This window comes from Gordonia sp. OPL2 (assembly GCF_003797825.1).
GTDB lineage: Bacteria > Actinomycetota > Actinomycetes > Mycobacteriales > Mycobacteriaceae > Gordonia.
On the sequence record NZ_RKME01000011.1, the window covers coordinates 1 to 57671 of the forward strand.

Sequence of the window (57671 nt, forward strand, 5' to 3'; positions counted from 1 at the left end):
CCTTGAACCCGATCGGAAACGACCGCTTCCCGGTCCGAGTCCGACCCACCGGCACACTGATCTCCACCACTCACTCCGTTCCCCACACCCCCACCAGCTGTCTCACGAACAGGCTGGCAGGGAGCGTCACAACCAAGGTGGATTGACCTTTTCAGGGTGCCTGTGCGGCGTCGCGGCGACGACCGATGAGTTTTCCGACGGGGTGGTGTCTAACCCAGCACAACACCACACCACCACCCCGGAACAGAGGAGCTCGTCATGGTCACCGCAACCGCCACCCCGTCCACCGACCGCAGCGCCGCCGCCACCCGCAGCGTGCGGCACATCGTCGGAGTCGTCATCAGCATCGTCGTCGGCGCTTTCCTCGCCTTCGACGTCGTCGGCAAGCTGACCCAGCCCGAGGCCGTCATCGAGGGCACCGCGAAGCTGGGATTCCCCATCGAGCAGGCCTACGTCATGGGCACCGTGCTGCTGATCTGCCTTGTCGTGTACGCGATCCCGCGCACCGCGGTCCTCGGCGCGCTCGGCATCACTGCCTACCTCGGCGGTGCCGTCACCGCCAACATGCGGGTCGAGTCGCCATTGATCAGCACCACACTGTTCGCCGTGTACTTCGGCGTGCTGATGTGGATCGGCCTGGTGCTGCGTCGCCCGGAACTGCTCAAGGTCGTCGGCCTGCGCCGATGATCTCATCGGCCCCGACGTGCCGCTGACGGACATCCCGTCGGCGGCATCTCGGCGTCTGGTGGTCGTCGACCGCGGTGGTGGCTAGGGTGGCGGAGTAGGCGCTGGACACGAGTGGAGGAGTTCGACGATGCTGATCGATCTCACCGGGAAGACTGCTCTGGTCACCGGGTCGACGCAGGGGATCGGCGCGGCGATCGCCTCCGGGCTCGCCCGCGCCGGTGCGCGGGTGGCAATCAACGGACGGTCGGAAGAGTCGGTCGCCCAGGCGATCTCACGGATCTCGGCCGACGTCGACACCGCCGATCTGGTGGCCGCGCCGGCCGACGTCAGCACCGGCGAGGGCGTCGACGCATTGGTGGAGACTTTGCCGGCGGTGGACATCCTGGTGAACAACCTGGGGATCTTCGAGGCCGTGCCCGCCCTGGAGATCGACGACGACGAGTGGCGCCGGTTCTTCGAGGTGAACGTGCTCAGCGCGGTGCGGCTCATCCGCACCTATCTGCCCGGTATGACCGACCGGGGTGCCGGACGCGTGCTGAACATCGCGAGCGACTCGGCCGTGGTCATCCCGGAGGAGATGATCCACTACGGGACCTCCAAGACCGCACTGCTCGCGGTGTCGCGCGGCTTCGCCAAAGAGGCGGCGGGCACGGGCGTCACGGTGAACTCGGTCATTGCGGGACCGACCCACACCGGCGGTGTGGAAGAGTTCGTCTATCAGCTCGTCGACCGCGCACTCCCGTGGGATGAGGCGCAGCGTGAGTTCATGCGCAGACACCGTCCCCAATCGCTGATCCAGCGGCTGATCGAACCCGACGAGATCGCGAATCTCGTCGTCTATCTCAGCTCCGACTTCGCCTCGGCGACAACAGGTGGGGCGGTACGCGTCGACGGGGGATACGTCGACTCGATCCTGCCCTGACAGCCGTTCCGGCGGTCCCGTGGCGACATTCGGGTGGTTGATGTAGCCGGACAGGTCGTTACCGATCTGTCACGACACAGGTGCCCGGGCGTTGCGCACACGCCCTACTGTTACGCAAGTGACAAATGTGACCAGAGTGAATCGTCGACGGGCCGCTGCGATGGCGGTGATCGCATGCGCAGGCATCGGCGGTGTCGCGGTCGGCGCGATGCCGGTCGTCTCCGACCCGCAGGTGGCCACGGTGGCCACCACGGTCGATCCGGCCACCTTGTACAACTCGGCGCAGCAGAAGTTCGCGGCGGGAGACGTCACCGGCGGTCTCGAGGCGATCAAGCAGGCGCTCGCGATCATCCCGGTGGACCCCGACGCACTTGCGCTACAGGCGATCTGGTCGGATCAGGCCGACGATGCGGCGACCAGCCGCGCTGCCCTGAATCGACTCGGCGGGGTGAATCCGGCGTTGGCCACGGCCGCACGGAACATCATCGACGGAGTCGCCGCGGCCGCGCAGATCGTGCCCGACACATCCCCGAAAACCGTTGCCGGCCGCGCTGCGATCGTCGTCCTCGGTTACGGGCTCAACCGCGACGGCAAGATGGCGCCGGAACTCGTCAAACGTGTCACCGCCGGCAAGTCGCAGGCCGAGGCGACGACCACGCTGCCGATCGTCGTCACCGGTGGAGTGCCCAAGGCGGGCATCACCGAGGCCGCCGCGATGAAGAAGTGGTTGGTGTCGAACGGGGTCGACGCCGCGCGCATCACCGAGGAGGGCAAGTCGGGGTCGACGGTGGCCAACGCGCAGAACACCGCCGAGATCCTGCGGGCGCAGGGGATCAGCAACATCGTGCTGGTCACCTCACCGAACCACATCCGGCGTGGTGCAGCGGATTTCGCGGCGGTGGGACTGAAGACCGTGGCGACGGTGACCACCGACACCGAGCTCGCGAAGTATTCCAAACCGTTGATTCGAGATCAGCAGAAGGGAATTCGGCTCGAGGCCACCCGCACGGCGAAGATCCCGGCGACGCGACAGCTGGGTCTGCCGCTGCCGCAGGACCTCCCCGACACCGGGCCGGGGCTGATCGTCGAGTTCGGCAGCAAACTTCTCGAAACCCTGCTCGGCACTGGGTCGTCCGCGGCAAACTAGCGCAGGCTACGGTACCGGTGTGCGCACAACCAGTGCGCGAGAATCTCTTTACGGGGAGTTCATCTACTGCGGTGATCTGACCCACTCGCTGTCGAGGAGGTTGCGGTTTCTCACAGATTTCGAAGGTGCTGCGCAGCATCCGCTTAACACCGGATCGGTACTTTCGTACCCATGAATGTGTCGGAAATGCCCTCTTTACACGAAGTGCGTTCCAACCTCAGATACGACCTGCCGGCATCGCTGGTCGTGTTCCTGGTCGCATTGCCACTGTCGTTGGGGATCGCGATCGCGTCGGACGCCCCGGTCATGGCGGGTCTCATCGCGGCCGTCGTCGGCGGTATCGTCGCGGGACTCATCGGCGGGAGCCCGCTGCAGGTATCCGGCCCCGCGGCGGGACTGACGGTGGTGGTCGCCGAGTTGGTGGCGAACTTCGGCTGGAAGGTGACCTGCGCGATCACCGTCGCGGCCGGGGTGCTGCAGATCCTGTTCGGTATCAGCCGAATCGCCGGAGCCGCACTCGCGATTGCGCCGGTGGTCGTGCACGCGATGCTCGCCGGCATCGGTATCACCATCGCGCTGCAGCAGATCCACGTCCTGCTCGGCGGTGAATCGGGGAGTACCGCCTGGGAGAACGTATCCGGCCTGCCCGACCAATTGATGTCGCTCGATTGGGCCAGCGCGTTGATCGGCGGGCTCGTCATCGCGATCATGCTGTCGTGGACGAGGCTGCCTGCGTCGGCCCGAAAGGTACCGGGGCCGCTGGTGGCCATCGTCGCGGCCACCCTGATCTCGATCGTCTTCGGCATGAACGTCGAGCGGATCAGTCTGGACGGCAACTTCTTCGACGCCATCGCACTGCCCGAGTTGCCGACCGGCAACTGGGGAGCAGTCATCCTGGGTGTGCTGACGGTCGCGTTGATCGCCAGTGTCGAGTCGCTGCTGTCGGCGGTCGCCGTCGACAAGATGCACGACGGGCCGCGCAGCGACTTCAATCGCGAGCTGCTCGGTCAGGGCAGCGCCAACATCACCTCGGGGCTCCTCGGCGGACTGCCGGTCACCGGCGTGATCGTGCGCAGCACCACCAACGTCAACACCGGTGCGCGCACCCGTATGTCGGCGATCCTGCACGGGGTCTGGGTGCTGGTCTTCGCCGTCGTGCTGACCGGTCTCGTCGAGCAGATCCCGACCGCTGCTCTCGCCGGCCTTCTGGTGGTCATCGGCATCCAGCTGGTCAAGATGGCGCACATGAAGACGGCGCTGCGCACCGGAGATCTCTGGGTGTACGCGGTGACCGTGTTGTCCGTCGTTTTCCTCAACTTGCTCGAAGGCGTCGGTATCGGTCTGGCTCTGGCTGTCGCGCTGGTGGTCTGGCGGGTCGTCCGGGCGGAGTTCGTCTCCGAGCCGTTCGGCACCGAGGGCTCGCGCCAGTGGCTCGTCCGGGTGCGCGGCTCGCTGAGCTTCCTGTCGTTGCCCAAGCTGAACAAGGCGCTCGGTGCCGTACCGGCCGCAGCCCACGTGACACTCGAACTCGACACCGACTTCCTGGATCACGCTGCGTCGGAGATGATCGAGGACTGGGTGCGTGCCCACGAGGCGAACGGCGGCTCCGTCGTCATCCTCGAACGTGGCAAGGCGCGGATCGAGGACGCACCCAAGGCGCCGCCGCGTCGCCATTCGATGACCGCGATCGGCCTGACCCCTTGGCGCAGCCGACGTTCGGAGACCGAGGCCGTCCCCGACGACACGCCGGCGACCCTGCGGTCGATCATGGGCGGCGTGACCGAGTACCACCGTGACCACGCGGAGACATTGCGCGCCACGACGAGTGACGTCACCCATTCGCAGGATCCGGATTCGCTGTTCCTGACCTGTGCGGACTCGCGCCTGATGCCCAACATCATCACCTCGAGCGGGCCGGGGGACCTGTTCACCGTGCGCAACGTCGGCAACCTGGTGCCCTCGGACTCCGCCGACGACATGTCGGTCGAGGCGTCCCTCGAGTTCGCGATCGAGGAACTGGGCGTGAGTTCGGTTGTGGTGTGCGGACATTCGTCGTGTGGTGCGATGAAGGCGATACTCGCCGACGATGCGATCGAGAAGGGGGCGACCTCTGCGAGCCCCGTCCGACGCTGGCTGGCTCACGCCGTGCCGAGCCTCGCGGCCTATCAGCTCGGTCACCCGGCCGGCCGGGCGGCCGCAGAACTCGGCTTCGGCGACGTCGACCAGTTGGGCATCGTCAACGTCGCCAAACAGGTCGAGACATTGAGCCGGCATCCGTTGGTCGGTAAGGCGTCCGCCGAAGGGCGACTACGGATCGTCGGCCTGTTCTTCGACATCCCCACCGCACGGGTCTTCGAGGTGACGGGAACGGACGTGCGTCCGGCCGGCGTCGGCCGCGGCGTGCAGGCGGAGGTTTTGGTCGAGTAGGTCGCGGTTGGGTGATCTCGATACGCTGCCTCGCCTGGCGGCTCGGGAGCTACTCGATCAGCGGTGGGATGCTGCCTCGCCTGGCGGTGGGGTTCCGCTGGTCGAGTAGCGACGTGCGAGCGGAGCCGCCGGGTCGAGTAGCGACGTGCGAGCGGAGCCGCCGGGTCGAGTAGCGACGTGCGAGCGGAGCGAGTCCGACGTGTGTCGAGACCGAGTCCGACGCTGGTCGAGGCAACCCGCCTCAGAACATCACCGACCGGAAGTGGGAGATCAGTCGCCAGCCGTCGGGACCGTCGTCGAGCCCGTGCAGGACGTGGAAGGCGACGCCCGGCGGCTGACCGCGATTGATCACCTCGGTGCCCTCGAACGGGAGGTTGAGCGTCGACGCGACGCCGGGTGCGATGGCCAGCGGCCGGCCGGCGAACGACGTGACGGCGGGTGTGTGTGCGTGGCCGCAGACGAATCCGACGATGTTCGGATGCTCGGTGACGAGTGCGGCGAGCCGGTCCTCGCCGGTCTGACGAATGGTGTCCATGAACGGCATCTCGAGGACCACCGGCGGATGGTGGAACGCCATGATGACCGGTGTCTGCGGTCCCGCGGCACCGATCTGCGCCGACGCCCAGGCGAGTGTCTCGTCGGACAGCAGGCCGTCGTTGCGGTCGGGGATCGAGCTGTCGCACACGACGAGCAGCACCCCGTTGACGATCTCGGCGCTGTTGACGGGGGCGCTGCTCTGTTCGCCGAGCAGTCCCGCGGTGAACCGCTCACGGTGGTCGTGGTTGCCCGCGGTGATCAGCATGGGCAGCGGGCTGTAGAGGACGCCGTGCGCCTCCCGGTACTCCGACTCGCTGCCCTCGTCGGTGATGTCGCCCGTCACCAGCAGTGCATCGATGCCGTCCGCGCGGGCATGGATGTAGTCCAGCGTTGCCTCGATCCGGCGGCGGTTGTACCGCGTGCCGTTGAAATGCAGGTCGCTGATGTGGGCGACGACGAACACACACGCTCCTTGATCACTGACTCACCTGAGGCTAGCCAAGCAACGGGCGCTCGGCGCGATGAGCCCCGCGACATGCCGCCGTCTGTACCGCCGCGGAGACGTGTCGAGGAGTGTTGACACCTTCCCCTCGCGATGCGACCGTCAGCGGATGACACGACTGGTCCGTCGTCGAGACCCCGATCGATTCGTCGGACGCACTGCCATCGTCACCGGCGCCGGGTCCGGGATCGGTGCGGCGCTCACCACCGCGCTCGTCGGTGCCGGTGCCGACGTCGTCTGCACGGACCGCGACGGCGCGGCGGCCGAGCGGGTCGCATCCACTCTCGCCGACGGTCGCGGGACGGTTCGCGCGGCGACACTGGACGTGACCGACGGCGATGCGGTCCGTGCGCTTGTCGAGGACGTCGTCGACGACTCCGGTCGCATCGACCTGATGTTCAACAATGCGGGTATGGCGCTGGGCGGGAACACCGAGCTGCTGACGCCCGAGCAGTGGGATGCGATCGTCGACGTCAACATCCGCGGCGTCGTGCACGGCGTCACCGCCGCCTACCCGCACATGATCCGGCAGGGCTCGGGGCACATCGTGAACACGGCGTCGATGGCCGGACTCACCGCGGCAGGTCTGATGACCAGTTATGTGATGACCAAGCACGCCGTGGTCGGTCTGTCGCTGGCGTTGCGCTCGGAGGCCGCTGCGCACGGAGTGGGCGTCACTGCACTGTGCCCGGCGGCTGTCGAGACCCCACTGCTCGACGGGGAGGGGGTCGGCGGCTTCGACGGCCGGACCTTCTACCTGTCCGGGCAGGGTGTCCGCACCGCATACGGTGCCGATCGGCTCGCCACGGAAGCATTGGTCGCCGTCGAACGGGACAAGGCGCTGCTCGTGGTGCCCGCTCAGGCCCGTGCGGCGTGGCGGTTCTCCCGCGCGGCACCGACCGTGATGCAGCGGATGACGGCCAGATTCGTCGCCCAGCAACGTCGGCGTCAGAGTCTCTGACGTACGCCCGGGCCTCGATGCCACCCTCCCGACGACAGGAGTGACCGATGATCGAGAGCCTGCCGGAACCGTCGGTCCTCCTGCGCGGGCGGTCGATGGTGGAGTCGGCGCGCTGGCACGACGGGCGATGGTGGTTCGCCGACTGGGGCACCGGCGAGGTGATCGCGGTCGACACGAGTGGTGTCGAGGAGGTCGTGACCACGGGCCCGCCGCCGCCACGGATGGGATGGTCGATCGAGTGGTCACCGACCGGACAGTTGCTCACGACCGGTCCGGATGTTCGCGTCCATGCGCCGGGCTCGGCGCCGACGGTCTGGAGTGATCGGGGCGGCAACGAGATCGTCGTCGCGCCGCAGGGGCACGTCTACGTCAACGGCGCCGACTTCGATTTCGTCGGCGGCGGTCAGCCCGTACCCGGGTGGATCAGCCTCATCGAGCCCGATGGTCGTCATCGGCAGGTCGCCGGGGACATCGACTTCCCCAACGGCATGGTGATCACGCCGGACGGGGCGACCCTGGTGATCGCGGAATCCATGGGCGGACGCCTCACCGCCTTCGACATCGCCGACGACGGTTCGCTCACCGGGCGCCGGATCTGGGCCGAGGGGCTCGGTCCGGACGGGATCTGCATCGACGCCGACGGCGGAATCTGGGCCCAGACCGCGGACACCGCGGCGCACACCGGTGATCCCGCGGCGCCCGGGGGTGCGTGCGTCCGAGTCCTCGACGGAGGCGAGATCACTCATCGCGTCGAGACCGATCTGCCCTGCTTCTCGTGTGCCCTCGGCGGCGACGGAGGTCCGCAGATGCTGCTGTTGTGCAACGAGTTCGGAGGTGTCGACCAGATGGTCGAGGTGCAGGCGCGGCGATCCGCGCGCGTCCTCGTCGTCGATGCGCCCGTCGCCCGGGCATCGTGAGTCTGGTGGGGGCCTTTCGTGATCAGCCCGACACAGCCCGTCGTCAGTATCCGGCGCCGCGACACGTCGACGGGTCGATGGTTCCTTCTGAGCACAGCCGCGCAAACTCGCTGTCGGCCGGTCCGGAGCCGATCGATGCGACCGGCATGCTGAATCCGGCTGCGCCACAAAGGGCGTCGGCAGCCTGGCCACGCGAACACAGGTCGCGCAGCTGGGCCGGGTCGTCGGTCGAGGTCTTCGGATCGGGCGGGACGGCGAGGCCGGATTCGGTGCAGAACGTCGCGTCGGCGTCCCCGACGGAACACAGGTAGGCCAGCTGGGCGCGGACCGCACCCGGCCCGCCCGCCGGCTCAGGTGTCGTCGGACTGCCCTTCTGCGGCACCGCGCGCGGTCCCGGCGCCGGCCGTGCCGCCTCTGCCGGGTGGTGGGCATGCGATGTGGTCCCCACCGCGTCGCCCGCAGACGGGCTGCCGGCTTCGTTCTCGGTCCCGCACCCGGCCAGCATCAGTGTGGCGACGAGGAGGGATGCCGTCAGCAGCCCCGCGCCGAGGTGTCGGTTCACCGGTACCCGCTTCCGTTCGTCCACCGCTTCCGTCGCTAGCCAATGAATCAGATCACGCCGATCCGCGTCGGCAAACGCGGTGCTTTCGTCAGTGCAACGTCCGCCCGAACAACCCCCGCAGCTCCTCGAAATGCCGTTCGGTCGCCTCCGGATGGAACACCGCGGTGTCGGCCATCGTGTAGCCGTGGTGTGCGCCGGGGTACACGGTCGCCGAATGTGTGACCCCGCTGGAGGTGAGTGCGTGCTCGAAGGTGGCCACCGCCTCGGGTGGCAGCGAGTGGTCTTCGTCGGCGTGGATCGCAAGGACATCGGCGCGTATGTCGGGAAGCCGTAGGTGTGGGCTGTCGGGGCCGTCGGTCACGAGGCGGCCGGTGTGGAACATGCCGATGGCCCCGACGACATCGGGTCGCGTGGCCGCCGCCAGCAGGGCGAGCCGACCTCCCATGCAGTAGCCGGTGATCCCGACGTCGCCGTCGCGCACGTCGTCGAGGCCACGGAGTGCGTCCAGATAGGCGGAGAGGTCCGGGATCGCCAGGTCGTCGTTGAGTGCGTGGACGCGGGGCATGACCTCGGCGAAGAACGCGTCGCGCTGACCGGGTTCGGTCAGGTCGACGGTCGGTTCGAGGTCGGCGGCGGTGCCGTCCCGGTGGAAGACGTTGGGCGCCAGGACGGCATATCCCCACGAGGCGATCCGGTCGGCCATCTCCTTCGTCCGGGGACGCAGGCCGATGGCGTCGATGATGAACAGCACTCCGGGAAGCGGCCCGTCGGCGCCGTCAGGTCGGGTGAGGTAGGCGTCTGCGGTGCCATCCGGAGTGGTGACGTCGATCATCTGGTGGGTCAACGGGATTCCCTTCGGTGTCAGAGGTCGCCGGGCAGTTTGTCGCGGCGGATTCCGCGCCAACTCGGATGGCGCAGATGGCCGGTCGTGGTCCAGTCCATGAACCGGACCTCGCCGACGATCGTCGGCAGTACCCAGACCGCGCTGGACGCGACGGGACGGTCGAGCTTGTCGACGAACGGACATCGCTTGATACGCAATGGCTCCAGTTCCTCGGCGAGCGCACGGAGTTGGGCGTCGGAGAATCCCGTGCCGACCCGTCCGACGTAGCGTAGACCGGTGTCCTCGGGAAGTCCGAGGAGCAGGGAGCCGATCGTGTGGGACCTGTTGCCACGCCCGGGGCGGTAGCCGCCGATGACGACCTCGATGTCGCTCCAGTTCTTGTGTTTGAGCCACTGGGTGGTCCGTCGCCCCTGCTGATAGGTCGACGACCGACGCTTGGCCACGACTCCCTCGTATCCCTGTTCGCGACTGTGCTCGACCGCGGCGCGGCCGGGTCCGTCGAGCAGGGCAGGGACCTCCGCGTAGGGGGAGCGCGCGAACGCCGGTGCCAACTCCTCCAACAGTTCTCGGCGCTGGGACCACGGTCGGCGCAGCAGCGACGTCCCGTTCAGGTACAGGATGTCGAAGAGGTAGAGCTTCACGGTGAGGTCGTCGTCGGTGTTGTTGCGTGCCGCCAGCAGGGTGAAGTTGGTGCGTCCGCTGGCGTCGAGCGCCACCACCTCACCGTCGAGGACCACGTCGATCAGGCCGAGATCATCGGCGAGAGAGCGGAGTTCGGGGAAGTCGGCGGTCATGTCGATTCCCGACCGCGAGGTGAGCCGGAAGTTGCCGTCGATGTAGCGCAGCAGGATTCGGTAGCCGTCCCATTTCCCCTCGAACGCCCAGTCGCGGCCGTCGAGCTTCTCGATCGACTCGTCGGTCGCCAGCATGGGCCGTGGATCGCGCAGACTGTCCGGCATGATGGGCCGGGGCTCGTCACTCATCAAGTGCGCCAGCCAGTTCTTGTCGCCGGTCTTGATCAGTGCGTAGCGGCCCTGGACGCGTTCGCCGTGCAGGCGGACGATCACCTCATCCGGTCGCCACTTCTCGGTCTCGTACGTGCCCCGGTCCCAGATCTCGACGTGCCCACCGCCGTACTCGCCCGCGGGGATGTCGCCCTCGAAATCGGCGTAATCCATCGGGTGATCCTCGGTGTGGACGGCGAGCCGGTTCTGGCCCGGATCGTCGGGCAGATTCTTCGGTACCGCCCACGAGACGAGCACGCCGTCGCGTTCGAGCCGGAAGTCGTAGTGGAGCCGCCGTGCGTGGTGTTCCTGGATGACGAATATCGGGCCGGCCGGTTCCTCCGTCTCGCGCTGTTGCGCAAAGGCGTCGTCGCCGAACGGTTCCGGCGTCTTGTCGGCGTCCCGCTTGCGGCGGTACTCGCGCAGGCTGACGACGGCGCTGGCCTGAACCGGGTCGGGCGCGTCGTCGTCGGAGGCGGCGGTCCGGTCGTTTCGGTCGGTGTCGTCGTCGGAGTTCTCGGTGTCCTCGGAGTCGTCGTGGGGCGCGTCCAGTCCTCCGAGGAGGTCGCCGTCGGCGGCCACCCGCTCGAGTACCTCGTGGAACAGCAGTTGCCTGATGTCCGGGTCGGCCAACTCATCCCAGCTGCGCGGAGCAGCGACCCACGGCTCCTCGCGCCCACGCATCGAGTACGGCGCCAACGTCGTCTTGGATCCGCTGTTCTGACTCCAGTCGATGAACACCTTGCCCTCACGCAGCGACTTCGACATGGTCGCGGTGATCGAGTCCGGGTGCGACGCCGCGAGGCTCGTCGCGATCTGTTTGGCGACGGTCCGTGCCGAGTCCGGCGCGACCGGTCGTTCGAACCGGGCGTACAGATGCATGCCCTTGCCGCCGCTGCTGACCGGATACGCGGTCAGTCCGGCCGCCTCCAGCATGTCGCGGATCATCAGGGCCACCTCGGCGCACTGGGACAGCGGGACCCCGGGGCCCGGATCGAGATCGAGAACGAGACGATCGGCCTTCGGTGCGCTCTCGTCGGACGGCACCCGCCACTGGGGGGTGTGCAGCTCCAGCGCTGCCATCTGGCCGAACCACACGAGGTCGGCGCGCGACGTCGCGAGCGGGTAGGTGATGACCCGTTTGCTGTGTTGCTCACCGAAGCGGTCCAGCCAGTCGGGTGCCGACGGCGGAAGGTCCTTCTCGAAGAACGGCATCGAGTCGACACCGTTCGGCCAGCGCTTGCGCGTGACCGGACGGCCGGCGAGATGAGGGAGCATGACGTCGGCGATGCGGTTGTAGTAGTCGATGACCTCGTATTTTCGGGTGCCCGTCGCGGGATACAGCACCTTCTCGAGGTTGGTGATCGGGATGCGACGACCGTCGACGTCGAGACTGTCACCACCGGCCATGTCGACCATTGTCCACGTTGTGCCCCGAGGTTTGCCGGTTCCGGTGGCACAATGAACACCATGCGCTCGATCTGGAAGGGCGATCTGAGCTTTGGCCTGGTCAACGTGCCGGTCAAGGTCTATTCGGCCACGGAAAGCCACGACCGGAAGTCGTATCAGGTCGATTCCAAGGACGGTACGCGCATTCGCTATCGGCGCGTCCGCGAGGGAACCGACACCGAGGTCGACTACTCCGACATCGCCAACGCATACGAGACCGATGCCGGCGAGACGGTGATCCTCACCAAAGAGGACCTCGCGACGCTGCCGGTGCAGAAGAGTCCGGAGATCTCGATCCTCGAGTTCGTGCCGACCGAGCAGGTCGATCCGATCTACTTCGACAAGCCGTACTACCTGGAGCCGGCGTCGAAATCGCCGAAGGCATATGCCTTGCTGGCGCAGGCGCTGCAGAAGACCGATCGACTGGCCATCGCGAACTTCACGCTGCGCAACCGCACCAGGTTGGCGGCGTTGCGGGTCGTCGACGGCGTCATGACGCTGCAGACCCTGCTGTGGCCGGATGAGGTGCGCGCCGCCGACTTCGACTTCCTCGGCGACGAGCCGGAGATCCGTCCCCAGGAACTCGAGATGGCGGCATCGCTGATCGAGACGATGGCCAAGGACTTCGACCCGGCCGAGTTCGAGGACCGCTACCAGAACGAGCTCACGAAGCTGGTGGCCGCCAAGGCGGAGGGCACCGAGGCGTTCCCGGAGAGCGAGGACGAGCCCGAGGACGACGACTCCGAGGTCGCCGATCTGCTCGCCGCGCTCCGAGCCTCGGTGAAGGACAAGGACTCCGGCGGTTCCTCGTCGACGTCGTCGGACGACGACGGGAAGTCCACCGCGAAGAAGGCGCCGGCGAAGAAGACCGCGGCCAAGAAGGCTCCTGCCAAGAAGGCCGCGGCGAAGAAGACGGCGGCGAAGAAGACGGCCGCCAAGAAGGCCCCCGCGAAGAAGGCTGCGGCGAAGAAGTCGGCCTGAGGGTGGGCGGCGTGAACACGGATCTCATCCACCCCTGAACGGTCAATCCACCGTGGTTGTGACGGTACTTGTGAACCACGGTGGATTGACCAAGTAGGGGTATCTGTCGTGATACCCGGGGTCGAAAATCGCTGGCCGTGCGCACCGGGATTCCGGCAAGCTGGTCAGGTGAGCACATCGGTCGACGACGGGCAACAGACCCGCCTACCCACAGCGCTGAAGCCCTTCGCGCTGCGGCAGTACCGGCTGCTCGCACTCGGCCTCGTGCTCGCCATGTTCGCCGACGGCGTCTGGACCGTCGGCGTGGTGTGGCAGGTCATCGAGATGGGTGGCGGTCCCGGGCAGCTGTCGGCGGTGACCGGGGTGGCCGCGGTGGGGATGGTGATCTCGACCCTGGCCGGCGGCGTGCTCGCGGACCGGGTGTCGCAGCGGCTCATCATGATCGGTCTCGAACTGGTGAAGCTCGCCGCGTTCGCGATCGTGGGTGTCGCCGGGATGACGGGTGTATTGTCGTTGCCCGTGCTGATCGGGGCGTCGCTGCTCGGCGGCGTCACGATGGGCATGTACTACCCCGCATATTCGGCATTGCTGCCCAGTGTCGTCGAGGCCGCACAATTGCAGGCCGCCAACGGGATCGAGGGTTTTCTGCGCCCCGTGATCTTCCAGGCGATCGGCCCGATGGTGGCCGGTGGCGTCATCTCCATCGCGTCGCCGGGGCTCGCGATCGTCCTCGCGGGCGTCGCCAGCGCGTCGTCGGCGCTGTTCTATGTGGCGATGACCCCGGTCTCGGTACGCCGCGACCTGACTACGGTCTCGGGACATCCGGTGCGTGCTGTCGTCACCGACATCGCCGAGGGATTCGCCTACATGTGGCGAACGCCGTGGCTCTGGGCGACGCTGTTCTTCGCCTGCATTCTCGTGCTCGCGACGATGGGACCGATCGAGGTGCTGGTCCCGTTCGCGTTGCGCGAGCGAGTCGACGGCGGCGCCGGCGACCACGCCTTCGTGTTGGCGGCCTTCGGGATCGGCGCGGCATCGGCGTCGCTGGTGTTCGCGTCGGTTCCCATGCCCCGCCGGTACCTGTCGGTGATGTTCGGGATCTGGGGCTTCTCGAGTCTGCCGTTGGTCATCATGGGATTCGCCGACGCCACATGGATGTTCGTGGTCGCCGGATTCCTCATGGGCGTCCTGTTCGACGGACCGATGGTGCTGTGGGGCACGCTGTTACAGCGTCGGGTGCCACCGGAACTCCTGGGTCGGGTGGCCAGTCTCGACTTCTTCGTGTCGGTGGCGCTCATGCCGGTGTCGATGGCATTGGCCGCGCCGGTGAGTCACGCGATCGGGCTCACCGCGACATTTGTCCTCGCCGGGCTGCTGCCGGTCCCGGTGGCCGTGATCTTCTATGTCGCAGCCAAGCTGTGGCGTGACGAGATCGACCATCCGCTGGCGGTCCGGTTGTCCGAGAACGTCACCGCGACGGGCTGATCCGGCCCGGTGGCACGAGGTGGACGGCGGCGGCCGCGACGGTCAGATCGGTGAGGGCGTCGAGGATGGGTGAGCTGAGCTTCCAGTACTGCCAGAACAACGGGACGTCGACATGATGGTCGACGATCCGGATGACCCGGCCGGCGTCGAGCGCCGGGGCGATCTGGACCTCGGGGACGGCTCCCCAGCCGATGCCCAGTTCGACCGCACGGTAGAACTCGGTGGAGGACGGGACGTAGGTGATCGGAGGTGTCACCGGCTGTTCGGCGAGGGCCGTCAGCACGTTGCGCTGGATGTAGTCATTGCGATCGAACAGCACCATCGGAGCTCGTGAGAGTGCAGCTGCCGACGGACCGTCCGGAAGCCAGCGTGCGACGAAATCCGTTGTCGCGACGGGAAGATAGCGCATCGAGCCGAGCGGCGCGATGGTGCAGCCGCGGATGCCGAGCGGGTCGGAGGTGATGGCGCCCAGCACCTCTCCCGAGCGCAGGAAGCGGCTGTTCTGGCTCTCGTCGTCGCGGAGCACCTCGATCGCGACCGCATGCGCATGGTGCATCTCGGCGATCACCGGCAGGAACCAGGTGGCCAGCGAATCGGCATTGGCCGCGATCGGGAGGTGGATGCGGGACTCGTCGGCGTCGTGGGCGGAGGAACTTCCGAGCAGTTCTGTGCGTGCCTCCTCGATGAGCAGTTCCCACTGCTTGGCGAGCCGCACGAGGATCTCGCCGTCGGGCGTGGCGGTCGCGGGTTTGGTCCGCCGGACGACCACCCGGCCGACCGACGTCTCGAGCGCCTTGATGCGCTGACTCACCGCCGATGGCGTGATGTGCAGGACGGCGGCAGCGCCGTCGAACGTGCCCTCACGGAGGACCGCGGCGAGCGTCTGCAGGCCCTCCTGGCTGATGTCCATCCCGTCATCTTAAGTTCTGCTGATGATTCATGAAAAACATTCGCTGGTTTGTCGCATTGGCGTCTCCTACCGTCGATGCCGTGACCACCTATGTCCTCGCCGCGGTCGCCGGACTCCTCACCGGCGCCGGACTGATCATCGCGATCGGCCCCCAGAACGTGTTCGTGCTCCGCCAAGGAGTCGCGCGAGCGCATGTGGTGCCGGTCGTCGTGGTGTGTGCGGTGTCGGATGTGGTGCTGATCGTCGCGGGTGTTGCCGGCCTCGGCGCACTGGTCAGTGCGCATCCGGCGGTGGTGACGATCGCCAAGATCGCCGGCGGTGGCTACGTCATCGTGCTCGGTCTGATGGCGGCCCGACGGTGTCTGCGGAGCAGCGACGCGATCGTCACCGACGCGGGTGAGGTGGCCTCGGTCAGCCGGTGGGCCGCCATCGGCATGACGCTGGCGTTGACCTGGCTGAACCCGCACGTCTACCTCGACACCGTGCTGACCATGGGTGCGATCGCGAACAGCCATGGAAACGCCAAGTGGGCGTTCGCGATCGGCGCCTGTGTCGCGAGCCTGCTCTGGTTCGCCTCGCTGGGCGGCGGGGCGTCGAAACTCGCCCGCTACTTCGCCTCGCCGCGGGCCTGGCGGCTCCTCGATGCCGTCGTCGCGGTGGTCATGCTCGCCATGGGCGGCATGCTGATCGCGTCGGTGTGAGGCGGCCGCGCGTTCTTCCGGGACCTTTGCGTTCGTCCGCTGGTTGCAACGGTGGGATGAACACACAACCGGCGGACGAACGGTGGGCTCCTCGACGCCTCCAGCCGCAGCGCCGCCGGACGCCGGTCAGACCTTCGCCGGCTCCGGCTCCCACAACTTCGGATCGATGTGGTTCTCGATCGGGATCTCGCGGATCGCGGTGCCCTCGACGTCGACGTTCGGCACGATCTTGTCGAGCCACCGCGGGAGCTTCCACGCGGTGTCACCCAGCAGTGTGATCACCGCAGGGACCACCACCATGCGGATGATGAAGGCGTCGAAGAACACCGCTGCCGCGAGCGCGAAGCCCATCATCTTCGCGATGGTGTCGGGGGCCAGCATGAAGGCCGCGAACACCGAGATCATGATGACCGCCGCCGACGCCACCACGCGGGCGCCGTGCTGGTAGCCGATGATCACCGAGTCCTTCGCCGATACCCCGTGCACGTACTCCTCGCGCATTCGCGTCACCAGGAACACCTGATAGTCCATCGCGAGGCCGAACACGACACCCACCAGGAAGATCGGCAGGAACGAGATGATCGGTTTGGTGTGATCGATGATCCCGAAGTCGCCCTCCTGGAAGATCGCGACCGTCGCACCGAACGTCGCACACACCGAGAACAGGAACCCCAGGGTGGCGATCAGCGGGACGAGCAGTGACCGGAACACGATGGTCAAGATGATGAATGCCAGCCCGACCACGACGATCAGGAAGGGGATCAGCGCCGAACTGAGCTTCGACGAGATGTCGGACATGATCGCGGTCTGCCCGCCGACGTTGACCGTCGCGCCGTTGGGCGCCTGGGCTCCGTAGTCGCGGATCTGTTCCATCAACGTGTGGGTCTGCGGACCGCTGGGTGACTGCTCGGGCGTGACCGAGATCAACGCGGCGGTCGCACCGGCCTGGGGATTGGCCGGGTCGGTGCCGTTGCCGATCCAGGTGATCTGGGTCGGGTTGGCGACATTGTCGAGGGACTTCACCTTCTCGACCACGGCGTCGGCTGCCGGGGCGACGTTGCCGCCCTCGGCGTCGCTGACCACCACGAGCAGCGGGCCGTTGACACCCTCACCGAAGCCGCGCTTGAGGAGTTGGGTCGCGGCGTACTCGCTGTCGGTGGTGGACTCCATGCCGAGTTCCATCTTCGTCATCGGGATGGCGGCGATCGCGAGCAACACGAGACCGACGAGTGCGACCGGCAGCGGGAACCGGGTGATGAACCGGGCGAAACGCAGGCCGTTCGACGGCTGTGTGTCGGGCTCGTCGCCATGGCGGACGCCCGGGATCGCGGGTTTGAAGGCGAACCGGCCGAAGGCTCCGAGCAGCGCCGGGATCAGCGTGATGGCGCCGAGCACGGCGACGAACACCGCCACCGCGGCGGCGACACCCATCTGGGTGATGAACGGGATGCCGACGACGGCGAGCGCTGCGACGGCGATCATCACCGTCAGGCCGGCGAACACCACCGCCGATCCCGCCGTTCCGACGGCTCGGCCGACCGCCGCCTCCCGACTGCCGCCCAGATTCAGTTCCGAGCGGTAGCGCGACACGATGAACAGCGCGTAGTCGATCGAGACTGCGATGCCGAGCATCGTGATGATCGTCGTCGCGCTCTGCTGGACGTCGATGATCTTGGCGCTCAACGTGACCAGCATGATCGTGATGCCCACACCGAGCAGGCCCGTGACCAACGGGATGAAGGCGGCGATCAGCGCTCCGAACGCGACGATCATGATCACGAACGCCACGGCGAAGCCCAGCAGTTCGGACACACCGCCCTGCTCGAAGACCTGCATCAGCGATCCGGTGCCCTCGACCTGCAGACCGCCCTGGCCGTTGAATTCGGCCAGCAGTTCCTTGAACTGGTCCATCTCGGCGCCGGTCAGGTCCTGCATCGGGATGTCCTGGCGGATCTGGATCAGGCCGACCTTGCCGTCGTCGCCGAGCACCGCCGACGCCACGGCCGGATTCTCCTGTGCGGCGGTGACCGGGTTGACGACGGTCTGCGGCTCGATGACCTTCGGCAGTGTGCGTGCCTTCTCGACCAGCTGATCGATCTCGGCGGTGTGATTCGCGAGGCCGTCGTCGGCGGCCACCAGGATGCTCGTCGACGCCTTGAGCTGTTGCTCGTTGACCGCCGCGAAGTCCTTCTTCATCACCGACATCGCACGGTCGGAATCGGTTCCGGGAAGCTCGAAGTCCGTGGAGAACTTCGGTGCCACCGCGCTGACGATGACGCCCAGTGCGATCAGCACCGCCAACCATGCACTGACGAACCACCACTTGTGGCGGAACGCGAAACGACCGAGCCGATACAACCCCAACGCCACGGCAGAACCTTCCGTCGAATGTTGCAGCCAGCGTATCGGCCCGCGGCACCAGGCGATGTGACACGGCGCACAGGCCGCCGCCGACGACTTCCTATGATGTGCCCATGATGGCCGCTACGAGCGTGGAGTGCTGACCGTGACCGATGCAGACGCCGTGAGTCCGGTCCCCGGTGCGGGACGGGTGCGACAGAACGAGATCTACACGCAGGGCATCCACGGGCGCCGCCCGCGCGTCCCGACCGATCACGCCGAACTCGAGCGGCGGGCACGGCGGGCGATGTCGGCGCGTGCATGGGCCTACATCGCCGGCGGCGCGGGCGAGGGATCGACGATGACCGCCAACCGCGTCGCCCTGGATCGCTGGGCGATCGTGCCGCGGGTGTTGCGCGACGTGTCGTCGAGGTCCCTCGGCATCGAGTTGTTCGGCAGGCAGCTCCCGGCGCCCGTGCTCTTCTCTCCGGTGGGTGCGGGAGCGCTGGCCGCTCCGGACGCCGACGTCCACATCGGCCACGCGGCAGCCGAACTGGGTGTGCCCTACATCTTCTCCAATCAGGGCAGTGCGCCGATGGAACGGGTCGCCGCGGAGATGGATGGCGTGCGGGCGGGGGCGCCCCGCTGGTTCCAGCTGTACTGGTCGACCGACGACGATCTCGTCGACAGTCTGCTCGGACGTGCCGAGGCGATGGGCGCCGAGGCCGTCGCCGTCACCCTCGACACCACGATGCTCGGTTGGCGCCCACAGGATCTGAACATCGGCTCGCTGCCCTTCGCCCGTGGCGAGGGGATCGATCAGTACACATCGGACCCGCGATTCCGGGATATCGTCGCGGACCGCGTGAAGGCGGCCGCAACCGGGGAGCGGCCGGAGATCTCGCTGGGCGCGATCAAGACGCTGTTCTCGATCGCCCGCAACGCGCCCGGCTCGGTCCTGAAGAATCTGAGGGCGCCCGAACCGCGGGTCGCGGTCCAGACGTTCCTCGACATCTACTCCCGTCCGTCGCTCAATTGGGACGACATCTCCGGTCTGCGTGAGCGCACCTCGCTGCCGATCGTGTTGAAGGGGATCCTGCACCCCGACGACGCCCGGCGCGCGGTCGACGTCGGGGTGGACGGCATCATCGTGTCCAACCACGGCGGGCGACAGATCGACGGCTCGATCGGCTCGATCGACGCCCTCGCAGCAATCGCGCCGGTCGTCGACGGACGGATCAAGGTTCTCGTCGACTCCGGAATCCACACGGGCGCCGACGTATTCAAGGCGATCGCACTCGGCGCGGACGCCGCCTGCATCGGACGGCCCCACATGTACGGTCTGGCGCTGGCCGGGGCCGACGGTGCCCGCGATGTCGTCGCCAACATCATCGCCGAACTCGATCTCACGCTCGGGCTGGCGGGATACACGTCGGTCGCCGACGTGGATCGTGATGCCCTGCAACGGGTGTGACCCTTCGTGACGCTCGCAAGCTCGCTCCTCAGGGACCGCCTTGATCCCTGAGGAGCCTCGCGAGGAACGAGTGAGGCGTCACGAAGGGTTGTCGGCGGTCACACCAGCGGACGACCGGTGCGGATACGCCACCGCACGTCCCACAGCAACACGTTGAACGGGAACTCGCGCAATGGCTTCGGGAGCCGATCGGTGATCGCCTTGGCGATCTTGTTGTGCGCGTCGAAGACCCGGCGCTGCCACGGCTTGAACTCGAGGCCCATCTTCTCGCGGAAGTTCTGCGGCAGGAATCCGATCGTGAGCAGTTCGAACCACCACCCGAACGTGATGCTGAACCAGCGCGGCAGGAACTCGGCGCGGACGATCGACATCAGGTGATCGCGGATCACCGGATCGATCTCGAAGGTCTCGACGGTCTCGTTCCAGTAGACCTCGAAGTCGGCGCGCGTCGCAGGCCACATCTCGCGCGGGACCTGCAGCGTGGTGCCGAGGACCGCACCGTTCTGATACGCCTCCTCGGTGATGTCGGCCGGGTCGCCGTAGATGAGCTGCATGTCTTCCCAGCCCTTGTACAGGCAGGCCGCCACCCACAGCTGCAGCTTCGGGTCGAAGGCGTTGTACTTGACCGGGCTGTCGGCGGTCGAGCGCACCTTGGCGTGCGCAGAGCCCACGGCCTTGCGGTAGAGCCGGCGATCACGTGGGCTGCCCATCGTGGCCACGGCGAGATAGCTGAGAGTGGTCCGCGTGCGCTTGATCGGGTGCTTGAAGAGGTTGCCGCTGTCGACGCGGCTCTCGTACACGCCGTACCCGACGGCCGGCATCGCCAGTTGCATGATCACGTTGGCGGGACCGGCCAGGCTGGAGATGCCCTTCATCTCGTTCTGTCCGGTCGGCAGTGCATCGAGTTCGCCGCGGGTCAGCCGGGTGGCGGCCGGGAGGTACTCGGTGTCGGGCTCGGTCGCCGCGAATGCGGCGGGGAGATCGACGTCGGTTTCGAACGGCTCACTCACGATCGGTTCGGTACTCACCATGGCCCCCTGACTTCGGCGTCGTCATATTCTGACAACAGATGTTTTCTCTTTCATTCAACGTTGACAAGGTTGCTGGTGTCAAGATGGACACGTGGTGAACGCATCCCGGACAACTCCGACCGCGGGTCCCGCCGGCGGCAGCTCCACCGAGAGCCTGCGGGCCTACGGCGGTGAGGACGGCGACAGTCGTGTGGCGCGACGCCGGGCAACCCTCGTCGACGCGGCTCTCGAACTGCTCGGCGCGTCCGACGGCGGGTCGGTGACGGTTCGCGGCGTGTGCCGGGAGGCCGGGCTGACCACCCGCTACTTCTACGAGAGCTTCGACTCCATCGAGGCGCTCGTCGGCGCGACGTTCGACGAGGTCACCGCAGAGATCTCGAAGGATGCGCTCGAGGCCTTCGCCGCGGCCGACGAGGTGGAGGACCGGGTCACCGGCGCCATCGCCGCGATTGTGCGGATCATCGACGAGGATCGGCGCAAAGGTCGGCTGCTGTTCTCCCAGGCGCTGCTGAGCCCGACGATCGCCAACAAGCGGATGGAGTCGACGGAATTGTTCGCCGCGCTGACGCTGCAGTCGGCGTCGGGTGTCCTCGAGGTGCGCTCGGCGCAGCATGCGCTCGCTGCTGCGCATTTCCAGGTCGGCGGCCTCGCCCGGGTGCTCGCGGCCTGGCTCGACGGCCATCTCGACATGGACCGCGACGGCGTCGTCGGCGTCGCGGTCGGCCTCATGATGGCGATCGCCGACGGGGTCGACCGCTTCGGTGGCTGAGGCCGCGTGGCGGGTGCAGAACCCCGCGATCGGGGATGACGCTATGTTGGAACCCATGAGCAGCGGGACCGACGAGACGGATGTCCGTCCAGATTCTCTCGGTCAATGGCGGGACTACGGCGCCGAAGAGCTGCCGGTTCCTCTGGCGGCGGCGCTGGCGGCCTTCGCCGAACACGGCTATCACGGCACGTCGGTGCGGGAGATCGCGGCGCGCGCGAATCTGTCGGTGCCGGGGCTGTATCACCACTACCCGTCCAAGCAGTCGTTGCTGCAGGGTTTGCTGGAACGCACGATGACGGATCTGCTGAGCAGGTCCGAGCAGGCGATCGCCGAGGCCGGCGATCAGCCCGTCGACCAGTTCGATGCCGTGGTCGAGTCACTGCTGCGCTTCCACATGTACCGCCGCGAGCAGGCGTTCGTCGGCTCCACCGAGATCCGCAGCCTCGAGGACTCCTACAAGCAGACCTACATCGGTCACCGCGACCGCCAACAGCACATGGTCGACGAGATCGTCTTCGCCGGTGTCGAGGCGGGGGACTTCGCCACCCGCTATCCCAAGGACGCCAGTCGCGCGGTGGCGACCATGTGCGTCGGGGTCTCGACGTGGTTCAAGCTCGACGGCGAACTCGGCGCCGACGAACTGATCGCACGCAATCTGCAGATCGCGCGGGAGACCGTCGGCTACCGCGGCGCGTCTGCGCGCTGACGACTCCCGCCCCCTCATGTCGACTTGACCGTCGAGTCCGCAACTGGCAAGGTTGCGGACGCCGAACGATCGCTCGGTCGGCGCACCGATGAGGAGAAGCGATGCCCGTTGACCTGAGTTACGCCCCCGACGTCGTCGAGATCGTGGAGAAGACGAACCGGTTCGTCCGCGATCACGTCCTGCCGATCGAGAATGAGTACTTCGGCGACATCACCGTCGCAGGTGGCGACGACCTCCGCAGGGAGATGAACGCCAAGGCCAAGGCGGAGGGCATCTTCGCGCCGCACGCGCCCGTCGAGTTCGGTGGGCTGGGTCTGAACATGTCCGACCGCGTTCCGGTGTTCGCCGCGGCGGGATACTCGACGTTCGGGCCGGTCGCCCTGCACATCGGTGCCCCCGACGAGGGCAATGTGCACATGCTCGCCCACATCGCGAGCGACGAGCAGAAGCACAAGTTCCTCGCCCCGCTCGCGGCCGGCGACGTCCGGTCGGCCTTCGCCATGACCGAACCGTCACCAGGGGCCGGCTCGGACCCCAACGCCCTGCGCACGGAGGCCGTCAAGGTCGACGGTGGGTGGAAGATCAACGGCGAGAAGCGCTTCATCACGGGCGCCGACGGCGCGGGATTCTTCATCATCATGGCCCGCACGGCCGGCTCGCCCGGCGACCGCGGCGGCGCGACGATGTTCCTGGCGCCCGCCGACACCCAGGGCATCTCGGTCGACCGGCACATCGTGACGACGGACCGCTCGATGATTGGCGGACACTGCGAGGTCAGCTTCACCGATGTGTTCGTCCCCGACGAGGACATCCTCGGTGAGGTCGACGAGGGCTACCGTTATGCGCAGGTGCGCCTCGGGCCGGCACGTATGACACACGTGATGCGGTGGTTCGGGTCGGCGCAGCGGTGCCATGACGTCGCTGTCGACTACGTCTCCCGACGAGAGGGCTTCGGCGGCAAGCTCGGTGACCTCGGCATGATCCAGCAGATGGTCGCCGACAACGAGATCGATCTGGCCGCCAGCATGTCGCTGCTGGTCAAGGCCTGCCACGACCTCGATCAGGGCAGTCACGCCTCCAACGAGACATCGATCGCGAAAACCTTTGCAGCTGAGGCTTACACGCGCATCGCCGACCGCAGCATCCAGATGTGCGGCGGTCTCGGTGTGTCCGACGACCTCCCCCTGGCGCGCCTGCAACGGGAGCTGCGGCCGTTCCGGATCTACGACGGCCCCTCCGAGGTCCACCGCTGGGCGATCGCGCGTCGCGCCATCGGGCGGGCGAAGAAGGCTGCGCAGCAGGCGACGTCGGCCGGATCGAACCGATGAGCGGCGGCCATCCGGCGCTTGACGCAACACTGTTGCGTCAGTTCCTGGTCGAGCGTGATGTCCCGGTGGTGGGTGATCTTCGGATCGACCTCATCAGCGGCGGCAAGTCCAACCTGACCTTCAGTGTCCGCGACGACGAGTCCCACTGGGTCGTACGGCGTCCGCCGACCAGCGGTCTGACCCCGTCCGCGCACGACATGAACCGCGAATGGGCGGTCACCAGTGCTCTGCAGTCCACCGACGTGCCCGTCGCGCCGACCGTCGCGATCGACTCGGACGGCGACGTGCTCGGGGCGCCGTTCACCGTGGTCGGTTTCGTCGGTGGGCAGGTGATCCGAACTGCTGACGACCTGAAGTCGTTGTCGGACAATGATGTCGAGCGCAATATCGATGGCCTCGTCGAGACACTCGCACGGCTGCACGACGTCGATCACGTCGCCGTCGGACTCGGTGAGTTCGGCCGGCCCGACGGTTTCGCGGCCCGGCAGGTCAAACTCTGGGCACGTCAGTGGGGGCACGTGAAGACTCGCGAGCTCGACGACGTCGACCGGCTCGTCGCCGCACTCTCCGAACGTATCCCCACCGACACCCGCAACACGATCGTGCACGGCGACTACCGTGTCGACAACACGATCATCTCCGCCGACGACGCGGGAGTTGTTCGCGCCGTGGTGGACTGGGAGATGTCGACCCTGGGTGATCCACTCACCGACATCGCGCTGATGTGTGTCTACCGCCGGCCCGGTTTCGACCGCGTCGTCGGCTTCGAGGCGGCGTGGACCAGCGATCGCTATCCCTCCGTCGACGAGATCGCGCAGCGCTATGCCACCCGCACCGGACGCGACCTCGGCGACTGGGATTTCTATCTGGCGCTGGCCAATCTGAAGCTCGGCGTGATCGCCGAGGGCATCACACACCGGGCGCGTGCGGGCGCGGCATCCGAGGGCGCCGAGACGGCGGCCGAGGCCACAGCAGAGTTCATCGCGGCAGGGCTGGGGCAGCTCTCCGGGGCCACGAGGGGGTAAGGCGATGTCGGACAACAGGGTTGCGCTGGTCACCGGCGCATCGCGCGGAATCGGTGCGGCGATCGCGGAACGATTCGCCGCGGACGGATGGGACCTGACGATCAGCTCGCGTGGGCGGGAGGCACTCGAACAGCGGGCCGGTGAACTCACCGAACGTGGCGCAGGCCGGGTCGAGGTGATCCCCGCCGACATGACCGACCCAGAGGCAGTCGAGGCGCTGGCAGCCGGACATGCGGAGGCCTTCGGGCGCACGGACGCACTCGTCATCAACGCGGGTATGGGACAGAAGGGTGCCGTCGCCGACCTCCCGGTGCGACGGTTCGATCGCCTCTACCAGGTGAACGTGCGGGCGCCGTACATCCTTCTGCAGAGCCTGATTCCGACGTTGCGGACGACCGCGGAAGCACACGGGACGGCCAAGGTCATCGCGGTCGCGTCGATCACCGGTGTGTATCCGGAACCCGAACTGTCTGCCTACGGTGCGACGAAGGCGGCACTGATCTCGCTGTGCGAGACGTTCAACCTGGAGGAGTCGGCGAACGGTGTGAGCGCGACGACGATCGCGCCCGGCTACGTCGACACCGACATGTCCGACTGGCTCAAGGACGAGATCCCCGGTGACGAGATGATCACCGTCGGCGACGTCGCCACCATCGCGCACTCGGTGACCCAGCTGTCGCGATATGCGGTGCTGCCCAACGTGATCCTCACGCGACCGGGGAGCAATCTGCATCGGGCGTGAGGGGAGACCCTTCGTGACGCGCCGCTGGTTCCTCGCGTCGCTCCTCAGGGATCGGGGGGGATCTGCCGCGGGCGTCGCGGTCCCTGAGGAGTGAGCGTGCGAGCGTCGTGGTCCCTGCGGAGCGAGCGTGCGAGCGTCACGAAGGGCGCCTCACCGGTAGGTCGCGACGCCTCCGTCACGATCGGCGAGGTGCGCGTGTTCGTTGAACGACACCACCGACACACCGCTGCGTCCGACGATCAGCTTGGACACCGAGGCGTTGACCATCGTGCGGGAGAGAGCGGGCCACCGCTCCGGCGGGATGCCCCACACGTGGCCGAGCCACTGGGTGATGCTCCCCGCCGACGCGACGACGACCACGGTCTGCCCCGAACCGGCGAGGGCGGTCGCCCGATCTGCCGCGGCGAGCACCCGAGTGCTGAAGACCTTGTAGGTCTCGCCACCTGCCTCGTGGTGCTCCCTCGTGTCGGCGATCCACTCGGCCAGTCCGGCATCGAGTCGTTGCTGGTATCCGCGCCCGTCTCCGTATTCTTCGGCGGTCGCCGTCCCGACGAGGGCGGGCAACGCGTACTCGTTCCAGTCCGGGTCGACCTCTGGCGCGGGCGCCGAGTCGAAAGCGGACAGAACACCCTGCAGCGTCTGCGTCTGCCGTGGGAGGTCACCACTCACCGCTGCGGTCACCGTGTCGGTGAGCCCGGACAGCAGGACACCGGTCAGCCGCGCCTGCATGACTCCGGTGTCGGTGAGTCCCCCTGGTCCGTTCGGCGCGGGGTCGTCGGTGCCGGAGATGCCGTACGCATTCGGGTCGGCCTGTCCGTGCCGGACCAGATAGATCACACCCATGACCCACACCCTATGGCGTGGCGGCGTGGACCGATGAGTTCGGGCGGCTCATGCGGTCGTTATCTACAGGGGAGCCGATCCAGAGCAGGAGTGTCCGACTTTGTCGACGATGATGTTCGTCAATCTGCCCGTGACAGACGTCGCGAGGTCCCGTGCGTTCTACACGAGTCTGGGCTTCCGGTTCGACGCCATGTTCTGTGATCAGGGCACTCTGTGCATGGAGGTCAACGAATCGACCAAGGTGATGCTGCTCTGCCGCCGACGGTTCGCCGGGTACGCGGCAGGGCCGGTGGCCGAGCCCGACAGGGCGCGCGAGGTCCTGCTGGCGATCTCCGCCGACTCCCGCGCCGAGGTCGACCGACAGGTCGACGCTGCGATAGTCGCCGGCGGCACAGAACTCCGGCCCACGGAGGACCTCGGATTCATGTACACCCGCACGTTCTGCGATCCCGACGGTCACGGGTGGGAGGTCCTCTTCATGGACCCCGCGTCGATTCCGCAGACCGCCGTCGACTGACGCCGTCCAATCGCCCCTGGGCTACCGCGAGCTCAGTGCCACGGGCTTTGCGCCGTGCGCGCGGGGGCGTCGTACGGCGTGGCCGGCAATCCGAAGCGCTCGAAGTCCGCCTCGAGGTCGTCGCTGAAGAACGCCACGACATAGGAGACCTTGCCGTCGGCGCCGAAGTCGACGACCTGCAGCTGGAACGGGCGGTGGACGCCGTCGGGTTCGCGCATGTACAGACCGAAGGCCGGCTGCCCGTTCGCGACAGCAGGGAGCAGGATCTGGTCGCCGGGTCCCTCGGCCGGGCAGTTCTTGCGGATGAGCGCACCGATGTCGGCCGGGCCCTGATACCAACCGGTGAACGGCGGCATCTCCCAGATCGCCTTGTCGGTGAACAGCTCGACGATGGCCTCGACGTCGTAGCGTTCGAATGCCGACACGTACTTCGCCAGCAGTTCGCGCTTCGCGTCGTCGTCGAGCTCGGTCGGTGAATCCTCCTGCGGTGACGCGTTCTTCAGCTGCTCGCGCGCTCGCTGCAGCAGGCTGTTGACGGTCGCGGTGGTGACGCCGATGGTGTCGGCGACCTCGGCGGCCCGCCACTGCAGGACGTCGCGCAGGATCAACACCGCACGCTGTCGCTCGGGCAGATGCTGGAGGGCGGCGATGAAGGCGAGCCGGATGGACTCGCGGGCCCCGATCACATAGGCCGGGTCGGCGTCGTCGCCGGGAGCGACCTCGTCGACCGTCCCGGCGAACGGCTCGAGCCACGGCACCTCGTGGTTCTGCAGCAGATCGTCGGTCGGATCGAAGGCGTCACCGCCCAGGCCCGACGGCAGCGGACGACGCTGTCTGCTCTGCAGGGCGGTGAGGCAGGTGTTGGTCGCGATCTTGTGCAGCCAGGTCCGCACCGACGCCCGACGGTCGAATTTCTCGTATCCCCGCCACGCGCGCAGGTACGTCTCCTGCATCAGGTCCTCGGCATCGTGGTGCGACCCCATCATGCGATAGCAGTGCGCCAGGATCTCGCGACGGAACGGCTCGGAGACCTCGAGGAACTCGGCGTCGGAGGCGGGACGCGTGGTCGTGGTGGACATGTGACCAAGATTACGGGATGGCACCGACAGGGGCAGCCCCTCTGACCTCCGGAGATAGCGGATGGAACCGGTCGGCGGGTCCGTGCGTCCAAAGAACAACCGACGTGGTGGCCGCACGGTCCCTCCCGACCCGGCGATCAGAGGGGGACCGCCGGAGCGGGTGGCCGATCGTGCAGGCCATCACGTCGGCCCGGGGATTCGGGCCGGGAGGTTCCCTCTCAGACTTCGGGGACGTCGGACACTGCCTGTCGCACGGCCTTGGAATCAGCGTGGGCGTAATGGGCGCGGACGACCCGCCGTGACCCTATTCTCGCCGGTGAACGCCCATGTTCGCGCCGGTCACAGTGCTGCCGGTGTGACCGGATCGGGGTTGCCACCCCCGTCTGCGCGTTGCTAGCTTGATGCACATGACGAGCCGCCAGTCCTACGTCCCAGAGGTCACCTATGTGACAACTGCTCTGGGCTGTCGGCTGCCGTTCGCTCGTGTTCTGTGTTGTCGCCGAATGCGCTGAATCCCAGCATTCATCCCCGGGCCGACGATGGCCCGATCACCTTTCGCTCATCCGAGCGGTCCTGCGCCGGAGCAGTCTGTGACGCGGACCGGGACCGGATGTGGCACATTCGATGAGGACACACAGATGACCGCCACGCTCGACCACGCCACGACCACCCCCGCACCCGTCCGACCGCAGGCTCGCCGATCCCCCGGAAGCCGCGCGCCTCGGCCCCTCGCCTATGGGTCGCCGCGGAAGGGAGCCTCGAAGATTCACATCGTCACCCCGCAGCTGCAGCTGTCGTCGAAGCCGGCGGCACTCGTCCTGCGCACCGCGCGACTGTCGGGGCCCGTCTTCCGCGACGACGCCGCCGAACAGACCGGCCTGAGCATCTCCACCGTCAACCGGCAGGTGGGGGCGCTGCTGAAGGCCGGTCTGATCCGCGAGCGCGCCGACCTGGCACCCGCTGGAGCCATCGGGCGGCCGCGCCTGCCGTTCGAACTCAACGTTGCGGACTTCCTCACCCTGGGCATCCACATCGGCTACAAGGTCACCTCGATCACGACCCACGACCTTCTGCACCGCGTCGTCGGGGCCATCCAGATCCCCACCCCGGTGGCCGACACCCCGGAACAGACCCTCGCCGCGATCGGCGTCAGCGCGCGTCGTTTCGTCGGGCGCTGGGCCGGACGCCGCGTCCTCTGGGCCGGCGTCGCGCTCGGTGGCCGGGTCGCGTCCGGCGGACTCGTCGACCACCCGCGTCTGGGCTGGTCGGGGGCACCGGTCGGACGGATCATCGCCGAGACGGTCGGTCTGCCGGTGTCGGTGGCCAGTCACGTCGAGGCGATGGCGGCCGCAGAACTCGTCGTCAACCCCGAGCAGAAGAAGTCGAGCTTCCTGTACTTCTACGCCCGTGAGATGGTCGGTACCGCCTTCTGCGTCGACGGGATGGTGCACACACCCAGCGCCGGCCCGCCGGTCATCGGTCACTTCCCGACCGGACCTACGACGCTGCTCGACCCGGAGAAGACGGGTCGGCTCGAGCCGACTGCGAGTGACACCGGTGTCGTGGATGCGGCTGTCGCACTGGGGTTGTCGGTCGACGACATCGAAGGCGTCCACGACCTCGCTCGCGGCGGCGATGCGACCGCGCGTGCGCTCCTCGAGGAGCGCGCCGAGGTCCTCGGTCGGACGGTCGCGCTGATCGCCGACATCTTCAACCCGGATCACATCGTGCTCGGTGGGCAGGCCTTCACGGACTTCCCGGCGACCCTCCCGACCGTTGCCAAGGCCGTCAAGACCACCTCGGTCGTGCCCAACCGTGATGTCCGCGTGTCCCATTCCGGGACCACGGTTCAGCAGCAGGCGGCCGGGGCGGTGTCTCTCGACGCGATCTACACCGACCCGCTGGACGCTCTCGCGATCACCGCGTGATCGCAGCTGTAGCATCCCGTATCGCTCAGCGCGACAGGATGCTACAGCTGCGAGTGGGGCCTCAGTCCGAGGTGCGCTTGTTGTAGGCGCGCAGCGCGAACGGCGCGAAGACGACGGTCAGCACGATCGACCAGATGAGCGTGGCCAGTTCGGGATGCTGCAGGGGCCACGGCGATCCGGGACCGGCCGCCGGGCCATTGCCCCACAGCACGCGCATCGCCTGCACGAGCGACGAGATGGGATTCCACTCGGCGATGGTGCGCAGCCAGGACGGCATCGGTCCGGTCGGGACGAAGGCGTTCGACAGGAACGTCAGCGGGAAGAGCGTGGTGAACATGAACCCGTTCACGGCCTCCACCGACGTCAGCCAGGAGCCGACCAGGATGCCGAACCAGATCATGGCGAACCCGAACAGCAACAGCAGAGCGAATGCCAGCACGGCCTCGCCGAATCCGTTGTGGATCCGCCAGCCGATCGCGAGTCCGGTCACCGCCATCACGACGATGCCGATCGACGAGTGGAGCAGGCTGGCGATACTGCGCCCGACCAGCACCGAGGACCGACGGATCGGCAGCGACCGGAAGCGGTCGATGATGCCCTTCTCGAGGTCGGCGGTGATGCCGGTGGACACGATGAACGCCGTGAACACGATCGTCTGGCCCATGATGCCGGGCAGCAGGAACTCCTTGTAGGAGACCCCGCCGGTGTTCGTGATCGATGCGCCGAAGACGTAGGCGAACAGCAGCACGAACATGATCGGCTGGATGGTGACGTCGGAGAGCATCTCCGGCATCCGTTTCGTGTGGATCATGTTGCGCTTCACCATGATCCACGACTGCTGCCAGATGCTTGTCTGATGGATCTCGGGGCGCTGGGTCACCGATGCGCCGGTGGTGGCGGTGGTGGTCATGCGGATTGCTCCTCTTCGGGGGCCGAGGCGTCCTCGGCGCGGTGACCGGTGAGTGACAGGAACACGTCGTCCAGGCTGGGCCGGGCGAGGCCGAGATCGTCGACGGCGATTCCGCTCTCGTCGAACCAGGCGACGACCCGGGTGAGGTCGGAGAGCCCCTCGGCGGGGGCGGTGAGGCGGCGGGCGTTGTGGTCGACGAAGACCTCGGCGCCGGTCTTGCGGAGCAACGCCTCGGCTTCGGGGATGTCGTCCGGGTCGGACACCGTGAGCACCAGACTCGCCGAGCCCGCCTGCTGCTTCAGTTGCAACGGCGTGCCGTGGGCGATGATCTTGCCCTTGTCGATCACCACGATGTCGTCGGCGAGCTGATCGGCCTCCTCGAGATACTGCGTGGTGAGCAGCAACGTGGTGCCGTCGGCGACGAGCGTGCGCAACACGTCCCACAACTCGGAGCGGCTGCGCGGGTCGAGTCCGGTCGTCGGCTCGTCGAGGAAGAGCACCGGTGGTGCCGCGAGAAGGCTGACCGCGAGGTCGAGGCGCCGTCGCATGCCTCCCGAGTACGACTTGACCTGCTTGTTGCCGGCGTCGCTGAGGGAGAACTGCTCGAGCAGCTGATCGGCTCGGCGGGCCAGCACCTTGCGGTTGATCCCGTAAAGGCCGCCGATCATCCGGATGTTCTCCCGGCCGGTGAGGATCTCGTCGACGGTGGCGGCCTGCCCCGTGAGACCCATGCTGCGCCGGACCATCTCGGGTTCGGTGGCCACGTCGTAGCCTGCGATCCGGGCCGAACCGCTGGTCGGTGGGGACAGGGTGGTCATCATCCGGACGGTGGTGGTCTTCCCGGCGCCGTTGGGGCCGAGGAGGCCGAGCACCGAACCCTGCGGGACGGTGAAACTGACGCCGTCCACCGCGGTGAAATCGCCGAACCTCTTCACGAGGTCGACGGCCTCGATGGCGACGTCACGCGTTGACTGCTCGCCCCGCATCACGGCGGGGACGGTAGGTGAGCTCATGTTTCTCCACGCTATCGATGGACTCTGACATTTGGCGAGCGATTTTCCGGTGGTGCGACGGAGCCACGGTCACGCGACGCCGTCACAGCGACAGACCTGCGTACAGGGAGAAAATCATCGCTGGACACCGACCGTTTGTCCGATTTGCCAGAACCAGGCTAGGACCTCAAGTGCGGTTGACGTCAAGAGCGGTCGAACTTTCCGCATCTACGGATGACTGAGTGGGAAATATCCGAGGATGCGGATAAACTCGCCCGGTGGCAGAGATCCGGATCCGCGACGCCGCCGAACTGCTCGGCGTCAGTGACGACACCGTCCGGCGCTGGGTCGCCACTGGTCGGCTCGCGGCCAACTCCACCGACCGTACGGTCACCACCGTCGACGGCGCGGAACTCGCCGCGCTGGCGCGCGAGCGTGCCGGCGCGCAACCCGACGACGGATCAGGCGTGCTGCGGTCGGCCCGCAACCGGTTCACCGGACTGGTCACCGACGTCATCGCGGACGGGGTGATGGCCCAGGTGACGATGCAGTGCGGCCCGTTCGAGGTCACATCACTGATGAGTTCGGACGCCGCGCGCGAACTGGCACTCGAACCCGGCGTGGTGGCCACTGCCGTGGTCAAGGCGACCACGGTGATCGTCGAGACGAAACGAGAAGGACAGTGAAAAAGGTTCTGGCAGCCGTTGCGGCCACCGGGCTGCTCGTCATCGCCGGGTGTTCGTCGTCGGACGACACGACGTCGTCGAACTCGGAGGCGCCCGACTCGACCACGCTGAACGTCTCGGCGGCGGCGTCGTTGAAGAAGACGTTCACCGCGATCGCGGATCAGTTCGAGAAGGACAACGCCGGCGTCACGGTCACACTCTCGTTCGACGGCTCGTCGACCCTGGTCAACCAGATCAAGCAGGGCGCACCCGCCGACGTCTTCGCGAGCGCGGACCAGAAGAACATGGACAAGCTCGGCGATCAGGCGGTCGACCCGAAGGTCTTCGCCACGAACACCCTCGTCATAGTCACGGCGCCGGGAAACCCGAAGGGCGTCAACTCTTTCGCCGACCTGAACAAGCCCGGTGTCACCACGGTGGTGTGTCAGGCCGCACAGCCGTGCGGCAACGCCACCGAGGCGGTCGAACGAGACACCGGGATCACCCTCTCCCCGGCGTCGGAGGAACAATCCGTCACCGCCGTGCTCACCAAGGTGACTGCAGGGCAGGCCGATGCGGGTCTCGTCTACGTCACCGACGCGAAGGGCGCGGGTGACAAGGTTGCTACCGTCGTCGATCCGGCGTTCGCCGCCGTCGTCAACGAATACCCCATCGCCACGGTGCGCGGCGCCGCACACGAGGCGACCGCGAAAGAGTTCGTCGATGCTGTGCTCGGTCCGTCGGGCCAGCAGATCCTCGCCGACGCCGGTTTCGGGAAGCCTTGACGGGCAGCAGAACCGCATCGTCGGGCGTACCCACGTGGCTGTACGTTCCGGCTGCGCTCGGGGTGGGGCTGATCGTGCTCCCGCCGATCGCGCTGCTCGCCAAGACCCCATGGCACACCTTTGTCGAGCAGGTCACGTCGGAGTCGTCGAGGCAGGCTCTGGTGCTCTCGGTGCAGACCGCGACGATCAGCACGATCCTGTGCATCCTGCTCGGAGTGCCGATGGCGGTCGTGTTCGCGCGACATGACGGCGTCTTCGCTCGAGTGCTGAGATCCCTTGTGCTGCTGCCGCTCGTGCTGCCGCCGGTGGTCGGGGGCATCGCACTGCTGTACACGTTCGGCCGGCTCGGGCTCGTCGGATCGCCGCTCCGCGAGATCGGCGTCGACATCGCGTTCAGCACGACGGCCGTCGTCCTGGCACAGACCTTCGTCGCGCTGCCGTTCCTCGTGATCAGTACCGAGGGTGCACTGCGGGTGGTCGGGACCCGCTACGAGGAGGTGGCCGCGACCCTCGGAGCCGGACCGACCAGAACGCTGTGGCGGGTCACGATCCCGTTGGTGGTGCCGTCGTTGCTGGCTGGGATCGTCCTCGCATTCGCACGGGCGATGGGGGAGTTCGGCGCGACGATCACGTTCGCCGGCAACGCACCCGGGATCACCCAGACCGCGCCGCTGGCGATCTACGTGGCCGAGATCGACGACCCGACCGCGGCGATCCCTCTGTCGCTCGTGCTCGTGGTGGTGTCGCTGGTGGTGGTCGTCGCTGTCCACGCGCGGCGGCGCGCACCGGAACGGACGGCGCTGTGAGTGCCGGAACGTGCGCTGCAGGCGTCGGCGGACTGCACGTCCGAGCAGACAGTCGGGTTCCGTATCTCGATGTCGATCAACGCTTTCCACTGGGCAGCACGACGGCGTTGTTGGGCCCGAACGGCGCGGGCAAGTCGACGTTGCTGCGGATCATCGCGGGCCTGCACGACGGCGGTGGTGACACCCACGTGACCGTCGCGGATGAGGTCCTGCGGGACAGCAAGCATCGGGTTCCGGCGCATCGTCGCGGAGTGGCGATGCTGTCGCAGGAGGCTCGACTGTTCCCCCACCTGAGTGTCCGCGCGAACGTCGCCTTCGCGCCGTCCGCGCAGCATCTGTCGGCGGCCGTCGTCGCGGAGCGCGTCGAGAAATGGCTCGAGGTCACCGAGGTGACCGACCTCGCCGATCGTAAACCCGCCCAGCTCTCCGGTGGGCAGGCCCAGCGGGTCGCGATCGCGCGGGCGCTCGCCGCCGAGCCGCGAATCCTGTTGTTGGACGAACCGTTCCGGGCCCTCGACGTCGACGTGGCGGGACGGGTGCGCGCGTTGCTGCGAGACGTCCTCTCCGACCACTCGAGGATCACCGTGATGGTCACCCACGACGTCGTCGACGTCGTGACGCTGGCCGATCGTGCCATGGTGATCGCCGCGGGCCGCCTCGCCGGTGAGGGGCCCGTGGGCGAGATGCTGGCGAACCCGGTGAACGACTTCGTCGCTCGACTGGCCGGCCTCAATCTCGTGTCCGGGGAGTGGGATGGCACCACCCTCGTCGGATCGGGTGTCACCGTGTCGGGCTCCCTGGCCGAGCCGGTGCGTCAGGGCCAACGGGCCACCGCGGTGTTCGCCCCCGACGCGGTCGCGGTGTTCACATCGCCTCCCGCCGATACCAGCTTTCGCAACGTGTTCACGACGATCGTGGATCAGGTCGTCCCGCACGGGGATCGGGTGATCATCCGTGGCCGTGTCGGCGACGTGACGATCGGTGCGGAGGTCACCGGGAGCGCGCTTCTGGACCTCGGGCTCACCGTCGGCGATCGCGTCCACTTCGCCGTGAAGGCCACCGCGGTCCGCGTCTACTGATCGTGATGCCTGTTGACCTCGAGGGCTTTGGCCTTCAGTCGCTTGTATCCTCGGACACTCAGTGGTGGAATCGATTTCAGATACCAGCGGTCGTCGTCGGCGAGGGTGTCGCTCATCGGCTCGTCGACGAGAGTGGTGCCGGGGCGCGCCGATCCGGACAGGCGTGCCGCGACATTGACGGTCTCGCCGAACACATCGCCGAGCCGGCTGAGGACGTGGCCACGCGCAAGGCCCACTCGCAGTTGCGGAATCCGTTCGTCCGCCGACAATTCGTGTAGCGCGAGCGCAATCGCCGCGGCGTCCGACGGCTCGTGACAGGTGAACATCACTGCGTCTCCCAGCGTCTTCACGACATGACCGCCGTGGGCGGTGACGATCTCGAAGGTGTCCTCCTCGAACGATTCCAGGAGGGTTTCGAGTTCGTCGAGAGCGATCCGCCGCGACAGGCTCGTGTAACCGACGATGTCGGCGAATCCGACGATGAGGTCCATGCTCTGGTCCGACTCATGCTCGACCTGATGCTCCAGCGCCAGGGCGAGATGTCGTCGCCAGATCAGCTGCTGGATCTGGCCGAGCGCGGCACTCATCTGGTCGATGGTCCACGGGACGTCGGGGTTGCGGTCGAGCTCGCGGAGCTGATCGGCCTGCCAGTCGGCGAGCCGGGCCATCGTCTGGCCGATCGCCCGGGCCGTCGCCACCTGGGCGTCCTGGGGCATGGTGGTCTCGGAGTCGGCGAACAGCCGGAGAGCGTCGAGATCGTCGTCGCCGAAGATCTTGTCCGGGGTCGATTGACGTGCGAAACCGAAAGCATTCCACACCTTTTCGGCGTACTCGGGGGAGAGGCCGAGTTCGGCGATCAGTTCGTCGCGGGTGTAGCGGGGTGCGCGTCTGTCGTCGGAGGCGGTCACCGGCTCAGCATAGAGAACCCGACGGGCTACGAGGTCGTGAAACCACGAGCACAGCTCACGGGCGGACACTGCAGGCGCGGTGATCTCGACACGACGCCTCGCTTCGCTTGGTGCCTACTCGATCATCGGTAGGTCGGATCGGATCTGCACCACGCTGATTGACGAGCGCCCGATCCTGGCATATGTTCCTGAACTGATATCAGTTTTGTGAGCTGGATCATTCCGGAGAGGGAACGAATGAGGACGATCAGTATCAGGTACGTCGGAGGCGTCGTGGCCGCGGTCGCGGCCGTCGGTCTGGCCACGATGGGGGCAGGTGGTGCGGTAGCGGCTCCGCTGCCCAATGGCTACAAGAACGCCACGGGTATCGACAATGAGTCGCTGCAGACCTGGCGTACCGGTGAGTCGGCGCTGCCGGCTCCGTCGGTCGCGAACAACGGTGCGGGCCGGGCCGCAGTGCTCTCGGGTACTTATCGGGCCAAGGCCAGCGCCGGGGTCAACGGCAACGTCGCGGTCAAGGTCCTCATCGGCTGCCAGGTCGATATCACCGGGCTGGAGGGCGGCATCTCCGGCAGCATCACCCAGGCACTGAGCCCGTCGCTGTCGGGTTCGTTGACCATCCCGCTGAACCCGGGTCAGGTCAAGGTCGTCGACGTGACCGACAAGGACATCAAAGACGGCGGTGTGGCCGCGATCCAGCTCGATCAGTTCGGCATCAACGTCGAGAGCTGCGGCGGCTATGCCTCGGCACGCACCATCGTCAAGACCGTGGGCGCCAAGGGCTACAACACCGACGACGGCAGCGTCAACGGTGAGGGCACCTACCTGCAGTCGACCCTGTACGGCAAACCGTTCAGCCTCAACTAGACCCGCACTGTCTCACCATCAAGAATTCTCTGCCGCAGGCAGACTCACATTCCAGAAGGACATTCATGAAGACGATCGATACTCGTGTGGCCGCCGGCCTGGGTCTGGCCGGTGCCGTGGTGGTGGGGCTGAGCAGCCTCGGCGCCGGTGGCGCCGCTGCCCGGCGGTTACCTGTCCACGACCCTCGTCGACGGCACCCCGGTGACCGTCCGTCTTTTCGACGAACACGTCAACGTCCAGAAGGCCGTCACCAACGTCGCCACCAGCCGTGAGGCGTGGCTGTCGGGCAAGGTCAAGGTCACCGTCGGCGGCAAGGCCACCGGCGGCACCATCAATGGTGGCTATCTCGTCGGCTGTCAGGTGAACTTCGGAGCGGGTGCCAACGGCGGTGTGGGAGTGACGGTGTCCCCCGACGGCAGTGGTGGCGCGAGCGCCGCCCCATCGGGCAACGCCGGTGGCGGTTTCACGCTCGGACCGGGCCAGTCCACCTATGTGCCGGTCATCAACACCACCTCCGGCGACAGCACCGCGTACAAGTACTACACGGTCAACGGGTACAAGTTCTCCGGAGCCACGGGAGGCGTCGCCTACAGTCAGGAGAAGTTCGGCCTCGACGGCTGCGCCGGCTACGCCTCGGCCAAGGCCAAGATCAAGGTGACCGTCAACACCGACACCGTCAAGGGCGTCATCACCCTCTACGGAAAACCTTTCAGCCTCGGGTAGATCGCCCGCTCACTCCGAGGGTGCGACGCGAAGGACGCCGATCAGTTTCTGATCGGCGTCCTTTGTCTGGGCGGGGCGAAACCGGCCACCACCGCCGAAAGCGCCACGGCCGTACCGACCATCGCGAAGCCGATGGTGTATCCCGTACCGGACGGCTCGCCGTCTGTGGTGGAACCGAGAGTCACCAGGCCGGCCATGAGGGCTGCGCCGACCGCCCCGCCGACGAGTCGGATGTTGACGTTCACGCCTGACACGGCGCCCGTCATCTCCTGCGGCACCGCCTCGAGAACCAGGTTGGAGACGGCGGAGAATGCCAGCCCGAGGCCGACTCCGACCACCGTGCACCACAGCGCCACCGTGCCTGCTGTGTTGTGTGCTGCGGCGATCCCGAAGTATCCGCCGGAGGCGATGCCCGACCCGGTGATGAGAAGGCCGCGCGCACCGAAGCGTGCTGTCAGGCGACCGGCGCCGAGACCCAGAAGGAACATCCCGGCCGAGATCGGCAGGATGATGACTCCTGACGCTGTCACCGACGTGTCCAGCCCGATCCCTTCGGCCGCCGGTCCTTGCAGGAATTGTGGGAGAGCGGTGAACGCCGCAAACATCCCGACGCCGAGCAGGAAGGAGGACAGGTGCGCCGTCCAGACGGCCGGTGCACGCATGACCCGGAGGTCGATCAGGGGTGCGGTCGATCGGGTCTCGATCGCGGACCAGGTGACGGCCAGCAGAACGGCGACGCCGACGAGGGTCCACACCCTCCATGACAGCCAGCCGACCGAGGGCGCTTGGGTGATGGCGAGCAGGAGGCAGAGCAGCCACCCGGCAAGGAAAGTCGCCGCCGCCCAGTTGATTCCTCCGCCGTGGGTTCTGGGTTCGTCGGGAGCTATGACCCAGGCGGCCAGTGCGGCCGAGGCAGATATCGCGATCAACGGAATCCAGAACACCCACCGGACGCCGAGCGAGGCCTCGATGGGCCCGGCCAGCACAATCCCCGCGCCGAAACCGACCGCGAGCAAAGCTGCCAGGAAGCCGATCGCCCCGGCGACCTTGTGTGCGGGGAACTCGTCGCGAATGATCCCGAAGGATGCCGGTAGTAGACCACCGGACAGACCTTGGATGACGCGAGCGGCGATCATCAGTGCGAGGGTGTCGGCGACAGCGGCCATGGCTGTTCCGAACCCCAGGACCACGAGCGATGCCACGAACATGCGTTTGCGGCCGAGGAGATCGCCGCAGCTGCCGGCGATCGGCGTGAACACCGACGCCGACAAGAGGAAGGATGTCAGGACCCAGGTGACACCGACGGTCGAGGTGTCGAGTTCGGTCTGGAGGGCCGGGAGAACGGGGATCACCACGGACTGCAGCAGGGCCATCGCGGCCGCGCTCGTCATGAGGACCAGGAAGGTGACGCGGTGGTCCCGGCCGGGACGTCCTGACTTCTCCAGCACTCTCGGAAGCTCCTCACGCCGGGCCCGATGTTGTTGACGTCACACTCCGGCAGGCCTACAGTAGCAAACTGATATCAGTTCAACTTGTCCCGAGGCATTGACTCATCGGGCTCAGGCGCAAGGACGTGGCATATGTTCCCTACCGAGTACGACAGCTTCTACATCAACGGCGAGCGTCAGCCCGCATCCACGGATGCGCGGATCACGGTGATCTCGCCCAGCACGGAGAAGCCGGTCGGGTACGTGCCAGACGCTTCGCGCGAGGACATCGACGCCGCGGTCGCAGCCGCACGGGCAGCCTTCGATGGTTGGCGTGCACTCACCGCGCACGAGCGCGCAGAACACATCGAACGCCTTGCCGCCGCACTGATGTCGCGTGCCGAGGAGATGGCAGAACTGATCACCAGTGAGCAGGGTGGCACACATTTCCTGTCAACCGTCTATCAGTCGATCTCAGGCACGATGAGCTTCAACTACAACGCCGAGGTCGCCAAGAACTACCAGTTCGAGGAGATCCGGGTCAGTGATCTCAGCGAGTACGCCGGTAGTGGAGGGGGCAGCATCATCCCGATGGCGGGCAAGAGCCTCGTCGTCAAGGAACCGATCGGTGTTGTCGCCATTCTTCCCGCTTTCAACTTCGCGGTCCCGGCCATCGGTCAGAAGGTGGGACCCGCGTTGGCCGCCGGATGCACTGTGGTGCTCAAGGTTCCGGAGCAGAATCCGCTGGGCTCGTTCGCGGTCGGGCAGGTGGCCGAGGAGATCGGCTTTCCTGCAGGCGTTCTCAACATCGTCTCGGCGACTGCGGAGTCCTCTCAGTACCTCGTGTCGCATCCTGGCGTCGACATGGTCAGCTTCACCGGCTCCACGAACGTTGGTCGTGCCATTGCCTCGGCGTGCGCCGAGCTGGTTCGGCCGGTGGTGCTCGAGCTCGGCGGGAAGTCGGCAGCGATCATCCTCGACGACGCCGATCCGGCCGATGTCGTGCCGACGCTCACCGGGGCCAGCATCGGCACCAACTCGGGGCAGAGTTGCGTGTGCCCGTCGCGCTTCCTGGTCCCTGCCTCGCGCTACGAGGAGTACGCCGAGCTCTTCGCCTCAGCATTCGAGTCGCTCCAGGTCGGCGATCCGTGGGATGAGGGAACAGTGGTGGGGCCCCTCATCAGTGAGGCACACCGCGAACGTGTCGAGCGGCATATCGCGCGGGCAAAGGAGCAGGGCGCCACGATCCGTTCGGGCGGCGACCGGCCCGAGGAGCCGGCGCAGGGCTGGTACGTGCGGCCCACCTTGATCACCGACGTCACGAACGACATGGACATCGCTCAGGAAGAGGTCTTCGGACCGGTTGTGGCGATGATCTCCTACGACGACGAGGCCGACGCGATCAGCATCGCCAACGACAGCAAGTACGGGCTCTCGGGATCGGTGTACACCAAGGACGTGATGAAGGGTTTCGACATCGCGCGGCGCATCGAATCGGGCACCTTCTCGATCAACACGCTCGCGGCTGATCTCGGGTCGCCATTCGGCGGATTCAAGCAGTCGGGCCTGGGACGTGAACACGGCCCCACCGCGATCGAGGAGTTCCTGCAGACCAAGACGATCTCGATCGATCCCACCGGCGAGTTGCCTGCCGAACTCGTCGAGGGTCGTGCTGTGGGAACGGGTCCGGGCACCCGGCACTGAGCCGAGACGTCACTCCGTTATCGCATGCGTCATCGACGCAACCTGCAACGCACAGGGAGATCGATTGTCTGACAAATCATTCGATGTGCTCGTGATCGGCGCCGGGATGGCTGGATGTACGGTGGCCGCGAGAGCTGCTGCTGCCGGACTCGAGGTGTGCATGGTCGATGTCTCCGACGATGTCGGCGGCTCGGCCCGTTATGCGGGCTACGTGTGGACCATGCCCGATCACGACGCCATGACCGAGCAGAATCCGGGCGGCGACGAGACTCTGCGGCGCACTCTCGTCGACGGGTTCGCCGACGGGGTCGAGTGGCTGCGCTCGGTCGGCGCCGACGTCGGTCCGTCCCAGCCGATCCTCAGTTATGGGCAGGGGCACCGGTTCGACACCAATCACTTCGTCGACCTGTGTCGGAAGATCGTCACCGGTGCCGGCGGGCAGGTACTTCTCGGCACCGAACCCGAGGACCTGATCGTCGACGACGGCGTGGTCCAAGGGGTGGTCGTCCGTACTCGTGGGCAATCGGCACGTGAGATACATTCGACTGCAACGGTTCTCGCGACCGGAGGATTCCAGGCGGATGCGGAGCATCGGGCCCGTCATCTCCACCCCAATGCCCGCGACGTCGAATTGCGGTCGAATCCCAACAGCCGCGGCGGAGGACATCGACTCGCTGCGCAGGCAGGTGCGGCCTTCGGCAAGACCGGCGCGGGATTCTACGGTCACCTGATCCCGAGCGAGATCGCGCTGACTGATGCCGACTTCGTCGAGCTGGCACTGTATTACAGTGAGCATGCGCTGCTCTTCAACCTCCAGAACAAGAGGTTCACAGACGAGTCGCTCGCCGATCACCTCACCACGATGGAGTTGCTCGAACAGCCGCAGGCGCGCGGCCTGTTGATCGGCGACGCACGTGTGTACCGGGATTGGATGACCACCGCCTATGTCGAAGGAGCCGTCGCGCCCGACAAGTTCGCGGCAGCGAGCAAGCGTGGTGGCCGGACCGGTATGGCCGACTCACTGGAGGAGCTCGCTTATCTCCCGGAGGAGTGGGGATACGACGGGGCAGCGATCGCGGCCGAGATCGACGCATACAACACCGTCGTCAGGTCCGGTGGCGCGGTACCTGACCGCCGGCGGGACCGGCTCCCGCTCGATGAGCCGCCGTACTACGTGATCGAGACCGTACCGGCGGTCACCTTCCCCTTCTACGGGATTCGCATCGACGAGCACGCCCGGGTACTCGATGACACGGGCCAACCGATCCTCGGGCTGCTCGCGGCCGGGTCGGACACCGGCGGTGTGTGGTACCGCTCCTATGGCGGTGGCTTGGCGACGGCACTTGTCTTCGGGCTCGCAGCGGCGGCGACGGCGATTGCCGCCCATTCCTCCTGACGTCAGTCCCGCGATTCAGCGGGGACCGTCGTCGAGCGACGGTCCCTGATCATCTTTCTCACTGGTGAGGGACCATCACCGCACGACCGATCAGGTCGCCCCGGTGCAGCCGCCGGTAGGCCTCGGGGACGTCGTCGAGGCCTACCGGGACGGTCTCGGCATCGAGGTGCCCGTCGCGCGCCAGGGCCACCACGGCGGCCAGATCCTCCCGTGTACCCCAGAACGGCGCGTTCACCTGCCAACCCGAGGTCAGTCCGATGTCCTTGCCGACGGTCAGTCGTCCACCCGCGGTGCCGACGATGACGATCCGGCCGCCTGGCCCGAGCGTCCCGGTGGCCGGTTCGACCGTTGCAGGTGCCCCTGCGAAGTCGACGACGAGGTCCGCACCGCCGAGGCCGAGGATCTCGTCCAGCGCATCATCGACTGAGGCATGAGCCGAGGCAGCACCCAACGTGATCGCCAGCGCCCGAGCGGATTCTCGTTGATCGATCGCGATGATCGTGCCCGCACCGAGTGCGCGCAGGATCTGCACGGCCATGTGGCCGAGCCCACCGATGCCGATCACCATCACCACCGCTGATCCGTCGATGAGATCTCTGTTGGTGCGGAGGGCGTGATATGCGGTCAGGCCGGCGTCGGCAAGTGGAGCCGCCAGCATCGGATCGAGATCGCCGGTGGCGACGAGGACAGACTCCGACGGGACGAGCATCCGCTCGGCGAGCCCGCCCGGATAACCGAGCCCGTTGCCGATGCGCGGGAGCCGGCCGTCGGGTTGCCGGTTGAGTCGGAGGCAGTAGTTCTGGCGGCCGCGGTGGCAGTTTCGACAGTAGCCGCAGGACCAGATCCCGTGGACGACAACGGACTGCCCGATCCACACCGGGTCTGCGTCCGGTCCGACGCCGGCGACGGTTCCTGCGACCTCGTGGCCAAGGGTCTGCGGTAGAGGGTAGTCGAAGACCCCGTCGGCGGTGTTCATCACGTGGATGTCGGACAGACACAGACCGGCGGCGGTGACATCGAGAAGCAGCTCGGCTCCAGTGGGTAGGGGATCGTCGATGTCACGGACGACTGGCGCCTGCCCCCAGTCGGTGAGTTGGACTGCACGCACAGGTCAAGGCCTCTCGTCAGTATCGATTGAGGTTTCAGGTGTGTCCAGGCGGACAAGCGTTTTCCCAGTGTTCTCGCCGTTGAGCATCGCGACCATGGCGGCGGGAGCGGCGTCGAGGCCGTGGAAGACTCTCTCGTCGAAGCGGATCCGCCCACTGCGCAGGTACCCGCCGATCTCGCGTTGCATGTCGGGCATCAGGTGGTTGAACGAGCCGGCGCGGAACCCATCCATACGCAGACCTTTGGCCACGAACTGGAAGAGGTTGGCCGGCCCGGGAGCAGGTGCGGTCAGGTCGTAACCGGAGATGGCCCCGCACATCGCGATCCGGCCTCCCGGCCGCATGTTGCCCAGTGCGGCCGCGAGATGGTCGCCGCCGACGTTGTCGAAGTAGGCGGTGATCCCGTCGGGCGCCGCGTGCGCGACCGCTCGGGTGATGGACTCGCAGTGATAGTCGAATGCGGAGTCGAGTCCGAGTTCGACGGACAGGTACCGGACCTTGGTGGGACTCCCCGCCGAACCGATGACTCTGGCGCCGCGGGCCTTGGCCAGTTGAGCGGCAAGACTGCCGACCGCGCCTGCCGCTGCCGAGACCCAGACGATGTCGTCGGGACTGACGCCGAGAACACCGACGATCCCGGCGTACGCAGTCAGTCCGGAACTGCCCAGCGGACCGAGGAACCATTGCTCGGGGAGTTCGCCGGGGTCGATCGCCGTCAGCCCGCCGTATCCGCCCAGCGTCGAACCCTCGGCGGCGACCACGGCGTGTTCGCGATATCCGTGCATGTGGGACACCAGTTGTCCGACAGGATGTTCGGGATCGGCCGACTCGATGACCGTTCCGATCGCCAGCCCGCTCAGGGGTTCACCGACCGGGAACGGCGGCAGATATCCATCGGGTGTCTCGGCATTGAGACGGATTCGGATAGAGGGATCGATGGAGAGCCATCGGTTGCGCACGAGAACGTCGCCGCGGGCGAGAGGTGGGAGTTCGACCTCGACTATGGTGAGGTCTTCAGTGCGCAGCGGACCGTCGGGTCTGGTCGCCAGGCAGAGGGTGTTGCTGATCACCGGTGGCACCTCCGTGTTTATCGGTACTCGCAGTTATGTCGCTAGTGCGTGAAACGATCCACGCCGTCGGCGGTTTCGACCGTCAACTGCCCCTGGGCGACAAGGACGTCGAGGTGCGCCATCGTCTCGCAAACGGCGATCAGTTGGTTGAACGTGTCGAGTCCGGCGAACGGGCGCTCGCGACGTGTCCACCGCAATGTCTGCGCCACCAGGTTGCCGGGCACGGGTTCGCCTATGTCAGAGAGGATCTCGAGGATCTCGTCGAAGCGTCGCGCGTGATGGTGAAGGAGGGCCTGGGCGCGCTCGCCGACCAGTCCTCCGACCGCGCCGTGGGCCGGCGCGATCACGTGTTCGGTATCGGAGGTCATCAACTCGAGGGACGCCAGGAACTTGGCGAGAGGCAGTTCCCAGTCGCCGAGTTCGAAGCCGATCGACGGGGTGATGGTCGGCAGGATGTGGTCACCGGTAAAGGACAGATGATTGTCGTGGTCATGAAAGACCATGTGACCTTTGGTGTGTCCAGGCGTGTGCACGGCCTCGATCTCGCGTCCGGGTAGATCCAGCATTCCCGGCGAGAGCCAACTGTCGGGCTTCTCCCAGTCACCGACGTCGAAGGGCTCTTCGACCGTCAGCCGGTGGACGGTCTCGGCGAGGCCGGGGGCGCCTGCCCGCCTGACCTGATCGAGCGATGACTCCGGCACGTTGCTGTTGATGCGCGCGATCTCATCGAGTCCGGGTGCCTCGGCGAGTCCCATGTGGATGCGGCATCCATGACGGCGACGGAGCTCGACGGCGAAGGTGTAGTGATCGCGGTGGATATGGGTGACGACGATGTCGTGGATGTCGTCGGGCCTCCGGCCGATTCGGGCCAGGGCGGCCGCGAACTCGGCGTATGTGTTCGGTCGATGCCAACCACCGTCGATGAGTGCGATACCCGAATTGGTCTCGAGAACATACACATTGACGGCGCGCAGCCCGTCCTGGGGGAGTTCGAGGGGAATCCGGTGGACTCCGTCGACGACGGGGTGGCAACCCGGTTCCAGCCACTGCGGGGTCACGACGACCACGGCGCGATCACGACGTCGGTGCGGTCAGCGGCACCATCGTCTTCTCGTCGCCGTACCAGATCATGCGGCGTCCGCGCATCGAGCCGACATGCTTGACCGCCTCTCCCCATTCGGGGCTGCGCAGCGCAGCGTCGAGCGCCTCCCGAGATTCGAAGCTCAGCACGGACAAGCCATCCCAGCCCGACGACTTCTCGTCGGGCGAGTCGACGATCTCAGTGTGCTGCCATCGAAGCAGACCGGGAAGTGGGTAGGTCACCTCGGCATGTTCGCCGCGCCACCAGTCGATGAACTCCTCGTGCGTCCAGTCGCTCGGGCGTGCGGCAAGCACCATGAGGTTGAACATTGAAGTCTCCTTCGTAAGTCAGACGGACTGGGCGGCGAGCCGCCCGGCGAGCGCGATGGCATCGGGCCGGGACAGTTTCCCAACCCTGTTCTGGGGGAGGTCCTCGACCGCGAAGACGTACTCCGGCCACTTGAACTTCGGGAATCCCGAGCGGTCGAGCTGTGCGGTGACCGAAGCCAGCGTCATCTCCGCATCACCCGCGACAACCAGGGCAGCGGCGCGCTCACCGAGCATGTCGTCGGGCACCGGGACCACGCAGACCTGAACCACTCCCGGGATGTTGGCTATCGCGCTCTCGACCTCGTTGATGTCGATGTTGCGCCCACCCCGGATGATGATCTGCTTCTGTCGTCCCATCACCGTGATGTATCCGTCGGTGCCGATCTCGACCAGGTCGCCGGTGGGGAGGAATCCGTCCGCGGTCAGCTCCGGTGGTACCGGGCGTCCGTTGCGGGCGTAACCGACGAACAGCGAGGGTCCGCGGACCTGGGCATCCCCGATCTGGCCCGACGGCAGCGATGCACCGCCCGCGTCCACGGCCCGGACGACTGTGCCCGGGAACGGCTTTCCGTCCCGACCGAGTCTGAGATCCGGTGGGTCGGTGGGCGACGGAGTGGTGTGGCCCAGGCACTCCGACATTCCGAATACCCGCAGGAACGTGGTGCCGAGTGTCTCCTCGGCCTGTCGCAACGCGCGGACGTTCATGGGGCCTCCGCCGACGGTCATGGCACGCAAAGACGTCAGGGGACTCTCGGCGCCGTCGGCGATCGAGAGCTGCAAGGCCATCGTCGGCACCAGCATCGTCCATGCGACCGACTGCTCGCGCAGGGCCGCGAGGGCGGCCGAGGGGGTCCAGCGGTCGATGCAGATCATCGCGCCGCCGAGATATGCGGGTAGGTACATTCCGAAGCAGAAGGCAGCGACCGATGAAAGCGGAACGAAGGCACCGATGGCATCACCTGGTCGCAGGCCCACTGCATCGATGGTGCATTGAGCCGCGTAACGGATGGCATTCTCTGATTGCACAACGCATTTGGGGCGTCCGGTGGAACCGGACGTCATCGCGATGGCAGATCCGTCGGCCCATCGCCGGATGTCGCCGACATCGGTGGTCGCCAGAATCGTCCGCGACGTGTCGGCATCGAGTCTGTGAGTGAATCGGCCGTCGGCGGCACCCCAGTGGTCGAGCACGTCGTCGGTGGCGATCACGACATCCGGTGCGATGTCCTCCACCGCGAGATCGAACTCGGCCGCGGTCGCATGCGGGCTGAGAACCGCGACCAGGCCCCCGCGTAGACCGACGGCGACGGCGCTGGCCAACGTGTGCCAGGTGTTGTCCGCCTGGATGACCACCGTTGGTGCCGACTCACTGTGCCGTGCGAGTGCTGCCGCGATCGCCTGTGCGGCGTCGACCACGGTGGCCACGGTATGCGTACCGAGCTGGTCGATCACCGCGACGTGTTCGGGAGTGCTTGCCGCGCGGGCGACCAGCTCCGATGCCAGTGTCTTCATCTCACCTCACTCACAGATCTCTCCAATTTATCGCGCTCATCGAGCTGTCCAACCTCCGTCGACGACCAGCGTCTGGCCCGTGACGTAGGAGGCGGCGTCGGAGGCGAGGAACAGTACTGCGCCGTCGACCTCGCCTTCACGGCCACCGCGCCCGAGCATCGTGTTGCGCCGAACCCAGCCCGCCGATTTGTCGTTGCTGAACAGCCCGTCGGTCATCTCGGTGTCGAACCATCCGGGGACCACCGAGTTGACGCGAACTCCGCGTCGGCCCCACTGTCCGGCGAGTTCGCGGGTCATGCCGAGAGTGCCCGCTTTGGACGCGGCGTACGACGCCCCACCTATCGGGGCGGTGGACACGAGGCCGATGACCGACGCGATATTGATGATCGAGGCCGGAGCATCGTCGGGCAGTCGACCCACGAGGTAGGTCGAGAGGTGAAATCCGGCCAGCAGATTCAGTTCCAGCAGTGCGGCGAAGCCCTCGGGTGTCTCCTGTTCGGCGTTCGGCGGACCCGGCATGCCGGCATTGTTGACCAGGATGTCGACGCGGTCCCGACCGTCGAAGGCGCGGTCGATGAGGGCGCGTCGGTCGGCGTCGTCGGTGACGTCGCAGCGCACGGGAATCACCGTGGGGTACTTGTCCGCGAGGTCCTGTAGCCGATCGAGTCGACGCGCCGCTGCGAAGACCGTGGCCCCCGCGTCGGCGAGGGTGGCGGCAAATCCCATGCCCAAACCGGACGAGGCGCCGGTGACGACGGCGGCCTTGCCGTTCAGGCCGAACATCTCGGCGAGAGAACTCCCGCTGCTGGTAGTCGTCATGCTCGCATCCTCAGTACACCGCGGTCCGGCCGCCGTCGACCGGAATCAGTGCGCCGGTGGTGTAACCGGCGGCATCGCTCGCGAGGTGGGCGACCAGGCCGGCGATCTCCTCCGGTCGTCCAAGGCGCCCGGCGGGCAGCCGGTTGGTGACCAGTCCGATGAACTCCTCATCCCAGTTCTCGGCCATGTCGGTGGCGAAACTGCCGGGCATCACACAGTTCACGCGTACGGTGGGCGCGTATTCCTGAGCGAACGCCTGGGTGAGTGCGTTCAGCCCGTTCTTGGCCGCGGCATACATCGCCTCGGCCGGACTCGGCCGTACGGCGCCGATGCTCGAGATGTTGATGATCGAGCCGCCGCCGGCGGTGCGCATCCTGTCCCCGGCCACCGCCATCAGCCGGAAGGGCCCTTTGACGTTGACCTCGATGGTCTTGTCCCACAGCGATTCCGATACCGACATCAGATTCTCGGCGAGGGGTGCGATACCGGCGTTGTTGACCAGGATGTCGAGGCTGCCGTGGCGGTCGATGATGCCGTCGACGGCCGGTTCGAGCTCATCCCAGCGTCCGACGTGCAGGGCGAGCGGGAACGCCTCACCGGGCACATCGGCCAGCGCGTCAACGGCTTCGGTGCAGGCTTCGAGTTTGCGGCTGGCGACGATCACGGTCGCGCCGGCCTGCTTGAGTCCACGCGCGATGGCCAGTCCCAGCCCGCGGCTGGCGCCGGTGACGAGCGCGACCTTGCCGTTCAGTTCGGTGCTCATGAGTACTTCTTCACCTCCAGCCGCGCGATGGTGCGCAGGTGAACCTCGCTCGGTCCGTCGGCGATCTGAAGCGCGCGGGTGATGGCATGCAGGCGCGCGAGGATGGTGTCGTTGCTGACGCCGGCCGCGCCGAAGGTCTGGACGGCGCGGTCGACGACCTGATGGGCGACCTCCATCGCGGAGACCTTGATCGCGGCCACCTCGGAGCGGGCCGCGGCGTTGCCCTGGGTGTCCATCAACCACGACGAGTAGAGCACCAGGAGCCGGATCTGGTCGATCTCGATGCGGCTGCGGGCGATCCACTCCCGGACGACCCCGCGTCGTGCGAGCGGTTCACCAAAGGCGACGCGCTCCTGCGCGCGGCGACACATCATCTCGAGGGCGCGCTCGGCCATCCCGACCGCGCGCATCGCGTAATGCATGCGTCCCGGCCCGAGGCGCCCCTGGGCGATGGCGAATCCGTCGCCCTCGGCCCCCAGCATGTTCTCCACGGGCACACGGACATCGGTGAACTGCACCTCACCGTGTCCGAGGCGATCGGTGAACCCGAACATCGGCAGGTCGCGGATCACCTCGACGCCCGGTGCGTCGGCGGGCACGAGGATCATGCTCTGCTGCCGGTAGGTAGGACCGTCCGGATCGGATTTGCCCATGAAGATGATCAGCTTGCAGTCGGGATCGAGGATGCCGGAGGTGTACCACTTGCGGCCATTGAGCACGTAATGGTCACCGTCGCGGGTGATCGTCGAGGTGATGTTGGTGGCGTCCGACGACGCGACGTCGGGTTCGGTCATCGCAAACGCCGACCGAATGCTGCAGTCCAGCAGGGGTTTGAGCCACTGCTGCTTCTGCGCCTCCGTGCCGTACATGGCCAGGATCTCCATGTTTCCCGTGTCCGGTGCCGAACAGTTGATCGCCTCGTTGCCGATGATCGACCGGCCGACGATTCCCGCGAGCGGCGCATACTCCAGATTCGTCAATCCCGCGCCGAGACCATCGTGTGTCATGAACAGATTCCACAGGCCGAGTTCTCGCGCCTTGTTCTGCAGGTCACGCATCACCTGTGGCTGCTCGTGTGGGTTGTCGTTCGCGGCGATCTGCTCGTCGTAGATGCGCTCGGCGGGGTAGACGTGCTCGGACATGAACGCCTCGAGTTGCTCCGCGAGGTCGCGGGTGTGCTCGGAGTAGGAGAAGTCCACGATGAGTCTCCTTGTGCTGTTGAGGTTTCGGGTGCGGGCTGGGATCGGGTGTCAGCTGATCGTCGCCATCAGGGCGGTTCCCGTCTCGATGAGGCGGTTGATCGTCGCGGGCAGCTTCTCCTGATCGGGGTCGTGATGTCGGCCCTCGCGATGACGGCGGAGGTTGTGGCCCATGATGGCGGCCATCTTGAGCCGGCCGAGGGCGTCGAACCAGGTGAGATCGGGCAAGTCGGGTCCGCCGTCGAGGTAGGCCGCCACCAGTGTTTCGGCGGACGGGAGTCCCGGGACCTCGCGGCCCACGCCCGGGAAGTTCGTGCCGTCGGCGAACACGAGGAACCAACCCAGTTCGACGCGGGGGTCACCGATGCTCCAGATCTCCCAGTCGATCAGCGCCGCCGGTTCGCGCGCGTTGGAGATGATGTTGCCGAGGCGGTAATCGCCGTGCACGAGGACGGGGGTGACCGGGTCGGGCACGGTGGCGGTGAGCATGTCCAGGAGTTGCTGGCCGCCGCGCACCAATTCCGGCGGTACCGCGTTCAGGGTCTTGGCCCAGCGCGCCAACTCGTCGGCGGGACTCAGGACGGGACCGGTGTCGGGAATCCCGGTCACCTCGACCCGATGCAGGCGTGGGAGGATTTCCGCTGCCCGCAGCATGCGAGCGGCGGCGAGTTCGGCCGGGACCGGCGGGTCGTCGAGGACCGGCTCCAGCGATTCACCTGCCACCAATTCCATGGCGAACCAGGCGGGTTCGGCGCGGTCGATCTCCAGGACGCGGGGGACGGGCACGTCGGTGTCGGCGAGAGCTGTGAGAATTGTTGCCTGCCGGAGCATGTCGTGCCGGCCGATCGAACGTTGGCCTTCGGGCACCGCCTTGACGACGTAGTCGCCGCCGTCGGTGCGGACGCGATAGGTGAGGCCGGAATGCCCGCCAGGAAGTGTGTCGAACGACTCGACGTGCAAGCCGTGACCGCTGCGCAGGCGTTCGGTGACGCGTTGTTCCAATGCCGTGGTCATGCTCGCGGCTCCTTGGGCAGGCCGAGGACACGCTCGGCGATGATGTTGTGCTGGATCTCGTCGGTGCCGCCGGCGATACGATATCCGGGCGCGCCGAGCACGTGTTCGGTCCACGCGAAGTGTCCCCACGATCCTCCGTCGGCGATGAGGTCGGTGCCGAGTAGCAGCCTTGCGACTTCGCTTGTGCGCGCCATGGTGTCGGTTGCGAGGAGTTTGCCCATCGACGCCTCGGGGCCGGGCTCCGCACCGCTGACCATTGCCTGCGCGACACGCATACCGGCGATTCGCTGGACGAAAGCACGGGTGATCAGGTCGGCGACCCGGTCTCGCTCGATCTCGTTGAGGGGGCGACCGAGGTTGGTCGCGAGTTCGACGGCACGGTCGGCGTTGGCCAGCCCCAATCCGGCTCCGTCGAGTCGCTCCGCGGCCAGCACGGTGAGTGCCACCGACCAGCCCTGATCGACCGGTCCGAGCCGGTACTCGTCGTCGAGATGGACATCCTCGAGGTAGACCTCGTTGAACGACGAGCCGCCGGTCATCTGGCGGATCGGACGGATCGTGACCCCCGGTGCATCCATCGGGACGAGGAATACTGTGAGGCCCTTGTGTTTCGGGGCGGTTGGGTCCGTACGGCAGACGGCGACGCCGAAGTCGGAGACGCGGGCACCGGACGTCCACACCTTGTGGCCGTTGAGGGTCCAGGTGCCGTCACCGCTTCGCACGGCCTTGGATCTGACCGCGGCCAGGTCGGAGCCCGCTTCGGTCTCCGAGAACAGCTGGCAGGCGATGATGTCGGTGCGCAACATCGCCGTGACGTAGCGTTCGCACTGATCGGGCGTGCCCCATTGGGCAACCGTGGGTGCGACGAGTTGCTGTGTCACCGAGAACATCTCGGTCCGTCTGGGAACCTCGAACTCGTCTTCGACACTACGGAAGGCGAGCTCGTAGGCCAGGGACAGACCGCGGCCGCCGTAGGTGGCAGGCCAGGTCAGCGCGCCCCAGCCGGCATCGAACTTGGCGCGTTCGTAGGCGATGATCTCGTCGGTGTGTGCGCGCTCCTCGTCGGCGGTCCAGTTCTCGAAGACAGCGACCGAGTCGCTGCCCTCACCCCAGACCTTCTCGCTGCGCCGCGGTGCGATGTCGGCGAGCCATGCGCGCGCCTCGTCGGTGAAGACCGAGAGGTCGGGCAGGGTGGTGGTCATCGTGATCCGTTCGGTGTCAGGGTGATGGCGGTGCCGGTCATCGACGTCGTCTCAGACGGTGAGCACCGTGCATGCGCTGATGCCGGGTGCGCCGTAGACGTGGGTGAAGCCGACCTTCGGATCGCCGGGCACCTGCCGTGCACCTGCCGATCCGCGCAACTGGGTGACGATCTCGTGGACCTGCCGGAGGCCGGATGCGCCGATCGGTTCGCCATTGGCGATGCAGCCCCCGTCGGTGTTCACGGGCAGTCGCCCGTCGATCTCGGTGAGCCCCTCGGCGATCCACTTCTCCTGATCACCGTCGTCGCAGAAGCCGCATTCGGCCATGTGCATGATCTCGGCGCCGGATTCGGTGTCCTGGAGTTGGGCGACGTCGACGTCGCCGGGCGCGATGCCGGCCTGCTCGAATGCAGCGGCGGCGGCGTCGGAACTGACGCTCACCGGATCGTTCGTGCCCTGGACCGCGGGGCTGAAGACCTCGAAGGATCCGAAACGGCGGGTTCGATGGCTGATGGCGCGGACGCGGACCGGCGAGATGCCGAGGCGGCGGGTGGCGGCCTCACTGGCGACGACGATCGCGGCGCCACCTTCCCCCGGGGAGCAGAACATGTAACGGGTGAGCGGGTCGTTGACCATGTCGGCGTTGCGGATCTGCTCCGCCGACATCGGGTCCTGCCGCCAGGCGTTGGGGTTGCGGGAACCGTTGCGGTAGGCCTTCTCCGCCACCTTCGCGAGGGTGTCCACGGTGATGCCGTGTAGGTCCATGTATCTGGCGATCTTGGAACCGAAGAATTGTGTGGTGACCATCAGGCCGGCTTCGCCATATCCCTCGGGGAGACCCCATTCGGCGGGTAGTGGGTCGAAGGCGCCACGCGGGTGCTTGTCGAATCCGACGGCCAGTGCGATGTCGGCGGCACCGGCACGGATGGCGTTGACCGCGGAGACCAAAGCACTCCCCCCGGTGGCGCAGCCGTTCTTGACGTTGGTGAAGGGGATTCCGGTGAAGCCCAACTCGGCGACCAGGGTGTCGGCCAATCCCGAACCGTCGCTGCCGCCGAAGGCGATCTGGACATCAGGCCAGGTGATCCCGGCATCGCGAAGCGCGGTGTCGATCGCGGTGACGGCCATGTGCCGTCCCGTGATACCCGGCTGCCGACCGAACTTGGACAGGCCGGCCCCGATGACGTTGACTTCGCTCATCCCTCGACCTCCGTGTGTGTCGTGCCGTCGGGTTGGACCACGAATCGCGGCACCGGCTCGGTGGCGACGAGGACTGCCGGTGAGCCCATCAGCCCGTCGAAGGTGTCCGATTCGAGAATGCCGGCGATCCGGATTCCCTCGGGTAGCTCGACGTAGCCCATCGCGAAGGGCTCGAAACCGTTGGGAGGCGGGACATACGGGGGCGACTTCGGTGCAAATCGCTGCACCGTGTAGGTCCACACCAGGCCGCGAGTGGTGAGCTCTCGCGGCGCCGCGGTCGCGGTGGCGCAGCGCGCGCAGTGCGCGCTCGCCGGGAATCCGACAGTGCCGCAGGTGGTGCACTCCGAGCCGAGCAGGCTCACTCCCGTCATGTCCCGTCCCATCCAGTTCGTTGTCGTGATGTTCTTGCTCAGTCGCTCAGCGACCGACCCACTTGGGCTCGCGCTTGTTCAGGAACGCGTTGACGCCTTCCTTCGCGTCTTCGGACTGGAGTGCGTTGCCGACGGCGAGATGCTCCATGACCATGAGTGACTGGATGTCGGCATCGAGTCCGCGGTCGATGGTCATCTTCGTGAGCTTCATCGCGAACGGGCTCTTGTCGATGAGCGGTGCGATGAAGTCGGCCTCGAGCTGGTCGAGTTCGGCCGCGGGCGCCGACGCGTTGATCAGATCCCAGTCGGTGGCTTCCTTGCCGGAGAGCAGCTTGCCGGTCAGCATCAGTTCCTTGGTCTTGCGGATGCCGATCATGCGCGGAAGGCGGTAGATGGGACCCGCACCACCGAAGAGCGCGCGACGGATGTGGAAGTCGCCGATCTTGGCGTCGTCGGCAGCAATCGCGAAATCGCACGAGATCATCAGCTCGAACCCGCCGGCAGTGACGTAGTCCTCCAGGACGGCAACCGAGGGCGTGTTCATCGAGTACAGGCGGTCACAGACCTTTGCCGATAGCACGGCGACGTCCATGGCGTTGGTGGTGCCGACGAAGTCGCTGAGCAGGATGTCGAGGTCGAAGCCCGAGCAGAACTGGTTTCCCTTGCCACGCAGGACCAGGACGAGCAGGTCGGGATCGTTGTCGACTTCCACGATGATCTCGTCGAGCCGGTGCAGCAGCTCGGGGGTGACGGCGTTCTTCTTGTGCGGACGGTTGAGCCAGACGCGGGCAACGGGCCCGTCCTTCTCGAGAATGATGTGGTCGGTGTCGATCATGGGTGCTCCTCGGTAATTGAACTGGATTCACTTCAGTTGTAGCGGGCGGGTTATGCGAAGTCAATACTCGACATCCGGAACCCTACTGAACTAAGTTCACTTTATGAGTGTGATCGAAAAGTATTACGCCACCCTCGACGATGGACGACTCGACGACGCGGTGGCCATGCTCGCCGAGAACGTCGAGTTCACGATGGTCCTGCCGACCGGCGAGAACCGCGATCAGGGACGGGAGCGCATGCTGCACTATCTGTCGAACCGTCCGCCGGTGGACCGCAAGCACGTCCTGTTGCGTACGGCGGCCGACCGCGACCTGGAGTTCGCGCAGGGCAAGGTCACCGAGCACGGCCACACCGTGACGACCGGCTACTTCGTCGGCGTCATGCACGTCGGGGCCGACGGCCTCGTGGATCGATACCAGGTGACGTTCAGCGCGGATTTCGCGCTTGTCGCCGAGACGGAGGAGGGTCGATGACCGCCACCACGACGACGCCCGTACTCGCGCAGTGGTTCGAGTACATGGATTCCGATGACCCGGATCGCGTCCTCGGCATGATTGCCGACGACTTCGTGATGTCGGTGCAGTTCTCCAAGGGGGCCGGCCAGTCGGCCGAGTTCGTCGGCGATCGCAAAGGCCTCATCGGTTATCTCGCGCAGCGGGAGAAGAGCACCCTGATCCATCACATCGACCTCGGCGTCACCGAATCCGGGCACGAGATGGTCCTCGGGCGCACCACCAGGGGCGGCGCGTTCGAGGCGTCGTTCACCTCGACCGCGCAGATCGACGGGGCCGGGAAGGTGCGCCGGCTCCTCATCGCCCGGACTCCCGAGGTCTCCTTCGCCTGACCTCCTGATGACTTGCGCCCCATGTCCCGTGTCCGCGAACCGGGGCATGGGGCGCTTTCATGTGCGGTTCGTCCCGGGGCCGCTCGGTCGGATGGGCGTTTCGACGTCGGCCTCCGGTGGTCTCGATACGCGGCCTCGCCTGGCGGCTCCCCGACCAGCAGGTTGCCGGGACCACGGGGATCGATATGTCCGACTCGGCCAAGTGTCCGGCGCCACGGTGTGGTCCGATTCGGGACCGCGCGGATTCGTGATTGACATCACTTGGATATCTCACTAAGTTGCAGAACTGAGATCAGTTCAGTTTCGGGAAGGAACGAGCATGTCATTCGTTTTGGTCCACGGTGCAGGGATGGGAGCGTCCTGCTGGGATCGCCTTGTCCCGCTTCTCGACGACCTGTCGGTCGCGGTCGATCTTCCGGGACGGGGCGGCCGCGCCGACGTCGACGTGCGGGGCGTGACGCTCGACGACTGCGCCCGGGCGATTCTCGACGACGTCGAGGCCGCGGGTGCCGGCGAGGGTGACGACCGCATCGTGCTCGTCGCCCACTCCTTTGCGGGTGTCTCGGTACCGAGGGTCATGGCGGCGTTGGCTCCCCGACTTGCCCACGTCGTGTTCCTGTCCGCCGTCGTACCACCAGATGGCACACGCGTGATCGACCAGATCGATCCGTCGGTCCGCGAGGCGGTTCGCGCGTGCATCATCGACGGCGTCTACCACCAGGATCGAGCAGCCGCGATCGCGATGCTCTGCAACGGCATGACTCCGGAGCAGACCGAGTGGACCGCCGATCAGGTCATCGACGACTCGGCCGCACTGCTCGAAGAGCAGGTCGACCTGTCCGGTCTCGCGGCCGACGTACCGCGTACCTACGTCAGGTTGAGCACCGACCACTGCTACACCCCTGACCTCCAGGAGCGGTCCGTCGGTCTCGTCGGCGGCAATGTGGAATACCTCGACTCCGGCCACATGGCCATGGTCTCCATCCCGGAACAGACTGCTGCGCTACTGAACTCGATCTCAGCATCGTCCTCGATGGCTGCAACGCCGGCCACCACGAAAGGCAAGTGACAACAGATGAAGGCTTTCAAGCGCGCACTCGCGACGGCCGTGGCCGCGGCCACGGTGACAGTCGTCGCGGCATGCGGTGGCGGGGGATCGGGAGCATCCGGTCCGGTCGACGGCAGCTGGGACGACGTTGTCGCCGCAGCAAACGAGGAGGGGAGCGTCATGCTCTACTCCAGTCAGAAGCCGGCAAACCTCGAGGCACTCAAGACCGCATTCAACAAGAAGTATCCGCAGATCACCATGGAGTTCGTCCGCGGAACGGACCCCGACATCAACCCGAAGGTCGAGACGGAGAACAAGACCGGCAAGGGCATCGCCGACGTCCACATGCTCACCGACGCCGCGTGGATCAAGACCGCCGCGGAGTCCGGGCAATATTCCACCGATCTCGTCGGACCATCCCTGAAGGCGCCTGACTATCAGCCCGACACGAGCGTCATCGACAACAAGTTCGCGTTGACCAGCGCGGCCGTCTTCGCCTTGGGTTGGAACACCACCGCGGTGCCGGGCGGACTGAAGACTCCGCAGGACATCGTCAATCCCGCCTATCGCGGCAAGATCGGCGTGGTCAACCCCACGGGCATCGCATCGTATGTGGATCTGTACCGCTACTACGCAAAGACCTACGGCGAGGACTACTGGCAGCAGATCGCAGAACTGCAGCCACGTGTGTACCCGAGTGCTCTCGGCATCGCCCAGGCGTTGACCTCCGGTGAGATCTCGGTGACACCGTCGGTCCAGCCTCTGGTGACCGAGGTCTCCGCGGGTGCTCCGGTCAACTGGGCGCTTCCGCCGTCGCCATGGGGCACACCCTGGTACACCGAGGCGCTCTCGGTGGCTCCGCACCCCAATGCCGCGCAGGTGCTCGTCGACTTCATGGTCAGCCGAGAAGGGCAGATCGCCTTGAACTCCGGCTACGCCGCAGTGCTGCCGGACATCCCCGGCGCGGTCGCGCGCGCCCAGGACATCGCTCTGCCCCAGACAGACGACCTGACACCCGACAAGGTGCGGCAGTACTCCCAGGACTGGGCCAAGGAATTCCAGCCGTGACCCCGGCACGCCCGGGATGCCTGTCGGGTGACCTCGAGGGCGCCGGAGTTCTGATCACCGGCGCAGCCAATGGGATCGGGGCGGCGACTGCCTCCCTCTTCGCCGAACGTGGCGCCACGGTCTACCCG

55 protein-coding genes and 1 pseudogene (1 of these 56 running past the window's edge) are annotated in these 57671 nt (G+C 66.8%); 30 read left to right on the top strand and 26 right to left on the bottom strand.

Annotation, left to right across the window (positions count from 1 at the left end; translation table 11 throughout):
• The first annotated feature begins 258 nt into the window (after positions 1-258).
• The 4 genes from EEB19_RS12685 (at position 259) to EEB19_RS12700 (ending at position 5183) form a co-directional block, all read left to right on the top strand.
• Positions 259-687: a DoxX family protein gene (locus EEB19_RS12685; protein WP_187586764.1), complete on the top strand. Its 429-nt coding sequence runs from the start codon at positions 259-261 to the stop codon at positions 685-687.
• Positions 688-814: 127 nt separating this feature from the next.
• Positions 815-1609, top strand: coding sequence for an SDR family NAD(P)-dependent oxidoreductase (locus tag EEB19_RS12690; RefSeq protein ID WP_187586766.1), 795 nt, complete (start codon positions 815-817; stop codon positions 1607-1609).
• Positions 1610-1769: 160 nt separating this feature from the next.
• Positions 1770-2756: a YdcF family protein gene (locus tag EEB19_RS12695; protein WP_187586965.1), complete on the top strand. Its 987-nt coding sequence runs from the start codon at positions 1770-1772 to the stop codon at positions 2754-2756.
• A 186-nt stretch (positions 2757-2942) separates the two neighbouring features.
• Positions 2943-5183, top strand: coding sequence for a bifunctional SulP family inorganic anion transporter/carbonic anhydrase (locus EEB19_RS12700; protein WP_262365625.1), 2241 nt, complete (start codon positions 2943-2945; stop codon positions 5181-5183).
• Between the two features lie 241 nt (positions 5184-5424).
• Here the strand turns inward: EEB19_RS12700 and EEB19_RS12705 are convergent, their stop codons facing one another.
• Positions 5425-6183 (bottom strand): metallophosphoesterase, encoded by a 759-nt coding sequence (locus tag EEB19_RS12705; RefSeq protein WP_187586770.1) that lies wholly within the window; start codon positions 6181-6183, stop codon positions 5425-5427.
• 148 nt (positions 6184-6331) lie between these two features.
• Between EEB19_RS12705 and EEB19_RS12710 the strand changes: the two genes are divergently transcribed.
• Together EEB19_RS12710 and EEB19_RS12715 are read left to right on the top strand one after the other, a co-directional pair.
• Complete coding sequence (locus tag EEB19_RS12710; RefSeq protein WP_187586772.1) at positions 6332-7183, top strand: SDR family oxidoreductase; 852 nt, start codon at positions 6332-6334, stop codon at positions 7181-7183.
• 47 nt (positions 7184-7230) lie between these two features.
• Positions 7231-8100, top strand: coding sequence for an SMP-30/gluconolactonase/LRE family protein (locus EEB19_RS12715; RefSeq protein WP_187586774.1), 870 nt, complete (start codon positions 7231-7233; stop codon positions 8098-8100).
• Between the two features lie 43 nt (positions 8101-8143).
• Here the strand turns inward: EEB19_RS12715 and EEB19_RS12720 are convergent, their stop codons facing one another.
• From EEB19_RS12720 to EEB19_RS12730, 3 genes are all read right to left on the bottom strand, one after another.
• The gene (locus tag EEB19_RS12720; protein ID WP_187586776.1) at positions 8144-8686 is read right to left on the bottom strand and encodes a hypothetical protein; all 543 of its coding nucleotides are present in this window, start codon (positions 8684-8686) and stop codon (positions 8144-8146) included.
• A gap of 64 nt (positions 8687-8750) precedes the next feature.
• Complete coding sequence (locus tag EEB19_RS12725) at positions 8751-9506, bottom strand: dienelactone hydrolase family protein (protein WP_262365626.1); 756 nt, start codon at positions 9504-9506, stop codon at positions 8751-8753.
• Positions 9507-9523: 17 nt separating this feature from the next.
• Positions 9524-11920 (bottom strand): ATP-dependent DNA ligase, encoded by a 2397-nt coding sequence (locus EEB19_RS12730; RefSeq protein WP_187586778.1) that lies wholly within the window; start codon positions 11918-11920, stop codon positions 9524-9526.
• Between the two features lie 60 nt (positions 11921-11980).
• Between EEB19_RS12730 and EEB19_RS12735 the strand changes: the two genes are divergently transcribed.
• Complete coding sequence (locus EEB19_RS12735) at positions 11981-12940, top strand: Ku protein (protein WP_187586780.1); 960 nt, start codon at positions 11981-11983, stop codon at positions 12938-12940.
• Positions 12941-13108: 168 nt separating this feature from the next.
• On the top strand, positions 13109-14425 hold the full coding sequence (locus EEB19_RS12740) for an MFS transporter (RefSeq protein WP_187586782.1): 1317 nt from the start codon (positions 13109-13111) through the stop codon (positions 14423-14425).
• On the opposite strand, the gene EEB19_RS12745 is transcribed toward EEB19_RS12740, so the two are convergent.
• The gene (locus EEB19_RS12745; protein ID WP_187586784.1) at positions 14409-15335 is read right to left on the bottom strand and encodes a LysR family transcriptional regulator ArgP; all 927 of its coding nucleotides are present in this window, start codon (positions 15333-15335) and stop codon (positions 14409-14411) included. The genes EEB19_RS12740 and EEB19_RS12745 overlap by 17 nt on opposite strands.
• Positions 15336-15415: 80 nt before the next feature.
• Here EEB19_RS12745 and EEB19_RS12750 point away from each other — a divergent pair, with 80 nt between their 5' ends.
• The gene (locus tag EEB19_RS12750) at positions 15416-16036 is read left to right on the top strand and encodes a LysE/ArgO family amino acid transporter (RefSeq protein WP_187586786.1); all 621 of its coding nucleotides are present in this window, start codon (positions 15416-15418) and stop codon (positions 16034-16036) included.
• 126 nt (positions 16037-16162) lie between these two features.
• Here the strand turns inward: EEB19_RS12750 and EEB19_RS12755 are convergent, their stop codons facing one another.
• Positions 16163-18406: an MMPL family transporter gene (locus tag EEB19_RS12755; protein ID WP_187586788.1), complete on the bottom strand. Its 2244-nt coding sequence runs from the start codon at positions 18404-18406 to the stop codon at positions 16163-16165.
• Positions 18407-18542: 136 nt separating this feature from the next.
• Here EEB19_RS12755 and EEB19_RS12760 point away from each other — a divergent pair, with 136 nt between their 5' ends.
• Positions 18543-19850: an alpha-hydroxy-acid oxidizing protein gene (locus tag EEB19_RS12760; RefSeq protein ID WP_262365627.1), complete on the top strand. Its 1308-nt coding sequence runs from the start codon at positions 18543-18545 to the stop codon at positions 19848-19850.
• Between the two features lie 98 nt (positions 19851-19948).
• Here EEB19_RS12760 and EEB19_RS12765 read toward each other — a convergent pair whose 3' ends face one another.
• On the bottom strand, positions 19949-20860 hold the full coding sequence (locus tag EEB19_RS12765) for an oxygenase MpaB family protein (protein WP_262365628.1): 912 nt from the start codon (positions 20858-20860) through the stop codon (positions 19949-19951).
• A 115-nt stretch (positions 20861-20975) separates the two neighbouring features.
• Here EEB19_RS12765 and EEB19_RS12770 point away from each other — a divergent pair, with 115 nt between their 5' ends.
• The 5 genes from EEB19_RS12770 (at position 20976) to EEB19_RS12790 (ending at position 25451) form a co-directional block, all read left to right on the top strand.
• The gene (locus tag EEB19_RS12770) at positions 20976-21650 is read left to right on the top strand and encodes a TetR/AcrR family transcriptional regulator (RefSeq protein WP_262365642.1); all 675 of its coding nucleotides are present in this window, start codon (positions 20976-20978) and stop codon (positions 21648-21650) included.
• A 43-nt stretch (positions 21651-21693) separates the two neighbouring features.
• Complete coding sequence (locus EEB19_RS12775) at positions 21694-22356, top strand: TetR/AcrR family transcriptional regulator (RefSeq protein WP_187586794.1); 663 nt, start codon at positions 21694-21696, stop codon at positions 22354-22356.
• Positions 22357-22457: 101 nt separating this feature from the next.
• Positions 22458-23684 carry an acyl-CoA dehydrogenase family protein gene (locus EEB19_RS12780; RefSeq protein WP_187586796.1) on the top strand — a complete coding sequence of 409 codons (1227 nt, stop codon included), beginning with the start codon at positions 22458-22460 and terminating at the stop codon, positions 23682-23684.
• Positions 23681-24709, top strand: coding sequence for a phosphotransferase family protein (locus EEB19_RS12785; protein ID WP_187586798.1), 1029 nt, complete (start codon positions 23681-23683; stop codon positions 24707-24709). The genes EEB19_RS12780 and EEB19_RS12785 overlap by 4 nt, the downstream gene beginning before the upstream one ends.
• Positions 24710-24713: 4 nt before the next feature.
• On the top strand, positions 24714-25451 hold the full coding sequence (locus EEB19_RS12790) for an SDR family oxidoreductase (protein WP_187586800.1): 738 nt from the start codon (positions 24714-24716) through the stop codon (positions 25449-25451).
• 150 nt (positions 25452-25601) lie between these two features.
• On the opposite strand, the gene EEB19_RS12795 is transcribed toward EEB19_RS12790, so the two are convergent.
• Positions 25602-26294, bottom strand: coding sequence for a histidine phosphatase family protein (locus EEB19_RS12795; RefSeq protein WP_187586802.1), 693 nt, complete (start codon positions 26292-26294; stop codon positions 25602-25604).
• Positions 26295-26394: 100 nt separating this feature from the next.
• Between EEB19_RS12795 and EEB19_RS12800 the strand changes: the two genes are divergently transcribed.
• Entirely contained in the window at positions 26395-26811 is a 417-nt protein-coding gene (locus tag EEB19_RS12800) for a VOC family protein (protein WP_187586804.1), read from the top strand.
• 32 nt (positions 26812-26843) lie between these two features.
• Here the strand turns inward: EEB19_RS12800 and EEB19_RS12805 are convergent, their stop codons facing one another.
• Positions 26844-27890 (bottom strand): sigma-70 family RNA polymerase sigma factor, encoded by a 1047-nt coding sequence (locus EEB19_RS12805; protein WP_187586806.1) that lies wholly within the window; start codon positions 27888-27890, stop codon positions 26844-26846.
• 638 nt (positions 27891-28528) lie between these two features.
• On the opposite strand from EEB19_RS12805, the gene EEB19_RS12810 reads away from it, so the two are divergent.
• Positions 28529-29818, top strand: a complete 1290-nt coding sequence (locus tag EEB19_RS12810; protein ID WP_187586807.1) for an ROK family transcriptional regulator — start codon at positions 28529-28531, stop codon at positions 29816-29818.
• Between the two features lie 61 nt (positions 29819-29879).
• Here EEB19_RS12810 and EEB19_RS12815 read toward each other — a convergent pair whose 3' ends face one another.
• The gene (locus EEB19_RS12815) at positions 29880-30728 is read right to left on the bottom strand and encodes an ABC transporter permease (RefSeq protein ID WP_187586809.1); all 849 of its coding nucleotides are present in this window, start codon (positions 30726-30728) and stop codon (positions 29880-29882) included.
• Complete coding sequence (locus tag EEB19_RS12820) at positions 30725-31741, bottom strand: ATP-binding cassette domain-containing protein (protein ID WP_187586811.1); 1017 nt, start codon at positions 31739-31741, stop codon at positions 30725-30727. The genes EEB19_RS12815 and EEB19_RS12820 overlap by 4 nt, the downstream gene beginning before the upstream one ends.
• A gap of 257 nt (positions 31742-31998) precedes the next feature.
• On the opposite strand from EEB19_RS12820, the gene EEB19_RS12825 reads away from it, so the two are divergent.
• The 4 genes from EEB19_RS12825 to EEB19_RS12840 are packed head-to-tail and all read left to right on the top strand — an operon-like array spanning position 31999 to position 35055.
• Positions 31999-32406: a molybdopterin-binding protein gene (locus EEB19_RS12825; RefSeq protein ID WP_187586813.1), complete on the top strand. Its 408-nt coding sequence runs from the start codon at positions 31999-32001 to the stop codon at positions 32404-32406.
• Complete coding sequence (gene modA / locus EEB19_RS12830) at positions 32403-33170, top strand: molybdate ABC transporter substrate-binding protein (protein WP_187586815.1); 768 nt, start codon at positions 32403-32405, stop codon at positions 33168-33170. Before EEB19_RS12825 ends, modA begins: the two co-directional genes overlap by 4 nt.
• Entirely contained in the window at positions 33167-33976 is an 810-nt protein-coding gene (locus EEB19_RS12835; RefSeq protein WP_187586817.1) for an ABC transporter permease, read from the top strand. The genes modA and EEB19_RS12835 overlap by 4 nt, the downstream gene beginning before the upstream one ends.
• The gene (locus EEB19_RS12840; protein WP_262365629.1) at positions 33973-35055 is read left to right on the top strand and encodes a sulfate/molybdate ABC transporter ATP-binding protein; all 1083 of its coding nucleotides are present in this window, start codon (positions 33973-33975) and stop codon (positions 35053-35055) included. Before EEB19_RS12835 ends, EEB19_RS12840 begins: the two co-directional genes overlap by 4 nt.
• On the opposite strand, the gene EEB19_RS12845 is transcribed toward EEB19_RS12840, so the two are convergent.
• The gene (locus tag EEB19_RS12845) at positions 35049-35963 is read right to left on the bottom strand and encodes an adenylate/guanylate cyclase domain-containing protein (RefSeq protein ID WP_187586820.1); all 915 of its coding nucleotides are present in this window, start codon (positions 35961-35963) and stop codon (positions 35049-35051) included. The genes EEB19_RS12840 and EEB19_RS12845 overlap by 7 nt on opposite strands.
• A 237-nt stretch (positions 35964-36200) precedes the next feature.
• On the opposite strand from EEB19_RS12845, the gene EEB19_RS12850 reads away from it, so the two are divergent.
• Complete coding sequence (locus EEB19_RS12850; protein ID WP_187586822.1) at positions 36201-36830, top strand: MspA family porin; 630 nt, start codon at positions 36201-36203, stop codon at positions 36828-36830.
• Positions 36831-36895: 65 nt separating this feature from the next.
• Positions 36896-37553 (top strand): annotated as a pseudogene (locus EEB19_RS12855) (MspA family porin).
• 41 nt (positions 37554-37594) lie between these two features.
• On the opposite strand, the gene EEB19_RS12860 reads toward EEB19_RS12855, so the two are convergent.
• Positions 37595-39001 carry an MFS transporter gene (locus EEB19_RS12860; protein ID WP_187586824.1) on the bottom strand — a complete coding sequence of 469 codons (1407 nt, stop codon included), beginning with the start codon at positions 38999-39001 and terminating at the stop codon, positions 37595-37597.
• Between the two features lie 132 nt (positions 39002-39133).
• Here EEB19_RS12860 and EEB19_RS12865 point away from each other — a divergent pair, with 132 nt between their 5' ends.
• Together EEB19_RS12865 and EEB19_RS12870 are read left to right on the top strand one after the other, a co-directional pair.
• Positions 39134-40684: an aldehyde dehydrogenase gene (locus tag EEB19_RS12865; RefSeq protein ID WP_187586826.1), complete on the top strand. Its 1551-nt coding sequence runs from the start codon at positions 39134-39136 to the stop codon at positions 40682-40684.
• Positions 40685-40748: 64 nt separating this feature from the next.
• Complete coding sequence (locus tag EEB19_RS12870; RefSeq protein WP_187586828.1) at positions 40749-42080, top strand: FAD-dependent oxidoreductase; 1332 nt, start codon at positions 40749-40751, stop codon at positions 42078-42080.
• Between the two features lie 58 nt (positions 42081-42138).
• Here EEB19_RS12870 and EEB19_RS12875 read toward each other — a convergent pair whose 3' ends face one another.
• The 13 genes from EEB19_RS12875 to EEB19_RS12935 are packed head-to-tail and all read right to left on the bottom strand — an operon-like array spanning position 42139 to position 54581.
• On the bottom strand, positions 42139-43188 hold the full coding sequence (locus EEB19_RS12875) for an NAD(P)-dependent alcohol dehydrogenase (protein ID WP_187586830.1): 1050 nt from the start codon (positions 43186-43188) through the stop codon (positions 42139-42141).
• A gap of 3 nt (positions 43189-43191) precedes the next feature.
• Positions 43192-44256, bottom strand: coding sequence for an NADP-dependent oxidoreductase (locus tag EEB19_RS12880; protein WP_187586832.1), 1065 nt, complete (start codon positions 44254-44256; stop codon positions 43192-43194).
• A 41-nt stretch (positions 44257-44297) separates the two neighbouring features.
• A complete protein-coding gene (locus EEB19_RS12885; RefSeq protein WP_262365643.1) occupies positions 44298-45314 on the bottom strand; it encodes an MBL fold metallo-hydrolase in 1017 nt (338 codons plus the stop codon).
• Between the two features lie 16 nt (positions 45315-45330).
• Positions 45331-45666: an EthD domain-containing protein gene (locus EEB19_RS12890; protein ID WP_187586834.1), complete on the bottom strand. Its 336-nt coding sequence runs from the start codon at positions 45664-45666 to the stop codon at positions 45331-45333.
• Positions 45667-45684: 18 nt separating this feature from the next.
• Positions 45685-47178 carry a class I adenylate-forming enzyme family protein gene (locus tag EEB19_RS12895; RefSeq protein ID WP_187586836.1) on the bottom strand — a complete coding sequence of 498 codons (1494 nt, stop codon included), beginning with the start codon at positions 47176-47178 and terminating at the stop codon, positions 45685-45687.
• A gap of 36 nt (positions 47179-47214) precedes the next feature.
• A complete protein-coding gene (locus tag EEB19_RS12900) occupies positions 47215-47997 on the bottom strand; it encodes an SDR family NAD(P)-dependent oxidoreductase (protein WP_187586838.1) in 783 nt (260 codons plus the stop codon).
• A 10-nt stretch (positions 47998-48007) separates the two neighbouring features.
• A complete protein-coding gene (locus EEB19_RS12905; RefSeq protein ID WP_187586840.1) occupies positions 48008-48760 on the bottom strand; it encodes an SDR family NAD(P)-dependent oxidoreductase in 753 nt (250 codons plus the stop codon).
• Positions 48757-49959 carry an acyl-CoA dehydrogenase family protein gene (locus tag EEB19_RS12910; protein WP_187586842.1) on the bottom strand — a complete coding sequence of 401 codons (1203 nt, stop codon included), beginning with the start codon at positions 49957-49959 and terminating at the stop codon, positions 48757-48759. The genes EEB19_RS12905 and EEB19_RS12910 overlap by 4 nt, the downstream gene beginning before the upstream one ends.
• Before the next feature lie 51 nt (positions 49960-50010).
• The gene (locus tag EEB19_RS12915; RefSeq protein WP_187586844.1) at positions 50011-50973 is read right to left on the bottom strand and encodes a phosphotransferase family protein; all 963 of its coding nucleotides are present in this window, start codon (positions 50971-50973) and stop codon (positions 50011-50013) included.
• Positions 50970-52175 carry an acyl-CoA dehydrogenase family protein gene (locus tag EEB19_RS12920; RefSeq protein ID WP_187586845.1) on the bottom strand — a complete coding sequence of 402 codons (1206 nt, stop codon included), beginning with the start codon at positions 52173-52175 and terminating at the stop codon, positions 50970-50972. Before EEB19_RS12920 ends, EEB19_RS12915 begins: the two co-directional genes overlap by 4 nt.
• 51 nt (positions 52176-52226) lie before the next feature.
• On the bottom strand, positions 52227-53375 hold the full coding sequence (locus EEB19_RS12925; RefSeq protein WP_187586847.1) for a thiolase family protein: 1149 nt from the start codon (positions 53373-53375) through the stop codon (positions 52227-52229).
• A complete protein-coding gene (locus EEB19_RS12930) occupies positions 53372-53746 on the bottom strand; it encodes a Zn-ribbon domain-containing OB-fold protein (protein WP_262365630.1) in 375 nt (124 codons plus the stop codon). The genes EEB19_RS12925 and EEB19_RS12930 overlap by 4 nt, the downstream gene beginning before the upstream one ends.
• A gap of 46 nt (positions 53747-53792) precedes the next feature.
• On the bottom strand, positions 53793-54581 hold the full coding sequence (locus EEB19_RS12935; RefSeq protein ID WP_187586851.1) for an enoyl-CoA hydratase/isomerase family protein: 789 nt from the start codon (positions 54579-54581) through the stop codon (positions 53793-53795).
• Between the two features lie 103 nt (positions 54582-54684).
• On the opposite strand from EEB19_RS12935, the gene EEB19_RS12940 reads away from it, so the two are divergent.
• The 5 genes from EEB19_RS12940 to EEB19_RS12960 form a co-directional block, all read left to right on the top strand.
• A complete protein-coding gene (locus EEB19_RS12940; RefSeq protein ID WP_187586853.1) occupies positions 54685-55056 on the top strand; it encodes a nuclear transport factor 2 family protein in 372 nt (123 codons plus the stop codon).
• Entirely contained in the window at positions 55053-55427 is a 375-nt protein-coding gene (locus EEB19_RS12945) for a hypothetical protein (protein ID WP_187586855.1), read from the top strand. Before EEB19_RS12940 ends, EEB19_RS12945 begins: the two co-directional genes overlap by 4 nt.
• Before the next feature lie 319 nt (positions 55428-55746).
• Positions 55747-56496, top strand: a complete 750-nt coding sequence (locus EEB19_RS12950; protein WP_187586857.1) for an alpha/beta fold hydrolase — start codon at positions 55747-55749, stop codon at positions 56494-56496.
• Positions 56497-56502: 6 nt separating this feature from the next.
• Positions 56503-57543: an ABC transporter substrate-binding protein gene (locus EEB19_RS12955; protein WP_187586859.1), complete on the top strand. Its 1041-nt coding sequence runs from the start codon at positions 56503-56505 to the stop codon at positions 57541-57543.
• A protein-coding gene (locus EEB19_RS12960) for an SDR family NAD(P)-dependent oxidoreductase (protein WP_262365631.1) crosses the window boundary here: on the top strand, positions 57540-57671 show its 5' portion. The gene runs 669 nt beyond the window's last position; the window shows 132 of its 801 coding nt (coding positions 1-132); the start codon lies at positions 57540-57542; the stop codon falls past the right edge of the window. Before EEB19_RS12955 ends, EEB19_RS12960 begins: the two co-directional genes overlap by 4 nt.

Coding starts and splice junctions, on each gene's coding strand:
- EEB19_RS12685 (WP_187586764.1), top strand. CDS start 259: ATGGTCACCGCAACCGCCACCCCGTCCACCGACCGCAGCGCCGCCGCC.
- EEB19_RS12690 (WP_187586766.1), top strand. CDS start 815: ATGCTGATCGATCTCACCGGGAAGACTGCTCTGGTCACCGGGTCGACG.
- EEB19_RS12695 (WP_187586965.1), top strand. CDS start 1,770: ATGGCGGTGATCGCATGCGCAGGCATCGGCGGTGTCGCGGTCGGCGCG.
- EEB19_RS12700 (WP_262365625.1), top strand. CDS start 2,943: ATGCCCTCTTTACACGAAGTGCGTTCCAACCTCAGATACGACCTGCCG.
- EEB19_RS12710 (WP_187586772.1), top strand. CDS start 6,332: ATGACACGACTGGTCCGTCGTCGAGACCCCGATCGATTCGTCGGACGC.
- EEB19_RS12715 (WP_187586774.1), top strand. CDS start 7,231: ATGATCGAGAGCCTGCCGGAACCGTCGGTCCTCCTGCGCGGGCGGTCG.
- EEB19_RS12730 (WP_187586778.1), bottom strand. CDS start 11,920: ATGGCCGGTGGTGACAGTCTCGACGTCGACGGTCGTCGCATCCCGATC.
- EEB19_RS12735 (WP_187586780.1), top strand. CDS start 11,981: ATGCGCTCGATCTGGAAGGGCGATCTGAGCTTTGGCCTGGTCAACGTG.
- EEB19_RS12745 (WP_187586784.1), bottom strand. CDS start 15,335: ATGGACATCAGCCAGGAGGGCCTGCAGACGCTCGCCGCGGTCCTCCGT.
- EEB19_RS12775 (WP_187586794.1), top strand. CDS start 21,694: ATGTTGGAACCCATGAGCAGCGGGACCGACGAGACGGATGTCCGTCCA.
- EEB19_RS12780 (WP_187586796.1), top strand. CDS start 22,458: ATGCCCGTTGACCTGAGTTACGCCCCCGACGTCGTCGAGATCGTGGAG.
- EEB19_RS12785 (WP_187586798.1), top strand. CDS start 23,681: ATGAGCGGCGGCCATCCGGCGCTTGACGCAACACTGTTGCGTCAGTTC.
- EEB19_RS12790 (WP_187586800.1), top strand. CDS start 24,714: ATGTCGGACAACAGGGTTGCGCTGGTCACCGGCGCATCGCGCGGAATC.
- EEB19_RS12795 (WP_187586802.1), bottom strand. CDS start 26,294: ATGGGTGTGATCTATCTGGTCCGGCACGGACAGGCCGACCCGAATGCG.
- EEB19_RS12805 (WP_187586806.1), bottom strand. CDS start 27,890: ATGTCCACCACGACCACGCGTCCCGCCTCCGACGCCGAGTTCCTCGAG.
- EEB19_RS12810 (WP_187586807.1), top strand. CDS start 28,529: ATGACCGCCACGCTCGACCACGCCACGACCACCCCCGCACCCGTCCGA.
- EEB19_RS12815 (WP_187586809.1), bottom strand. CDS start 30,728: ATGACCACCACCGCCACCACCGGCGCATCGGTGACCCAGCGCCCCGAG.
- EEB19_RS12820 (WP_187586811.1), bottom strand. CDS start 31,741: ATGAGCTCACCTACCGTCCCCGCCGTGATGCGGGGCGAGCAGTCAACG.
- EEB19_RS12850 (WP_187586822.1), top strand. CDS start 36,201: ATGAGGACGATCAGTATCAGGTACGTCGGAGGCGTCGTGGCCGCGGTC.
- EEB19_RS12865 (WP_187586826.1), top strand. CDS start 39,134: ATGTTCCCTACCGAGTACGACAGCTTCTACATCAACGGCGAGCGTCAG.
- EEB19_RS12890 (WP_187586834.1), bottom strand. CDS start 45,666: ATGTTCAACCTCATGGTGCTTGCCGCACGCCCGAGCGACTGGACGCAC.
- EEB19_RS12895 (WP_187586836.1), bottom strand. CDS start 47,178: ATGAAGACACTGGCATCGGAGCTGGTCGCCCGCGCGGCAAGCACTCCC.
- EEB19_RS12900 (WP_187586838.1), bottom strand. CDS start 47,997: ATGACGACTACCAGCAGCGGGAGTTCTCTCGCCGAGATGTTCGGCCTG.
- EEB19_RS12905 (WP_187586840.1), bottom strand. CDS start 48,760: ATGAGCACCGAACTGAACGGCAAGGTCGCGCTCGTCACCGGCGCCAGC.
- EEB19_RS12915 (WP_187586844.1), bottom strand. CDS start 50,973: ATGACCACGGCATTGGAACAACGCGTCACCGAACGCCTGCGCAGCGGT.
- EEB19_RS12920 (WP_187586845.1), bottom strand. CDS start 52,175: ATGACCACCACCCTGCCCGACCTCTCGGTCTTCACCGACGAGGCGCGC.
- EEB19_RS12925 (WP_187586847.1), bottom strand. CDS start 53,375: ATGAGCGAAGTCAACGTCATCGGGGCCGGCCTGTCCAAGTTCGGTCGG.
- EEB19_RS12930 (WP_262365630.1), bottom strand. CDS start 53,746: ATGACGGGAGTGAGCCTGCTCGGCTCGGAGTGCACCACCTGCGGCACT.
- EEB19_RS12935 (WP_187586851.1), bottom strand. CDS start 54,581: ATGATCGACACCGACCACATCATTCTCGAGAAGGACGGGCCCGTTGCC.
- EEB19_RS12940 (WP_187586853.1), top strand. CDS start 54,685: ATGAGTGTGATCGAAAAGTATTACGCCACCCTCGACGATGGACGACTC.
- EEB19_RS12945 (WP_187586855.1), top strand. CDS start 55,053: ATGACCGCCACCACGACGACGCCCGTACTCGCGCAGTGGTTCGAGTAC.
- EEB19_RS12950 (WP_187586857.1), top strand. CDS start 55,747: ATGTCATTCGTTTTGGTCCACGGTGCAGGGATGGGAGCGTCCTGCTGG.
- EEB19_RS12955 (WP_187586859.1), top strand. CDS start 56,503: ATGAAGGCTTTCAAGCGCGCACTCGCGACGGCCGTGGCCGCGGCCACG.